Source organism: Leuconostoc sp. UCMA20149 (assembly GCF_030400235.1).
GTDB classification, from domain to species: Bacteria; Bacillota; Bacilli; order Lactobacillales; family Lactobacillaceae; genus Leuconostoc; species Leuconostoc pseudomesenteroides.
On the sequence record NZ_VJYC01000010.1, the window covers coordinates 8,551 to 66,221 of the forward strand.

General features: G+C 37.1%; 54 protein-coding genes, 3 tRNA genes and 2 pseudogenes. 51 read left to right on the plus strand and 8 right to left on the minus strand.

The features are described from left to right. From FF105_RS08090 to FF105_RS08110, 6 genes and pseudogenes are all read left to right on the plus strand, one after another. Positions 1–1,749 (plus strand): SpaA isopeptide-forming pilin-related protein (locus FF105_RS08090; protein WP_290046595.1); only part of this gene is annotated, 1,749 nt, incomplete at its 5' end. 518 nt (positions 1,750–2,267) lie between these two features. Next, positions 2,268–2,639 (plus strand): IS110 family transposase, encoded by a 372-nt coding sequence (locus FF105_RS08095; protein WP_290046596.1) that lies wholly within the window; start codon positions 2,268–2,270, stop codon positions 2,637–2,639. A gap of 209 nt (positions 2,640–2,848) precedes the next feature. Then, positions 2,849–3,127 carry a hypothetical protein gene (locus FF105_RS08100; RefSeq protein WP_290046597.1) on the plus strand — a complete coding sequence of 93 codons (279 nt, stop codon included), beginning with the start codon at positions 2,849–2,851 and terminating at the stop codon, positions 3,125–3,127. Further along, complete coding sequence (locus FF105_RS08105; protein WP_290046598.1) at positions 3,118–3,411, plus strand: IS110 family transposase; 294 nt, start codon at positions 3,118–3,120, stop codon at positions 3,409–3,411. The genes FF105_RS08100 and FF105_RS08105 overlap by 10 nt, the downstream gene beginning before the upstream one ends. Positions 3,412–3,662: 251 nt before the next feature. Further along, positions 3,663–3,797, plus strand: a pseudogene (locus tag FF105_RS11615) (transposase); the annotation flags it as partial. A gap of 149 nt (positions 3,798–3,946) precedes the next feature. Next, entirely contained in the window at positions 3,947–4,780 is an 834-nt protein-coding gene (locus tag FF105_RS08110) for an IS3 family transposase (protein ID WP_290046599.1), read from the plus strand. A gap of 54 nt (positions 4,781–4,834) precedes the next feature. Here FF105_RS08110 and FF105_RS08115 read toward each other — a convergent pair whose 3' ends face one another. After that, a complete protein-coding gene (locus FF105_RS08115; RefSeq protein WP_290046600.1) occupies positions 4,835–5,437 on the minus strand; it encodes a phosphatase PAP2 family protein in 603 nt (200 codons plus the stop codon). A gap of 6 nt (positions 5,438–5,443) precedes the next feature. Further along, positions 5,444–6,664, minus strand: coding sequence for an LCP family protein (locus FF105_RS08120; RefSeq protein WP_290046602.1), 1,221 nt, complete (start codon positions 6,662–6,664; stop codon positions 5,444–5,446). 214 nt (positions 6,665–6,878) lie between these two features. Between FF105_RS08120 and FF105_RS08125 the strand changes: the two genes are divergently transcribed. The 4 genes from FF105_RS08125 (at position 6,879) to FF105_RS08140 (ending at position 13,023) form a co-directional block, all read left to right on the plus strand. Beyond that, the gene (locus FF105_RS08125; RefSeq protein ID WP_290046631.1) at positions 6,879–9,017 is read left to right on the plus strand and encodes an LTA synthase family protein; all 2,139 of its coding nucleotides are present in this window, start codon (positions 6,879–6,881) and stop codon (positions 9,015–9,017) included. A gap of 483 nt (positions 9,018–9,500) precedes the next feature. Beyond that, positions 9,501–10,601 carry a YibE/F family protein gene (locus FF105_RS08130; RefSeq protein WP_290046604.1) on the plus strand — a complete coding sequence of 367 codons (1,101 nt, stop codon included), beginning with the start codon at positions 9,501–9,503 and terminating at the stop codon, positions 10,599–10,601. 13 nt (positions 10,602–10,614) lie between these two features. After that, positions 10,615–11,379: a YibE/F family protein gene (locus tag FF105_RS08135; protein ID WP_290046605.1), complete on the plus strand. Its 765-nt coding sequence runs from the start codon at positions 10,615–10,617 to the stop codon at positions 11,377–11,379. Positions 11,380–11,766: 387 nt separating this feature from the next. Continuing rightward, positions 11,767–13,023: a chloride channel protein gene (locus FF105_RS08140; protein ID WP_290046606.1), complete on the plus strand. Its 1,257-nt coding sequence runs from the start codon at positions 11,767–11,769 to the stop codon at positions 13,021–13,023. A 129-nt stretch (positions 13,024–13,152) separates the two neighbouring features. Here FF105_RS08140 and FF105_RS08145 read toward each other — a convergent pair. Next, positions 13,153–13,714 (minus strand): annotated as a pseudogene (locus FF105_RS08145) (recombinase family protein). 298 nt (positions 13,715–14,012) lie between these two features. On the opposite strand from FF105_RS08145, the gene FF105_RS08150 reads away from it, so the two are divergent. From FF105_RS08150 to FF105_RS08200, 11 genes are all read left to right on the plus strand, one after another. Further along, entirely contained in the window at positions 14,013–14,783 is a 771-nt protein-coding gene (locus tag FF105_RS08150; RefSeq protein ID WP_290046608.1) for a tyrosine-protein phosphatase, read from the plus strand. 22 nt (positions 14,784–14,805) lie between these two features. Further along, on the plus strand, positions 14,806–15,705 hold the full coding sequence (locus tag FF105_RS08155; RefSeq protein ID WP_290046609.1) for a YveK family protein: 900 nt from the start codon (positions 14,806–14,808) through the stop codon (positions 15,703–15,705). 16 nt (positions 15,706–15,721) lie between these two features. Next, the gene (locus FF105_RS08160; protein ID WP_290046611.1) at positions 15,722–16,489 is read left to right on the plus strand and encodes a CpsD/CapB family tyrosine-protein kinase; all 768 of its coding nucleotides are present in this window, start codon (positions 15,722–15,724) and stop codon (positions 16,487–16,489) included. Positions 16,490–16,545: 56 nt separating this feature from the next. After that, the gene (locus FF105_RS08165; protein ID WP_290046632.1) at positions 16,546–17,148 is read left to right on the plus strand and encodes a sugar transferase; all 603 of its coding nucleotides are present in this window, start codon (positions 16,546–16,548) and stop codon (positions 17,146–17,148) included. 187 nt (positions 17,149–17,335) lie between these two features. Next, a complete protein-coding gene (locus FF105_RS08170; protein WP_290046612.1) occupies positions 17,336–18,127 on the plus strand; it encodes a glycosyltransferase family 2 protein in 792 nt (263 codons plus the stop codon). Positions 18,128–18,144: 17 nt separating this feature from the next. Further along, positions 18,145–19,236 carry a glycosyltransferase gene (locus tag FF105_RS08175; protein ID WP_290046613.1) on the plus strand — a complete coding sequence of 364 codons (1,092 nt, stop codon included), beginning with the start codon at positions 18,145–18,147 and terminating at the stop codon, positions 19,234–19,236. Positions 19,237–19,247: 11 nt separating this feature from the next. Then, entirely contained in the window at positions 19,248–20,345 is a 1,098-nt protein-coding gene (locus FF105_RS08180) for an EpsG family protein (RefSeq protein WP_290046615.1), read from the plus strand. 32 nt (positions 20,346–20,377) lie between these two features. Beyond that, the gene (locus tag FF105_RS08185; protein WP_290046617.1) at positions 20,378–21,388 is read left to right on the plus strand and encodes a glycosyltransferase family 2 protein; all 1,011 of its coding nucleotides are present in this window, start codon (positions 20,378–20,380) and stop codon (positions 21,386–21,388) included. A gap of 3 nt (positions 21,389–21,391) precedes the next feature. Beyond that, entirely contained in the window at positions 21,392–22,522 is a 1,131-nt protein-coding gene (locus tag FF105_RS08190; RefSeq protein WP_290046619.1) for a glycosyltransferase, read from the plus strand. A gap of 200 nt (positions 22,523–22,722) precedes the next feature. Further along, positions 22,723–23,889 (plus strand): nucleotide sugar dehydrogenase, encoded by a 1,167-nt coding sequence (locus tag FF105_RS08195; RefSeq protein ID WP_259710935.1) that lies wholly within the window; start codon positions 22,723–22,725, stop codon positions 23,887–23,889. 53 nt (positions 23,890–23,942) lie between these two features. Beyond that, complete coding sequence (locus FF105_RS08200) at positions 23,943–25,361, plus strand: flippase (RefSeq protein WP_290046621.1); 1,419 nt, start codon at positions 23,943–23,945, stop codon at positions 25,359–25,361. 68 nt (positions 25,362–25,429) lie between these two features. Here the strand turns inward: FF105_RS08200 and FF105_RS08205 are convergent, their stop codons facing one another. After that, positions 25,430–26,200: an IS3 family transposase gene (locus FF105_RS08205; protein ID WP_290046623.1), complete on the minus strand. Its 771-nt coding sequence runs from the start codon at positions 26,198–26,200 to the stop codon at positions 25,430–25,432. A 517-nt stretch (positions 26,201–26,717) separates the two neighbouring features. On the opposite strand from FF105_RS08205, the gene FF105_RS08210 reads away from it, so the two are divergent. Continuing rightward, positions 26,718–27,536 carry an HAD-IIB family hydrolase gene (locus FF105_RS08210; protein WP_010291270.1) on the plus strand — a complete coding sequence of 273 codons (819 nt, stop codon included), beginning with the start codon at positions 26,718–26,720 and terminating at the stop codon, positions 27,534–27,536. Here FF105_RS08210 and FF105_RS08215 read toward each other — a convergent pair. Beyond that, a complete protein-coding gene (locus FF105_RS08215; RefSeq protein WP_290046625.1) occupies positions 27,533–28,015 on the minus strand; it encodes an aromatic acid exporter family protein in 483 nt (160 codons plus the stop codon). The two genes, FF105_RS08210 and FF105_RS08215, sit on opposite strands and share 4 nt — an antisense overlap. Before the next feature lie 102 nt (positions 28,016–28,117). On the opposite strand from FF105_RS08215, the gene FF105_RS08220 reads away from it, so the two are divergent. The 13 genes from FF105_RS08220 (at position 28,118) to FF105_RS08280 (ending at position 39,931) form a co-directional block, all read left to right on the plus strand. Next, positions 28,118–28,858 (plus strand): nitroreductase family protein, encoded by a 741-nt coding sequence (locus FF105_RS08220; protein ID WP_010291275.1) that lies wholly within the window; start codon positions 28,118–28,120, stop codon positions 28,856–28,858. A 35-nt stretch (positions 28,859–28,893) separates the two neighbouring features. Next, positions 28,894–29,850, plus strand: a complete 957-nt coding sequence (locus FF105_RS08225; RefSeq protein ID WP_010291279.1) for a type I phosphomannose isomerase catalytic subunit — start codon at positions 28,894–28,896, stop codon at positions 29,848–29,850. A 200-nt stretch (positions 29,851–30,050) separates the two neighbouring features. Next, complete coding sequence (locus FF105_RS08230; RefSeq protein WP_010291280.1) at positions 30,051–30,998, plus strand: mannose/fructose/sorbose PTS transporter subunit IIA; 948 nt, start codon at positions 30,051–30,053, stop codon at positions 30,996–30,998. Between the two features lie 34 nt (positions 30,999–31,032). Further along, positions 31,033–31,845, plus strand: coding sequence for a PTS mannose/fructose/sorbose transporter subunit IIC (locus tag FF105_RS08235; RefSeq protein WP_010291281.1), 813 nt, complete (start codon positions 31,033–31,035; stop codon positions 31,843–31,845). A gap of 14 nt (positions 31,846–31,859) precedes the next feature. Further along, a complete protein-coding gene (locus FF105_RS08240; protein ID WP_010291284.1) occupies positions 31,860–32,774 on the plus strand; it encodes a PTS system mannose/fructose/sorbose family transporter subunit IID in 915 nt (304 codons plus the stop codon). Between the two features lie 71 nt (positions 32,775–32,845). After that, a complete protein-coding gene (locus tag FF105_RS08245; protein ID WP_010291286.1) occupies positions 32,846–33,214 on the plus strand; it encodes a DUF956 family protein in 369 nt (122 codons plus the stop codon). 19 nt (positions 33,215–33,233) lie between these two features. Continuing rightward, entirely contained in the window at positions 33,234–34,067 is an 834-nt protein-coding gene (locus FF105_RS08250) for a YitT family protein (RefSeq protein WP_010291288.1), read from the plus strand. A gap of 75 nt (positions 34,068–34,142) precedes the next feature. Continuing rightward, positions 34,143–34,598, plus strand: coding sequence for a GNAT family N-acetyltransferase (locus FF105_RS08255; RefSeq protein WP_010291291.1), 456 nt, complete (start codon positions 34,143–34,145; stop codon positions 34,596–34,598). Between the two features lie 110 nt (positions 34,599–34,708). Next, the gene (locus tag FF105_RS08260; protein ID WP_290046627.1) at positions 34,709–35,533 is read left to right on the plus strand and encodes an EamA family transporter; all 825 of its coding nucleotides are present in this window, start codon (positions 34,709–34,711) and stop codon (positions 35,531–35,533) included. A gap of 255 nt (positions 35,534–35,788) precedes the next feature. After that, a complete protein-coding gene (gene groES / locus FF105_RS08265; RefSeq protein WP_004914841.1) occupies positions 35,789–36,073 on the plus strand; it encodes a co-chaperone GroES in 285 nt (94 codons plus the stop codon). Positions 36,074–36,101: 28 nt separating this feature from the next. Continuing rightward, complete coding sequence (gene groL / locus FF105_RS08270; RefSeq protein ID WP_010291294.1) at positions 36,102–37,718, plus strand: chaperonin GroEL; 1,617 nt, start codon at positions 36,102–36,104, stop codon at positions 37,716–37,718. A gap of 123 nt (positions 37,719–37,841) precedes the next feature. Continuing rightward, the gene (locus FF105_RS08275; RefSeq protein ID WP_010291295.1) at positions 37,842–38,363 is read left to right on the plus strand and encodes a PadR family transcriptional regulator; all 522 of its coding nucleotides are present in this window, start codon (positions 37,842–37,844) and stop codon (positions 38,361–38,363) included. Next, a complete protein-coding gene (locus FF105_RS08280) occupies positions 38,363–39,931 on the plus strand; it encodes an MFS transporter (protein ID WP_010291296.1) in 1,569 nt (522 codons plus the stop codon). The genes FF105_RS08275 and FF105_RS08280 overlap by 1 nt, the downstream gene beginning before the upstream one ends. Positions 39,932–40,076: 145 nt before the next feature. Here the strand turns inward: FF105_RS08280 and FF105_RS08285 are convergent, their stop codons facing one another. Beyond that, positions 40,077–40,880, minus strand: a complete 804-nt coding sequence (locus FF105_RS08285) for a DUF2785 domain-containing protein (protein WP_010291297.1) — start codon at positions 40,878–40,880, stop codon at positions 40,077–40,079. Between the two features lie 28 nt (positions 40,881–40,908). Further along, entirely contained in the window at positions 40,909–42,246 is a 1,338-nt protein-coding gene (locus tag FF105_RS08290) for a C1 family peptidase (RefSeq protein WP_010291300.1), read from the minus strand. 110 nt (positions 42,247–42,356) lie between these two features. Between FF105_RS08290 and FF105_RS08295 the strand changes: the two genes are divergently transcribed. The 4 genes from FF105_RS08295 (at position 42,357) to FF105_RS08310 (ending at position 44,827) form a co-directional block, all read left to right on the plus strand. Beyond that, positions 42,357–42,800, plus strand: coding sequence for a DUF3290 domain-containing protein (locus FF105_RS08295; RefSeq protein ID WP_010291302.1), 444 nt, complete (start codon positions 42,357–42,359; stop codon positions 42,798–42,800). Beyond that, positions 42,797–43,435, plus strand: a complete 639-nt coding sequence (locus FF105_RS08300) for a DUF421 domain-containing protein (protein WP_010291304.1) — start codon at positions 42,797–42,799, stop codon at positions 43,433–43,435. The genes FF105_RS08295 and FF105_RS08300 overlap by 4 nt, the downstream gene beginning before the upstream one ends. Before the next feature lie 63 nt (positions 43,436–43,498). Then, the gene (locus FF105_RS08305) at positions 43,499–43,885 is read left to right on the plus strand and encodes a hypothetical protein (protein ID WP_010291306.1); all 387 of its coding nucleotides are present in this window, start codon (positions 43,499–43,501) and stop codon (positions 43,883–43,885) included. A gap of 54 nt (positions 43,886–43,939) precedes the next feature. Then, a complete protein-coding gene (locus tag FF105_RS08310; protein ID WP_147652026.1) occupies positions 43,940–44,827 on the plus strand; it encodes a prenyltransferase in 888 nt (295 codons plus the stop codon). Between the two features lie 76 nt (positions 44,828–44,903). On the opposite strand, the gene cbpA is transcribed toward FF105_RS08310, so the two are convergent. Continuing rightward, positions 44,904–45,548 carry a cyclic di-AMP binding protein CbpA gene (gene cbpA / locus FF105_RS08315; RefSeq protein WP_010291311.1) on the minus strand — a complete coding sequence of 215 codons (645 nt, stop codon included), beginning with the start codon at positions 45,546–45,548 and terminating at the stop codon, positions 44,904–44,906. Between the two features lie 117 nt (positions 45,549–45,665). Here cbpA and pth point away from each other — a divergent pair, with 117 nt between their 5' ends. The 12 genes from pth (at position 45,666) to FF105_RS08375 (ending at position 57,471) form a co-directional block, all read left to right on the plus strand. Continuing rightward, the gene (gene pth, locus FF105_RS08320; RefSeq protein ID WP_004915057.1) at positions 45,666–46,232 is read left to right on the plus strand and encodes an aminoacyl-tRNA hydrolase; all 567 of its coding nucleotides are present in this window, start codon (positions 45,666–45,668) and stop codon (positions 46,230–46,232) included. Further along, positions 46,233–49,760: a transcription-repair coupling factor gene (gene mfd / locus FF105_RS08325; RefSeq protein WP_290046629.1), complete on the plus strand. Its 3,528-nt coding sequence runs from the start codon at positions 46,233–46,235 to the stop codon at positions 49,758–49,760. 3 nt (positions 49,761–49,763) lie between these two features. Continuing rightward, entirely contained in the window at positions 49,764–50,048 is a 285-nt protein-coding gene (locus tag FF105_RS08330; protein WP_139968345.1) for an RNA-binding S4 domain-containing protein, read from the plus strand. A gap of 77 nt (positions 50,049–50,125) precedes the next feature. Beyond that, a complete protein-coding gene (locus FF105_RS08335; protein WP_031941245.1) occupies positions 50,126–50,524 on the plus strand; it encodes an FtsB family cell division protein in 399 nt (132 codons plus the stop codon). Positions 50,525–50,558: 34 nt separating this feature from the next. Continuing rightward, entirely contained in the window at positions 50,559–51,848 is a 1,290-nt protein-coding gene (gene tilS, locus FF105_RS08340) for a tRNA lysidine(34) synthetase TilS (RefSeq protein ID WP_290046630.1), read from the plus strand. Then, a complete protein-coding gene (gene hpt / locus FF105_RS08345) occupies positions 51,849–52,388 on the plus strand; it encodes a hypoxanthine phosphoribosyltransferase (protein WP_010291323.1) in 540 nt (179 codons plus the stop codon). Positions 52,389–52,404: 16 nt separating this feature from the next. Next, complete coding sequence (gene ftsH / locus FF105_RS08350; protein WP_010291325.1) at positions 52,405–54,501, plus strand: ATP-dependent zinc metalloprotease FtsH; 2,097 nt, start codon at positions 52,405–52,407, stop codon at positions 54,499–54,501. 59 nt (positions 54,502–54,560) lie between these two features. Then, positions 54,561–55,454 carry an Hsp33 family molecular chaperone HslO gene (hslO, locus tag FF105_RS08355; RefSeq protein ID WP_010291327.1) on the plus strand — a complete coding sequence of 298 codons (894 nt, stop codon included), beginning with the start codon at positions 54,561–54,563 and terminating at the stop codon, positions 55,452–55,454. A gap of 87 nt (positions 55,455–55,541) precedes the next feature. After that, entirely contained in the window at positions 55,542–57,029 is a 1,488-nt protein-coding gene (lysS, locus tag FF105_RS08360) for a lysine--tRNA ligase (RefSeq protein ID WP_010291328.1), read from the plus strand. An 83-nt stretch (positions 57,030–57,112) separates the two neighbouring features. Continuing rightward, positions 57,113–57,185, plus strand: a tRNA-Asn gene (locus FF105_RS08365). A gap of 136 nt (positions 57,186–57,321) precedes the next feature. Next, positions 57,322–57,394, plus strand: a tRNA-Asn gene (locus tag FF105_RS08370). A 4-nt stretch (positions 57,395–57,398) separates the two neighbouring features. Then, positions 57,399–57,471: transfer RNA gene (locus FF105_RS08375), tRNA-Thr, on the plus strand. Positions 57,472–57,671 lie beyond the last annotated feature (200 nt).

The window sequence follows — 57,671 nt, forward strand, 5'->3', positions numbered from 1 at the left end:
GACGGCTTGAAGCCAGGTGATTACTACTTCGTAGAAACAGCCGCACCAGCAGGTTACAACTTCGACAAAGACAAGCATTACGACTTCACTGTTGAATTGCAGACAACCGCAAAGGTAGCAACAGTTTCAGCTACTAACGCACAAAAGACTGGCTCAGTTGTTTTGACTAAGACGGACAGTGATACTGGCAAAGTCTTGGCTGGTGCAACATTTGATTTGTACAAAGCTGATGGCACTGAAGTAGCGAAAGACTTAACGACAAAAGCTGATGGCCAAATTAATCAAGACGACTTGAAGCCAGGTGATTATTACTTCGTAGAAACAGCCGCACCAGCAGGTTACAACTTCGACAAAGACAAACACTATGACTTCACTGTTGAATTGCAAACAACGACTAAAGTAGCGACAGTTTCAGTAACAAACGAAGAGAAAACTGGATCAGTTGTTTTGACTAAGAAAGACAGCGATAGTAATAAAGTCTTGGCCGGTGCAACGTTTGATTTGTACAAAGCTGATGGCACTGAAGTAGCGACCGACTTGACAACAGATGCCAAAGGTGAAATTAAGCAAGACGGCTTGAAGCCAGGTGATTACTACTTCGTAGAAACAGCCGCACCAGCAGGTTACAACTTCGACAAAGACAAGCATTACGACTTCACTGTTGAATTGCAGACAACCGCAAAGGTAGCAACAGTTTCAGCTACTAACGCACAAAAGACTGGCTCAGTTGTTTTGACTAAGACGGACAGTGATACTGGCAAAGTCTTGGCTGGTGCAACATTTGATTTGTACAAAGCTGATGGCACTGAAGTAGCGAAAGACTTAACGACAAAAGCTGATGGCCAAATTAATCAAGACGACTTGAAGCCAGGTGATTATTACTTCGTAGAAACAGCCGCACCAGCAGGTTACAACTTCGACAAAGACAAACACTATGACTTCACTGTTGAATTGCAAACAACGACTAAAGTAGCGACAGTTTCAGTAACAAACGAAGAGAAAACTGGATCAGTTGTTTTGACTAAGAAAGACAGCGATAGTAATAAAGTCTTGGCCGGTGCAACGTTTGATTTGTACAAAGCTGATGGCACTGAAGTAGCGACCGACTTGACAACAGATGCCAAAGGTGAAATTAATCAAGACGGCTTGAAGCCAGGTGATTACTACTTCGTAGAAACAGCCGCACCAGCAGGTTACAACTTCGACAAAGACAAACACTATGACTTCACTGTTGAATTGCAAACCACCGCTAGGGTAGCAAAAGTTTCGGCCACAAACGAAGAAAAGACCGGATCAGTTGTCTTGACTAAAAAAGACAGTGATACTGGTAAAGTGTTAACCGGTGCCATATTTAGTTTGTATAATGCCGATGGCAAAAAAATCAAGTCTGGTTTGACTACTAACAATGATGGTCAAATTAACCAGGACGGTTTGAAGCCGGGTAATTACTACTTTGTAGAAACAGCCGCACCAAAAGGGTATAACTTCGACAAGGACAAGCAATACAAATTTACTGTCGAGTTGCAAACTAAATCTAAAGTTGCAACAGTTTCGGTTACAAATACTAAAATACCAGTAACCCCTACTAACAATAAAACAAACAATAAGCATCATAAGCACAAGGGAACTCATTTCTTGCCAGATACTGCGGCCAAAGCTGTATTGTTTGTATCGTTATTAGGTTCTGTACTGATTTCTGTTATTCTTGTAACTTCTATTCTTAATCGTAAAAATAAATCTAATGATTAAACATAGTCATTAAACCTTTCCAAATCCTAATGGGTTTGGTTTTTTTGTTTTCTTATACATATGCCCAGAATGCTCAGAAGTCAATAAATGGATAATTCTTATTCAGTCTGTAAAATGAGAGTTTTAGGCATATTTCGATATCAATGCATTATTCACAGAGTTTGAAATTTTCACTAGTTAAACTTCGCCTATAAACAAACTCACTTAGATTTGTGGACTTCAGTTAATGTTTCGTATGCATTCAAATTTGCTCTTATACTAAAAAACTTACTAACATTAAAGGTGAAGATTACTCTCGACGGAGATGATTTTCACCTTTTTTGGATTTATTCTAAAATTGGTAGTGAAACTTAGGGCGTTGGTCCTTTTGACACCAGATGTCGTAGAAAAAAATGGCCATTTCACTGGTTTTACCACACAATTTGATCTTAGTAAGTTAGGCGCTAGACGTCGAGTACAGAAAATTAAATGGTCGTGAGGTGTCAGTGGTTGTTTCAAATATTGTTTAAGGAGGTGCTATGATGCATGATGTTATTGGTATTGATGTCTCTAAAGCTACTAGTCAAGTTGCGATGGCGTTTGATGGTAAGATAACTCAACATTTCAAGATAACCCATGATGTCCTAGGATTCAATCAACTCAATACAATTATCATGCAATCTAATGAATTTCCTGATATTGTTTTTGAGGCGATCGGTATTTATTCGCGACGATTGAAATCATTTTTGGATTGGCATAATTATCCCTATACTTATCTCAATCCCTTAGCAGCAAAAAACCAGTTGGATCAGCTTCGCCCGAATAAAAATGATTTGAATGATGCTAAAAACTTGGCTGAGACACAATTAATTTTAGCTCGTGCTAAAAAGTTATGTTCAAAATCCAATTGATATTGAGTTACAAGATATAAGCCGCTTTTATCAACAAATTAATCATGATATTGTCAGTACACAAAATAGATTACATCGCGTTTTACAACTGACCTTTCCTGAAATCGAAGAACTCTTTTCCGCCACCGATAGTCGATAGTCCACATTAATGGGAACTCTTAACAATAGTGCCACATGCAATAATTACAAGACGTTCAAGGCAAACATTCATGGACACGATTCAAGGTGGGATTAGTTGGCATATCAGTCACGAGAGATTACGCAAAATAGCCGACCAATTAATGAGTATGGGTCAGATATCAGCGCTTGCAGTTGCTACCAGTTCTTATAATGTTGCACAAGTTATATACTATGCAAAGCGTTTGATTGAGTTACATGGTACCAAGGGTGACATCCTGACTGCTATGGTAGATAAGGCTAAAGATTTACCGGATAACTCATTTATCAAAGCATTACAGGGTTTTCAGATAAAACAGTTGTGTCGCTGATAGCTGAATTGGGCGATTTACATCGTTTTCGTACTGCCAATAAGCTAAACGCTTTTGTTGGGATTGATTTGATATTCAATGACTCAGGTGATTACAAAAGCACAGGTTTTATCACCAAAAGAGGAAATAGCACCGCACGTAAAGTTCTATTTAGAGCAATATCAAATATGGCGAGTACCGCATCTTATGGGCATCCCAGTCATATTAATGATTGGTATCAAAAGAAAAAGCAATCTTCATTGTCTAAGGGAACAAAGAAAATTGCCATTGGTGCCATGTCGTGATTACTGAGAACCATGCATTATCTAGTCATTAATCATCAACTGTATGATTACAAAGTTGCATCAAAGCACTAGTGTTCTACATTTATAAGCCTAACATTTTTTAAAATCGATGTGAAGACAGCGATTTATTTAAATAGTGCTAATTGTTAATAAAATTTCAACATAAAAAGAGTCAAATGCCTTGAAACACTTGACTTCTGGTAGAAAAATGGCCTATTTTTATTCAGTCCGTAAAATGAAAGTATAGGCGTATTTTTATACCAATTCGTTATTCACAAGATTTTAAAGATTCACTGGTTAAACTTCACCAAGAAGGCCGTTCACTTAAATCATTGGCAGAGGAATTTGGTCCGTCGAAAGATTCTATTGCTATTTGGGTTAAACAAGCTACCCCAATCATGATCAAGGGTCAGTCAGAGACTTTAAGCAACTAGAGAAACGCCTCGCTATTTTGGAGGAAGAAAACGAAATTTTATCACGCGTAGCCTGACAGGCATTGAGCGGCCATCTTACTAGCAAAAAAATAGTCCGTAATGTGGGATTGCCGCTTGTTAACCAATTTTTAGCACAAGGCTACGCGCTTGTGCGTATTTTAAGTGCACTTAAAATCAAACCTAGTACCTATTACAACTGGCGCCATTGGCAGCCCAGTCGACAAGAAAAGCGTAGAGAATCTCTAAAACCTTATATTTTAGACGTTTGGAAAACCTTTAAATTTTATGGTTATCATCGTATTGCTACTTATAGTCAACAAACCGACGGTCCAAAAATATCTGAATATATAACACTCAAATTAATGCGTGAATTAGGGATTAGATCCCGCATGCAAAAACGTTATCGCAAGCCAAAAACTGTGGTGACTGGTGATCAAAAGCCCAATCTGATTAGACATTCGCATGATTTGGGCGGTGTTTGGCAAACAGATATCACTTATATTCAGTTGACTAATCACAAATGGGTCTATTTAGAGACCGTTTTGGATCCTGAGAAGAGAAAAGTATTGGGCTATAAAATTGGCGATACAATGACAGCCGGGTTAGCCACAAGTGCCTTACAGATAGCGTTAGATAAGCATCGAAAGCCATTAATTATTCATTCAGACATGGGGTCACAATACACGAGTGCTGAGTTCAATATTAAATGCCAAAATTATGGCTTGAAACATTCATATTCACTCAAAGGACATCCATACGATAATTGCCGTATGGAAGCGTTTCATTCAATATTGAAGCGTGAAGAGGTTTATTTGAAGGCATACCAAACATTAACTGAAGTCCAAGCAGCCATTGACGGATTGATTATGGATTTGATCAGTTTAATACAGTTTTGCGAATGGTTGTTGATAATGCAGGGTATCGTGCACTACTAAAAAAGCAATAACAATAGTCCAAGTGATTTACTTACGAGCATCCATTATTACCTATCAAGTTATGTGCTTAGTGGCTATGATGTAATTACATAATGATATCCAAAATCCGGTCAACAATAATGCGCCACTGGTGTCAGTTAGATAATGATTACCTAAAGAAATCCGAGAAACCATGACTAAGATTATCCAAGCAACACACAAGAAAAAGATATAAGATTGGTGAGTAGTTTTTGCCTTAAACAATTTATAAAATGTTAATGATAAAACCACTGCTGTTACAGTATGAATGCTAGGATAGGAAAAACCATGGTCAATAATTATTTGATTATCAGGGCGTGCTCTGTGAAAAATATACTTCAAAGAAATCGCCAAAAAAATTGCACCAAATAACTTTGTGAACACTAAATATCGATTTAATCGGTCTACATGAAATGCTAGGACAATAGATATTGTGATAATTATAGCAACAACAGGATTTGCTATATGCGTAATAATTATCATTAACTGACCAATTATTCCTTTAGTATGTAACCACAAATTTGCATATACGTCGATAGGATTTTTTGGGAAAAAGTAAACTAATATTGTTTGTATTATGAGTAGGCATAATAAGATAATACTGAAATAATAATATTTACTTTTTTTGGTGGCATCCATTTTAGATTAATTTCCATTTTCCGATTGTAATTTCAAATTTTGGCTAGTATTATTGTCGGGATATAGTTCATCAGCTGTTCCTACCTGGTCTAGTTCATCTTGTGTTACGTCGCTACCAAACTCAGAACCAGTTGTCGCCGACTTTAGATTAAGTGACGCTCTAACTTTATTCGTAATTGCTTGTCTTTGTGCTGTTGTTACTCTTTGATATGAAAGACCGTCATACATTTCACCTTCGCCTTGCACTGTGTACGAAACGATATTTTTAGAGGCCGACATGTAATTAGAGCCCAGAGCAATAATGTCTTTAGCGGATAAGTCAGAGGCAATATTTTTTGTCGTGGTATTAATAAATTTTATATTGAGTATTTTAGTTGGATTAGATTTTATTTTTTTAATAATTGCGTTTAATAAAATACGCTGCCTTTCCGTACGACCGTAATCTCCGTTAGGATCTTGATAACGCATACGAGAAAATGCTAATGCAGCTTTACCGTTCATTTTGGAATAAGTACTAAAACTTTCTCCGTCTGCCGCATATTTAAATTTTGTCGATCCTTTGTAAAATTGATATAGGTCTTTTCCAGTGGCATGGGCTGTTTCCTGGCTGAAGGCAAATGTTAGTGGAGAGTTAACCGAAATACCACCTAATTGATCGACTACATCTCCTAGTCCGCTCATATTAACCATAGCATAGTAATTGATTGGAAAATTAAACATTTTTTGCAGCGTGGTAATGGTTGTTCCCACACCATCGCCCAATGAAGCATTCTTATCCGATGCTTCTTTAAATGCGTAAGCAGAGTTTAATTTTTGTGGAAAAGTATTTTCAAATCCACTAATGGATGTCATGATGTCCCTTGGAATAGAAATTAATGTTGTTATTTTTTGTTGTGGATTTATTGTGACTACCATCATGGAATCTGTGAGACCAACGCGATTACGATTTGTTCCGAAACCGCCATCAGTGCCAACATCTGTTCCCAAAACCAGAAAGGAAATCGGTTTTTTACTCTCAATGAGATGACTGACCTTTCCCTCTGAATGTAGACCAGTAGAGGAATAGGAACGATTTACAGAATGTTGAATATTATGCAAATATACAGAACCTAATATGGAACCGGTTATAGCAATTAACAGAATAAATAGTATAGCGTATTTACGCAGTATATGACTCTGTTTAGATGATGCGTACTTGTCCATTCTGTGGGTGGCTTTGTCTGCCATGATAATCTCCTTGTTTGGAATACTGACATAAATACATTTCATTTTAGCATAATAATTTGAATTCCATGTAAATATTTCAGAATGTCGATCTTAATATAGCCTATTTAAGTTTCATTTAATCTGTTAACACTATTCTTAATCACATAATAAATTGGGAAGTATTGAATATTTATCAATAAACATAAACGTTCAATATTACTGGATTCGGGGAAATATGCTAAAAGTAAAGAAACTGTTGAGCACAAGAATTGGATTGTTGTCATTTTTGTTAGTTTGCTTGTGGATGAAGTCGATGATTGCCTATTTTAGTGTTTTCAATTTGCGTGGTGTAGGCACAGCAGAATTCATACTAATGATAATAAATCCGATAGGATTTACAGCAATTTGTTTTACGATACTATTATTTATTAGGCGTACTTCGTTATTTTATTTATCTGTGTTTGCTGTCTCTGTGTCATTAAATTTTTTGCTCTATTTGAATATTTTGTACTATCGAGAATTTACTGATTTTGTCACAATAGATACATTGACTGGAGGGGCCGGTGTATTTCAACATGGATTTGACTTTGGATCTGTGCCTGTTCATGTATTTGATTTTATTTATTGGATTGACATAATTTGTATTGTTATTTTACTGTTACTAAAAAAAATAAAGTTTGACACAAATCATATGAAGTTGTCAGAATCTTTTGGTTATTTTTCTATAAGCATGGCAATATTTGGTATTAATCTCTGGTTTGCTGAATTTAATAAGCACCAATTAATATCCCGCAGAGCTCAATCCGATAAAACGTATGTGGTGAGATATTTAGGATTAGGTCCGTGGATGCTGACTGATTCATATTATACTCATGTCATTGATTCACAGAGAAAAGAAGCGAATAAAAACACTATCTACAAGATAAAGGATTATATCAAAAACAATAGATATCTTGCGCCAAATACCAAAATGTATGGTATTGCCAAAAACAGAAATTTAATTATTATTCATTTAGAGTCATTCCAGCAAGATTTAATCGATCGTACTATTAAGGGTACTGATGGTAAAATGCATGTTGTGACACCATTTTTGAACTCTATTTATCATTCGCAGTCTACTTATGCATTTAGTAATTTTTTTAATCAGGTAGGACAAGGAAAAACTGCAGATGCCGAAAATATGATGGAAACGTCAACGTTTGGTTTGCCTGCCGGTGCTTTCTTTGCTAAATATGGTTCTTCACAAACATTCCAAGCTATGCCAGCTATACTTAAGCAACAGGAAGGCTATAGTTCTGCAGTATTTCATGGTAATGTGGGTTCTTTTTATAATCGCCTTAATACCTATAAACAAATGGGATATGAAAACTTTTTTGATCAAAGCTTTTATGATAATTCTTCAGCTAATATGAGCCCTTGGGGGATAAAAGATAAGTTGTTGTTTAGAGATTCTGTCCCAATGTTGGAACAACTACAACAGCCGTTTTACGTTAAATATTTAACTGTGACTAATCATTTAATATATACCATGGCTAATGAAGATAAAGATCCAAGTTTTGCAACTGTAGACTCGGGAGATTCACTAGTTAATAAATATTTTGAAACAGCACACTATTTAGATCAATCAGTGCAACAATTCTATGATTATTTAAAAAAATCAGGATTATATAATAAGTCCGTTATTGTATTGTATGGGGATCATTACGGAATTTCAGGTTCAGATTTAAAGGCCTTTGCTCCTTACATTGGATCTAGTGCCAAAAAATTTGATAGTTACGATAATACTATGCTGCAGCGAACACCGCTAATGATTGATGTTCCCGGCCATAGTGATGGCAGAATTATAGATACCTATGCTGGAGAAATTGATGTCATGCCAACATTGGAACATTTGCTGGGAGTGTCTAATAAAAATTATATTCAATTTGGTCAGGATATTTTTTCGAGTGGTAGGAAAAATTTTGTGGCGTTACGTAATGGTGGATTCGTGACACCAACACTAACACTAACTAGCTCTCATGGTAGTTACTATAATACACAGACTGGCGTTAAAATACTAAAGATGGATTCATCAGAAAAAAAATATGCAGAGAGTGTCAAAAATCAAGTCGCTACTTTGTTATCTAATTCCGATAAGCTTAATAATGAGAATTTATTGCGATTTTACCATCCTAAAGGTTTTACAAAAGTTAACCCCAAAAACTATAATTATACTGTGACTGCTACAGAAAAAAGGTTAGCACATACAAATAACTACTTGGCCGCTAAATCAAACAGCTTGTTCAGTCGTAATAATGACAAATCAACCCTTTCTGATTACACTAATGACATACCTGAGGTTCAAAATGGGCAAGATGTTCCAAAAATTAAGTAGTCAATCTTTATTCATCGATACAGTCAAAGAGGATAATTTAATTATGAATTCAGCATATGTTATAGTGTTAAAGTCAAAACAGTTATTATTGTTAATATGGAATTTAATTCTATTGAGTATTAATAAAGTTTTCTATTATGAAATTGGCAATAGGTATAGTAATTTGTATCTAATTTTAAATATTGTGGTTATTATTGTATTTTTATTTTTGTTGATGCCACATCGATGGAATATAGACCTTGAACATAATATTTTGATAGATATTGGCATGTGTAGAAAAAGAGTAATTGATTTAAATAAAAGTAATTTATTTAAACAGAATCAATTAGTATTAACATTTTTATTTTATAACAAAAGCATAAAGATAACGACTAAAACGTCCTATCTAATGTTGTATCAAAATGTCATCAATAATATAAATAGTAACAAATAATGAATTAAATAATAATTGAAAGTTAAGTGATAAAATTTAGGCTAGTAAATATGAATTTTAAGTGGATTTTTAAAAAAATATGTATGCCTGTATTACTAACGATAGGTGCTTACTGGATAACCAGTCAAGATCAAATGTTGTATCGATCACCTATTGGGATTATTAGCTCATCTAAAACCATACAAGAAAAACAAGTGAGCGATGATTTTCAAAATAGAGACGAGTCAATTGTTCAAAGATTAACCATAAAAATTATTAATTTAAGGCCAAAAAAAAATCCTTATGTCGTAATAATCAATCATGTTAATGCTTCTAAAACAACTGGACAACTATATCATATTGGACAGAAAGTCGTACTGAAAAAAATGTCTGGAAAGTATGAAATTGTTACTCTAAAAAGAGATTCAATAATGATTGCATTGATTGTTTTACTGATCAGTCTATATTTCAGTCTGACAACAGTTAGATCGTCTTCATTCTTATTATTGTCGCTACTTTTGAATTTAATATACTTTGTAATCTGTATCACTTTAAATTTAAAAATAAATCCACCAGTGATTGCTCTCTTTTCGTTGCTATCAGTGATATTTGTACTATCATCATTGTTATTTGTTCTTGGGGGCACCAAACAAATGGTTTATACTTTTTTAACTACAGTCCTAACAACTGTTATTACTTTTTTAATTATTTTTATTACTATGTATCTATGTGGTAACAATGGTATTCACTTCGAATATTTGGGTTATGTAACACAGGATCCATCTAAATTTTTCTTTGTTGGTACAATTATTTCGGTTTTAGGTGCTATTATGGATGGTTCTGGTGATATTGTGGCTGGATTATTTGGTCTTAGTAGACAATATAGTATTCGTAACCAAAGTGCTGATTTTAAGGTATACCTTAAGTCAGGCATGTCTATTGGTCAAGAAATAATTGGAACACTTACAAACGTATTATTTATGATATTTATTGCAGAAACCCTACCACTAACATTATTACTGCTTAGAAATGGCAATACTTGGGGATACATTGCTACTGTCGGTTTAAATTTAGGAATGTTTCAGGCCATTATATCTATAATAGGAATATTATTATCAGTTCCAATCACTTCTATTATTACTGGAATAGGGTTATCTTATACAAAAAAATAGTGGGGTTTTGATTATGGATAATGCATTGGTAGTGTTGACAATAATCATGATTATTTTAATGTTTATTATTGCTCAAAAGGACGCTATTAGAAATTTATTTGGATTGATATTGAATGTATTGGCAGTATTTATATTAATTACGCTTATTAATTTTGGATTGAATCCTTTAGTGGTTTTGGCTGTTATTGCACCAGTGATTGTTGCTGTTTCTATTTTTATGTCAGCTGATGAAAATGAAGTAACATTTATTGCTTTCAAAACTAGTATCATGGTAATTCTTATTTTATTTCCCATCGCAATAATTGTTCAATATTTGGGTCATTTTCAAGGATTTGCAGCAGAAAATGTTGATGAACTAGAAAATCTCTCTTTGGATATAGGTGTTAACTTTTCTAATGTATCCATCGTAGTACTATTAATTTCAGTTATCGGGGCAATCTCAGAGTCGTCTATAGCTTTGGCTGCTAGTCTAACCGAAGTTATTGATCAAGATGAACGCATGACTATTGAACAATTAAAAAATCAACGAAAAATAATATCTGAGCAAATATTAGGAACTGCAACCAACACACTTTTTTTTGGTATGCTGGGATCGTCAGCAGGTTTGATATTGTGGTTTACAAGGCTGAATTATAGATTTTCCGATATAATAAACTCAAAACTATTAGTAGCAGATGTTGTAACCATGCTGTTGGGAATGATTGGAATATTGGTAGCTATTATCATATCAGGTCATTTTGTTCAAAAAAATTTTGTTATTCAAAAGAACAAAATCTAATCATAAGGTGTAAATAGTCGGAATCATTTTTGAGATATTTAAAATCAAAAAAGTTTGCTAAATTTTTATACTTATCAATTTTATATATAAATCCATCGATTTTTTATGATATTTTCCAGAATAATTTCGCGTTCTGATGTATAATTTTGAATGGATTAGGTCTTCTGAAGATAATCCCACTGTTTTATATCTCTTATTGTTGTTCCTAATCTAAGCGTTGGTGTATCCTCTATCAGCGCTTTTTGTTTATACAAAGCTAAAGTTATAAGAGATTAACTATGGTAGACATTAGTTTCATAAGTACAAAAATTAAATAATATCTAAGCCAATAATAAATTAAGAAATTAAAATAAATATTTTATATATTGTTATTTGAAAAGGAAAATCATGGAAATTGCGACGAAAAGATATAATGTTATGTTGTTTATTTTTTCAATCATTTTGGGAGTTCTTGTTGGAGTTAGTTCTGGACTTTTGGGCATCTTATTAAATTTAGTTGAAAAAATTTTTCTAAACTATAATGAAGTAGCTAGATATCCTGCCCCTGTCAATGGCATTCCTATCTTCAGACTATACTCTGTGGCTGTTGGTGGGATTATATCAGCTATTATTTGGTGGATTATACGTGAAAAATATAAAAAACCAATATCTATAAATCAAGCGCTATCTGGTGACAAGATGCCGTTTATTTCTACTCTTATTCATGTTATAACACAAATATTCTATGTGGGAACAGGTGGATCAATAGGAAGAGAATTAGCTCCTCGTGAAGCCGGAACGTTAATTGCCCAAAGCTTTGAAAACAGGATCAGAAAGTTAAATATTTTAAAGTTAGAGCTGGCTGATAGACAATTATTGTTAGCTGCTGCTGCTGGCGCGGGATTTTCAGGTGTGTATCTTGCACCTATTACTGGGGCACTTTTCTCAGTAGAATTACTGCTAAAAAAATTCACCTTTAGAACAGTTAGTATTAGTCTATTAATGACATCTGTTTCCATGCTAGTAGGCGGTATGTTTAAGGGATTTAAGCCATATTATATTGTTAATCATACTATATTTAGCGCTGCTGGTATTATTATAGTATTAGCATTTGCGCCATTAATGGGCATTATGGGTGGGCTATTTCGCTTAATGTTTCAATCTGCCGGCAAACATAAAGCCACAGGCTATAATATTTTGTGGATGTTGCCTCTCGTATCAATTGCTACTGGAATTATTGCTATTTATTTCCCAGAAATCATGGGTAATGGACGATCTTTAATGCAACTATCAGTCTTTAGTGAATCACATAATATGATTGTGATTTTGTTCATTGGATTAATTTTGAAAATGATTGTAACCTTGTTGACAATTAGGGCAGGGGCATCAGGTGGGACTTTGACACCTTCCATCGCTATTGGAGGATCGGCGGGGGCTATTATTGGGATTATATGTAGTTGGACCTTCATGCCGAGTATTAGTGTTGATCAAATGGCAATATTGGGGGCAGTAACTTTTTTAGCTGCTTCACAACAAGCACCTTTGATGGCCCTGTTTATGATGATTGAAATCACACATATTGGTTATTCTTGGTTGTTGCCGATGTTTTTGGGTGTAATTGTATCGTTATTTTTTTCAAGATTACCGTTAAAATATAAACGATAGTTTACAATGACATCATTCATAGTGAAAAAAACGCCTATACTTTAATTTTATCAATTAGAGTATAGACGTTTTTTCTTTAAGGAAATCAGTTGTGAAATAAACATATTTGTGAGAACAATCAGGTATGTTTTAAATAAACATTTTTTTAATGTATTGAACAGTCCTAGCAGAAATATTGAAAGCTTCTGCTGTATCTCGAACAGTGTGGGTTTTAGAATATTCAAAAATGGCGGTGTTACGGCTATCTTTTTTTCGCTTTGGTCTACCTTCCCTATAATTAGGATTATGTTGTTTTGCAAAAACTTTACCGGCCTGAGTTCTTTCGATAATCATGTCACGTTCCATCTCAGCAACCGATAATAAGGTTCTGACAATCAATCATACGACCCATGGGGGTGTTATCAATGGTTCCTAAATTTAAAACCTTAATCATTATTTTTTCTTTTAGCAAATCATCAATTAAATTCAGTGCTTCACGTGTATTTCGAGCAAAGCGGTCTAACTTGGTGACAATCAATGTGTCATTGGGTTCAATCAGATTGACGAGTTTTTCAAATTGAGGTCGTGATGTAGTGGTTCCCGAATATTTTTCACTGAAAATCATGTCAGCGCCTGAAATTTTCAAAGTCTCTTTTTGTTCATTCAAAGATTGTCCAGCAGTAGATACTCTAGCATAGCCATAAATTGTCATTTTTTCACCTCATAAAAATGCATAATTAAATTGCAGTATATAAACGCAAGTATATCATGGTATTAAAAAAGCGCAAATTACTTAACATTTAGTTGCATAATGATTGAATAAAAACTTTTGTATCAGAATAGCAGCAGTTTGTTAATTGAATAACGTTGATAAATTTTTATATATCGTTAGTTACAAGAAGTTTTTTATTAAGTAACAAAAATTACTATATGTTTACATTGATTGAAAATAAAGTTATTGTGAAAAAAAAGTTGTATTCTTATATAGACAAGTAAATGAGGATTGTTTAATGATTGTAGATTTGCATAGCCATTTATTACCGAATATTGACGATGGATCGAAATCATATCGAGGTTCTATTCGTATGGCTAAAGAGGCGGTTGATAACGGCATTAAAGCTGCATTGATGACGCCTCATCATATGAATGGGCAATATGTGAATCATAAACCAGACGTTATTCGGTTAACTCAAGAATTTCAAAGACACTTGGATAACAATCATATTCCACTGCAAGTTTTTCCTTCACAAGAAGTCAGAATAAATGGTGACTTACTTGAAGCTCTGGATAATGATGATATTTTGTTCGCTGATGAGACTAACCGCTATTTATTGTTAGAATTTCCTGATGATGATGTGCCTACTTACAGTACAGATATGATTTTTCAAATCATGCAACGTGGTATTACGGTTGAAATTGCTCATCCAGAAAGAAATATCAAAATTATGTCAACGCCACGCATTCTATTTGATTTAATCGAAGCGGGTGCTTTGGCTCAGGTAACTGCTAGTTCGTATGTAGGAACATTCGGCAAAAAAGTTGAGAAATTTACTGAGCAAATTCTTAGTCATAATCTAGCGCATGTTTTTGTGTCTGATGCCCACGACTTGCCTAACCGTCGTTATGAATTAGCTGAAGCAATGGTCAAAGTTGAAAAGCAGTTAGGTAAAGATTATCAGCAATTGTTGGAGAGCAATGCTGAAGCAATTTTAGAAGGTAATGATGTGACAACGCTTTTACCAGAGCCCATTGTAAACAGAAAGTTTTTTAGTAAATTTTAGAGAAGAGAGAGATTGAAGAACCATGAATAACGTTCTTGAACTGCGCCAATTATGGCATATTATTCAAAAGCATTTTTTTGCGCTTATTTTTATGACTATTATTGGCGCTTGTGCTGGTTATGGTTTGGCTAAATTTGTTATTGCACCTACTTATAGTTCAGCTACTAGTTTGCTAGTTAACCGATCAGCTGATGATACAAGTACAGCCACAGCTAACTTATCTGATCAACAAGCTGATGTCCAGCTGATCAATACATATAAAAATTTAATTATTTCAAGCAACGTGTTAGGGACTGTTTCTGATAAACTAGAAAATCCAGCACCAATTGTCGTCCAGAAGGCTAAAGACGCTGTGTATGAAACACTTTCTGATGGCACACGACATGTAGTAACACCTGCCCAAAAAGAAATTACCAAACCTTCTAACAAAACAAAGTACCACCTTTCAGTTGATGAATTGAAAAGTATGGTCACGATTAGTAGTCAACAAAATTCACAAGTCTTTTCAATCAATGTTAAGTCCAAAGATCCAAAATTGGCCGCGGACGTAGCTAATGAAGTGGCTGATGTCTTTAAAGACAAAATCGGTGGTTTTATGAAAATAAATAACGTGTCAATTATAGATTCGGCCATAGCGAATAAGGAGCCCGTGTCGCCAAATACTAAGTTGTTCACATTAGCAGGATTGGTAGTTATTGGTGGATTAACTTTCCTTTATATGCTGATTAAAGAAGTGGCAGACACGACGATTAAGTCTCCAGATGAAGTCTCACAATTATTTGGTATGACTAACTTAGGTGTTATCGGTCATGTTAAGCCAGTCAAAAACTTTAGTATGGCGCCTTCAAGTAGTGCTGAATTTAAGGTAAACCAGAGTAGTGGGAGACAACGATCACGTTTGAGTCGTTTAGATCGGGATTAGAGGGTAGGAGATAATTATGAGTTTTTTTAAGAAACGATCAAGTGCCAGTAAAGATGATTGGTCTGTTGAAACAATGACGAAGGGTGCTAGATTAATAACAGCTGCTGAGCCAAAGAACCCTGTATCAGAACAATTTCGCTCTTTGCGAACTAATATTGAATTCACCGCAGTATCTAGAGGGGAAATCAAAACATTATTAGTCTCTTCAGCGTTACCATCTGAAGGCAAGTCAACAGTAACTGCCAATTTAGCAATTGTCTACGCACTGCAAGGAAAGAAAGTATTATTAGTTGACGCTGATTTGAGACGCCCAACTGTGGCGGTCTCTTTTGGCTTAAATCGTAATTCAACTGGGTTAACGAATTACTTAGGCGATAAATATAAAATAATCAGTGATGTTGTTCATCATACTGCTATGGATCATTTGGATGTGATAACTTCAGGTCCAATACCGCCTAACCCAGCTGAATTATTGGGTTCAGATAGAATGACTGAATTAGTGACTCAGCTCAAGTCACAATATGATTTGGTTATTTTTGATGTACCACCATTTTTGGGGGTAACAGACGCACAAGTCCTTATGTCTATAGTTGATGGTGTGGCGATAGTTGTGAATGGCGGTAAAACCAATAAAGACGCCTTGCAACGAACAAACGAAATTTTAAAAATTGCTGAAGCACCTATATTAGGATTTATATATAATGATCAAAGCCGTAGAAAGAAAGGGAGTTCAGGCTATGGCTATGGATACGACTATGGTTATGGAGATACCAAGTCGAAATAGTTGATTAATAGGGAGAACAGAGAGAAGAGGAAGGGTTTTTGGTATACAGACGGTTTTTGAAACGTTTTTTTGATTTACTGTTAGCAATATTTTTATTCATACTTTTACTTTTACCCTTGGTGACTATTGCTTTGATTATAAAGCTCACATCAAAGGGTCCCATATTATTCATTCAAGTGCGTTATGGTCGCAATTCACGGCCGTTTAAATTATATAAATTTCGTTCAATGACTGATTCAGCACCACAAATTGCTAATTCAAAGTTCACAGATATTCAAAATTATATTACGCCTTTCGGTATGTTTATTAGAAAAACATCACTCGATGAATTGCCACAGTTGTGGAATATCATTAAAGGAGATATGAGCTTCATTGGGCCAAGACCAATGGCCATTACTGATATAAAAGTCATTAAGTTGAGGAAGAAAAATGGTGGGGATTCTGTTCTTCCGGGTATTTCGGGATTAGCACAAGTTAATGGAAGAAATAATCTTTCTGATGAAGATAAGGCAACTTATGATGCAAAATATGCTGCACACCTGAGTTTCATAGTAGATATGTTTTTAACGGTACAAACGGTTTTTTCTGTATTAAAGCGTGAAGGTGTATTTAAAAAGGCAGGAACAATTAGTGAAGACGTACAGCATAATATTAAGTAGGGTATTCTTTGGATCTAGTCCTGCAAATCAAATTTTAGGTAAAATGAAAATTATATTCAAGATAATGTAGGGACTTATAATTTTTTATAAAGTGTAATTTAAATTTGGCTATTAAACAATTGAAATAAAACGATTATGAAAGTTGTTATTAGTACTTTTACAATGAAGTATAATTGGAGAAAAATCTATGAGAGAAGATATTGTGAGTATTATAATGCCAAATTATAATACGGCTGAGTATGTGGAAAATTCGATTTGGTCAGTTTTAAATCAGACGTACGGAAATCTTGAATTGATAATTGTTGATGATATGTCCTACGATAATTCGAAAAATATTATTAAAAAATTAGCAATGACTGACTCAAGAATAAAATTAATTTGCTTAAATGAAAATAAGGGAGCTGCTAATGCACGCAACCTGGGAATTGATCTTGCAAAGGGAAGATATATTGCTTTTATTGATAGTGATGATATTTGGGCCTTTAATAAGCTGGAGAAACAATTAAAGTTCATGAAAGATAAAAAAATTTCATTTGTGGCTTCATATTATGATTACATTGACTATACTGGCAAAAGGTTAAATCGTATAGTTAGAGGCAAAATCACTAGAAATTATTGGGATTTACTAAAAGACTGCCCGGGGAATTCCACGATTATATATGACTCACAAATACTAGGTAAGACCTTCGTCCCTTTGATTAAAAAAAGAAACGATTATCTAATGTGGATCAACGTTATTAAAAAGGCCAAATTAATTTACGTCATTCCAGATATCTTAGTACATTATAGGATCCGATCTAACTCATTATCTTATAATAAAAAAGATTTAATTAAATATCATTGGAGAATATACCGAAACTATGAAAAAATTAATGTTTTTAAGTCAAGTTATCTTATTTTTCATCTTGTTCGCAAAGGTGTTATTCGTAAATTGTTGATGAGTATCAAACAAATGTTCAGGCTAGAGAGGAATAAATAATGATCCGTATACTGCACTTGCCAGGAACAGTTAGTCTAAAAAATGGACGCATGCACGTTATTATGAATATCTATAGAAAAATTGATAAATCGAAATTTCAATTTGATTTTTTGGTAACTGATATGGAAGAAGAGTCATTTATAGATGAGATACATAGTTTAGGTGGCAAAGTTTATACCGTTCGTAAAAATCAGAGAAACAATTTTTTCATATTATTTAGAAAACTGCAGAATGTTTTAAAACAAAATGATTATAAAATAATACATTATCACGCCACATCCCAATGGGGGACAGTTCTTTTTGGATTGAAGAAAACCAATGTTGAACAAGTAATTATTCATAGTCACGCAACTGTTTATAGTGATTCAGTAATTAAGTCGATTCGTAACTTTATAATGAGTTTGCCAATATTTTTTTCAGGAACTAAATTTATTGCAGTAACCTATGAAGCAGGTAAAGGAATTTTTCTTCGTAAAAAGTTCAAAGTTATTCCAAATTCTATTGATACAGAAAAATTTAAATATAATGAGCAAAATAGACAAATTGTGAGGCAGCGTATTAATATCAAAAATAATGCTATTGTGTTGGGGAATGTTGGTCGTTATTCTAAACAAAAGAGTCAACTTCGGCTCATTGAAATTTTTTTTGATATCTTAAAAATGGATACCAATAACACATGGATTCTACTATTAATAGGACAGGGAAAATTAAAAAAACAATTAATGGATAAAACTTCACAGCTTGGTATAGAGCATAAAGTTATACTGTTACATACACAATCCGATATTGATCAGTATTATTCCGCTATGGATATCTTTTGTTTCCCATCAACATATGAAGGATTCGGCATGGCTGCCCTTGAGGCTCAATCGAACGGATTACCTGTTGCCTTGAGTGATGTGATTCCAGATGCAGTTAAATTTGAAAATTCATTTGAACTGAGTCTTTCAGATTCAAACAAAGATTGGGCCAGAAAGATTATTGAAATATCTAGATATACAGTAAAAAGAAGCGATGGAAAGCTTCTGATAGAAAAAGCACACATGGATAGCGCCAATGTAGTTCGACAGTGGGAAGAAATGTATATTCTGTCTAATTATGGAAAGTGAGGGAAAACTACTTGAAAGTTTACGCAATGTTTTTTTTAATCACAATAATTTTCGGATTGAGTTGGCATTATAAGACCAAACTAATCGATAATATTATGCTGTTTCTATTGGTAGGCTACTTGTTTATAATTACTGGCTGGAGAAACTATGCAGTTGGAACTGATACGATTAATTATGTTTCTTTCTTTAACTATTTTGGATCATCAGTGAATGATATTAACTTTTTTGATTTAGTCGGAATGGTACATGCGAGATTTGAGTATGGATATATTTTGTTAAATAAAATAGTATTTTATTTTACAAACAATCCTCGTTGGCTACTTATTATTTTTGCATTCATTAGCTACTATGTATTGTTTTTATTCATCAAAAAGTTATCCATTGACTCATATTTATCGGTAACAATGTTTGTTTGTCTTGGATATATGGCTATGACTATGAACACAATGCGTCAAGGAATAGCTATGGCTTTCGTTATGCTTGCCTACATATCCTTATTAAAGTATCACAGTTCACTTTTATGTATTGTCTTTGTTTTTTGTGCATTTTTATTTCATAAGACGGCATTATTTTTTTTAGTAGTGCTTATTTTCAAAAATTGGCAATATACCAAAATAAACGTTGTCAGGATAATGATAATTTCACTGGTAATTGCTGCTATTTATGGGAAGTTTGAGAATGTAATTAATCAGATTAATTACACCGATTATGCTAATTCTAACATAACTTCCGGCTATCTAGGTATTATTTTAAATATAATGCTATTGATTTATTTTTTAGTTGTTGGTTACATTGCTAATAAACATGGTAGCTCTAGTTTATTGACAAAGTATTATTCGCAAATCAACCAGAATATTCTGCCTATACTTATTATCACTTCAATAGGTGTATATGTTATTTCTTTCAATTTTTCACAGCTTACTAGAATTGCATCGTATTTTGAACTAGCTGCCATCATCTACGTTCCTAATTCTCTGAAAGAGATAAAAGATAATAAGCTCTATACCTTTTTGAAACTTTTAACCTATATTATCTTATTGATTTATTTTTTTGTTATATTACTTTTAAGGCCCCATTGGACTAATATAACACCTTATATTTTTGGATAAATAGTATGAAATGTTTTATACTTGGAGATGAAATGAAGAAAAAACCGTTAGTTTCAATAATTGTTCCTATATTCAACGTGGCAAATTATTTATATGACTGCTTAGCAAGTATCAGAAACCAAACATTTAATGACTTTGAAGTTGTGATGATTGATGACGGGTCGACTGATCAGAGTAACCTTATTTGCGAACAATTTTGTCAATTGGATTGTAGGTTTATATTACACACTCAAAAAAATGCTGGACTTTCGGTTGCAAGAAATAAAGGAATACAATTTTCCAGTGGTGAGTTCATTTTATTTGTTGATCCAGATGATATGTTAAATGAGAAGTTACTTGAAAAAACAACGAACCTATTAATCAAATATGGTACAGACATTGTTAGTTTTGGATATCTTACGTTAAACAATGATAAATTGCTAGAATCATCATATTCTGGACCTGACTTAGGAAAAATAAATTCAAGTATTGCACTAAAAAGTTTATTTAGTGGACAGTTTGGTAATTATGTATGGAAGCTTTTGGTAAAAAAAAGTATATACAAAAAAAATCGAATTAATTTTCCTCAGGATAGACAGTTTGAAGATGTAGCCACAACTTACAAAATATTGGGATATGCAAGAACAATATATTTTACTTCCGATAGACTATATATCTATCGTCAAAGAAAAAATTCTATTACTCACATGCACTCAGATAAAGATTTACAAGATATGTTGATAACCTTTAATGAAATAGACTTGTTTATAGATAGAAATTTTTCTAGTTTAAAAAGTATATTATTAAATTATGAGTTTAACATGATTTTTATGCTCATTACTCGAATGGGTGGTTGGGACACTGATATTTTAAATGTTTTTAGACCATTAAAAAGAAATCAAAAAAGGTATATTATCGATGCAAAAAAAACTTTAAAAAAAATATATCGTCATAAAAAAAATAGTAAACTGAATAAGAAAAAACAATGGATAAAGTTCTTTTTATTGAATCTGAAAGTGTTTCCTATTTGTATTGCAATAAAGTCCAGTTTAAAGAGAGGATGACGCATGTATTCAAAAATAAAAGTATTACATATAGGTATGACGCCAAATTTTGGTGGGGTTGAGGCTTATGTAATGAATCTTTACCGTAATATTGATAAGAGAAAGGTACAGTTTGATTTTATTGATTGGTATGCAAATAAAAACATAGCTTATACAGAGGAAATTAAGCGATTGGGAGGGAAAATATATAAGATTCAATCTAGAAGAAGGTCTCCAATTTCAAATTTTAGCCAACTCAATAGTATTATTAGACAAGGAAATTATCAATATATATATTATAATGTGAACTCACTGAGCGATACTACGGGAATGAAAAGTGTTTTAAATTTAAGCAACACAAAACTCATTGTTCACGCACACAATGATCATATTGAGTTGAATAAACCGTTCACGCTAATTTTCCATATGTTGCATAAATACTTTATGAAACAAAATATAATAAGATTAGCATGTAGCGACAATGCAGGAAAATGGATGTTCGGGAATAACCAGTTCACAGTAATACCCAATGCAATTGATGTTGACAAGTATAAATTTAACGCTGACGTACGCTTATCGTATCGTAAAAAAATTTCAGTTGGCTCTAAGACAGTGTATGGATGTGTGGCTAGATTTTCTCCACAAAAAAATCATGATTTTTTGATAAAAATTTTCTCTGAAATATATCGGAAAGATAATGATAGTTTATTATTACTTATAGGGGATGGGCAACTCAAGAAGAATCTCAAACAACAGGTGGAGAATTTGAACTTAAACAGTGCCGTAAAATTTTTAGGAATGAGAGGTGATATTAATAATTTATTACAAACTGTAGATGTTATGATAGCTCCGTCTTTGTTTGAGGGGTTCGGAATTTCAGTGCTTGAGGCGCAATGTGCAGGAGTGTCATGCTATGTTTCAGATGCATTTAATGACGAAGTGATGCAAACACCCTTAATAAAAAAGGTTCCATTAAGTCAGAGTGCAGAGCAATGGGCGAATCAAATATTACTAGGGCAGAAGAATGTTAAAGAATCAAAAAGAAAATCACATGATGTTGAAATAGAAAAGAATGGTTATAGTACAAATTCGATGGTAGTTAAGATGGAACAAATTTTTGATGATAATTTGAAAAATAAAGAGAATAATTGGTGAACTGTTTTTGAAAGAATTAAAATTTTTGAAAAACTAGTTACTCTAAATTAATCATTTTGATTTATTTATTCAGACTTAAATCGGTTAAGCAGCTTTCTTTTGCAATTAGCAATAGCGACGGAAGTGTGGAGGAAATATTCTATTTCTACCCTACTTGTTTGCAAAGAAAATAAAAGGTTTATATTATTAAAGGAGATAAAATGAAAATTGCGGTTGCAGGTACAGGATATGTTGGATTGTCATTAGCTATTTTATTGGCACAGAATAATGAGGTAACTGCTGTTGATATTAATACAGATAAAGTGGCTATGATAAATCAAGGTATTTCTCCCATCCAGGATTATGAAATATCCGAATTTCTATCGAAAAAACAATTGAATTTAGAAGCAACGGCCAAAGGTATGGAGGCCTATAGAGATGCAGATTTTGTCATTATAGCTACTCCCACTAATTATGATCCTGCAACGAATCATTTTGACACCACCGCTGTGGAGTCGGTAATTAAAGAAGTTCTTGAAGTTAATACGAGTGCATTGATGATTATAAAATCTACAGTTCCAGTTGGGTTTACAAACCTTGTCAAGGAAAAATACAATATTAATAATATTATTTTTTCTCCAGAATTTTTGCGTGAGGGTAAAGCTCTATATGATAATTTACATCCCTCAAGAATAATTGTTGGAGAAGATTCAAAAAGAGCTCGCCAATTTTCAAATTTATTAGCTAACGGCGCACAGGAAAAAAAGATACCACAATTGTTCGTGGATAGTTCAGAAGCCGAAGCCATAAAACTTTTTGCTAATACTTATCTAGCCATGAGAGTAGCCTATTTTAATGAATTAGATACATACGCTGAGATTCGTGGCCTAAATACAAAAAATATTATCGATGGTGTTGGATTGGATCCACGTATTGGCAATCATTATAATAACCCTTCGTTTGGATATGGAGGATATTGTTTACCAAAAGACACAAAACAATTACTTGCTAATTTTGAAAATGTTCCCAATAACATTATTAAAGGGATAGTCGATTCAAATACGACACGTAAAGATTTTGTAGCTAACCAGATTATCAATCGGAATCCTAATACAGTGGGTATTTATCGTCTAACAATGAAAGAAGGTAGCGATAATTTTAGGGCGTCTTCAATTCAAGGTGTTATGAAGCGTATTAAGGCGAAAGGAATTAAGGTTGTGGTTTATGAACCAACGCTAAAAGTGAATGAATTCTTTAAATCAGAAGTTATATCTGATTTCGGCCAGTTTGAGTCAAAATCAGATATAATTATTGCCAATCGTTGGGACAGTATGCTCGCAGATGTAAAACATAAGGTTTACACAAGAGATTTGTATAAAAGAGATTAATAAGTGTAATTGTTATAAAATATAATATTGTATGGATTGAAGGAGATTTGGGAGTGAAAGTTTTAAAAAACTATATGTATAATATGAGTTATCAGATTCTTTTACTCATCGTTCCATTGGTTACCATGCCTTATATTTCTAGAGTACTTGGCCCAAAGGGGTTAGGGACATACGCTTACACAAATTCTGTGGTGTCATATTTTCTACTATTAGGTAGTTTGGGTATTACGTTGTATGGTAGCCGCCAAATTGCCTACGTGCAAGACAATCGAGAAAAACGATCAAAGTTGTTTTTTGAAATAACTATTTTGAAATTACTTACTACTTTATTTTCAGGAATACTTCTAGCTAGCTATTTATTTATGTGCAGTGAATTTAGAGTATTATTAATTGCTCAATCATTAACATTATTTGCCAATGTATTTGATGTCTCCTGGTATTTCATGGGTGTCGAAGATTTTAAAAAAAATGTTATTCGTAATGTTATTGTAAAGATAGCTTCACTAATTTTGATATTTTCATTTGTTCGTACCAATAGGGACTTATTGTTATACATCATTATAATCGGTGGATCTACTTTAATCGGTAACATAGTATTAATTCCATTTTTAATCAATCAGGTTGAATTTTTTAACATAAAAAATTTAAATGTTATTCAACATTTAAAACCGGCTATATTACTTTTTTTACCTCAAGTTGCCACCCAAATTTATTTGGTTGTGAATAAAACAATGCTTGGACAAATGGACTCAGTTTCGGCCGTTGGTTTTTTCAGCTCTTCTGATACTTTGGTTAGATTAGCTCTTACAATTGTTTCATCATTATCTGCGGTGTTAATGCCACGAATTGCAAATTTAATAGCTGAAGGAAAAACAAAAAGCGTTGAGTATTATATGAATCAATCATTTGAATTTATTAATGTTTTGGCATTGCCGTTAATGATGGGATTAGCAGCAATATCTTCTACGTTTGTACCACTATTCTTGGGTGCAAAATTTAGTGTAGTAGCTCTATTGGTTATAATGGAGAGTCCTGTCATTCTGATTATTTCATGGAGCATAGCCATTACTAATCAATACTTAATACCTTCAAGAATGAATCGAGAATACATTATATCAACCATATTAGGAGCTCTTAGCAATGTGTCTTTAAATGTTATTTTAATTAGTAATTTTGGTGTTTATGGGGCAATTATTGCTACATTCGTTAGCGAATTAATTGTTATGGTATATTTGGTATATAGCATAAGGAAATACTTAAATGTTACAGCAATGTTATTTTCAAATTTTTACAAATATGCGGTGGGGAGTTTTATAATGTTTGGAGTTACTCGGACACTTAGTCACATACTACCAGCGACAATTGTTTCAGTGATTTTGGAAATTTTTGTGGGTATTGCTACATATTTTATAACACTTTTTCTGTTAAAAGCCGATATTTTGCAAAATTGGAGAAACTTCTTCCACGAATAATATAGTGAAAAATTTAAAATTGATTCTATAATTATACACAGAAGTCAATAAGTTGAACGATTTTTTATTTAGTTAATTAGGTGACATTTGAGGTAGGTACGATTGCTATTATAAAAATTAATATACCAACCAATGGCTGCTTGGACTTCAGTTAATGCTTGGTATGCCTTCAAATAAACCTCTTCACGCTTCAATATTGAATGAAACGCTTCCATACGCAACGCATTATCGTACGGATGTCCTTCGAGTGAATAAGAATGTTTCAAGCCATAATTTTGACATTTAATATTAAATTCAGCACTCGTGTATTGTGGCCCCATATCTGAATGAATAATGAGTGGCCTTCGATGCTTATCTAACGCCATCTGTAAGGCACTTGTGGCTAGCTCGGCTGTCATTGCATCGCCAATTTTATAGCCCAATACTTTTCTCTTCTCAGGATCAAAAATGGTCGCTAAATAGACCCATCTGTGATTAGTCAACTGAATATAAGTGATATCTGTTTGCCAAACACCGCTCAAATCATGCAAGTGTCTAATCAAATTGGGTTTTTGAGCAACCGTCACAACAGTTTTGGGTTTGCGATAACGTTTTTGCATGCGGGATTTAATCCCTAATTCACGCATCAATTTGAGTGTCATATACTCAGATACTTTCGGACCGTCGGTTTGTTGACTATAAGCAGCAATACGACGATAACCATAAAATTTAAAGGTTTTCCAAACGTCTAAAATATAAGGCTTTAGGCATTCTCTACGCTTTTCTTGTCGACTGGGTTGCCAATGGCGCCAGTTGTAATAGGTACTAGGTTTGATTTTAAGTGCATTTAAAATACGCACAAGCGCCTAGCCTTGTGCTAAAAATTGGTTAACAAGCGGCAATCCCACATTACGGACTATTTTTTGTTAGTAAGATGGCCGCTCAATGCCTGTCAGGCTATGCGTGATAAAATTTCGTTTTCTTCCTCCAAAATAGCGAGGCGCTTTTCTAATTGCTTGACCCCAATAGCAATAGAATCTTTTGAAGGTCCAAATTCCTCTGCCAATGATTTAAGTGAACGTCCTTCTTGGTGAAGTTTAACCAGTGAATCTTTAAAATCTTGTGAATAACGAATTGGTATAAAAATACGCCTATACCTTCATTTTACGGACTGAATAAAAATAGTCCATTTTTTATTATAAGAGCATTTTTCAGTGGTGCGCAGCCGTTGGTTAATTAATGCCATCCATCATATGTACACCTTGCTATCGGAAGTGATTGTTTGGTTGGGGAAAAGTCGGGGAAATTGTCTTATTTTGTAGTTATATCAAGAGATGGTATAATAATAAAGTTATATTTACGACTAGGAGATGAACAATGCCGATTAAATTAATTGCTTCTGACATGGATGGTACATTCTTAACTGCTAATGATATGTATAATCAAGCACGCTTTGAGCGTGTATTGTCAGAGATGACCAAACGGGATATGAAGTTTGTGGCGGCGTCTGGACGTCAAGTCAAAAATTTGCAACAACTGTTTGCACCGACCATTGCCAAAGGGTATGCATTAGACTTTGTTGGCTCAAATGGTGCGGTTGTTGCGACGAGTGAACAACAACTTTATTCAGTTCATTTATCGGCGGAACAATTAGCCAAAGTCATTGATTGGAATGCAAAAAATCCAGAATCTGCTGAAAATATTATTATTATGACAGGCGATAATGCGACCTATGTTTCTAATCATGCCACTGGCCCTGTGGCTAAAATGGTGTTTCAATTCTATCCAAACGTCAAACAAGTTGAAAAATTAATGGCGGTTGATGACCACATCTTAGAAATTACTTTTGTATGGCCAAATGATGAAGTACAACAACATGTCGCTGCGCTACGTGAAGTTTTTGGAGATGAGCTACATGCTACGGGTTCTGGTTTTGGCTCAGTGGACGTTTTAGGGCGTGGTGTTGATAAGGCAACGGGACTGCAAGTGCTGCAAGACTACTATGATGTTTTGGATGATGAAGTGATGGTCTTTGGCGATAATGGTAACGATTTAGAGATGCTGACTAAATATGAAAATGGTTTTGTGATGCCTAACGCTGAAGCGTTTATGCAAGATGCTGTGACAAAAAAAGCCGCTGACGTGAATGTCAACGACGGTGTATTGAAAACAATCGAAAATTATTTAGGCATTTAATTAACATTTTTTGGTGATCCAAAGCGATTAATCAAGATGGTAACAGCAACACCAATGAAAGTATCCACAATTCGTTCAAAAACATAAACAATAGTGGCACCGGCTGGAATATTTAATGAAATCATTAGCAAAGCAGCCATGGCACCGATTACGCCACTATTGTAATCGAAGCCGTCAAGCAAAACAATTGCGACAATGACCAATAGTGGTAGTAGAATCATCGAAGTCCATGGGGCATGGTTAGTTTGTTCACGTACGATAAAGTAAATGAGCGCGAAACCACCACCAACCGTGTTTGATATTAGCCGTACTTTAGCAAAGTTAAGGGTTTTGTCCCAACTTTCTCGTAAAGCAAAAACTGCCGCTAAAGCAGCTACAAACGGTGGCCGATTAAAAAAGTAAAAAGATGTGATAATGATCATAACAGCGAAGGCTGTCTTTAGTGTTCTTAAACCTAACCGAAATTTTCCTATTTGCATAAATTTCTCCAATGAATATTTTGTTATTTTATCACAACTTTGTGATACTATCTAGGTAGGTTGTTTAGACAATCAAAACACGCTCTAGAAAGGAATGACAAAATGTCAAACCCAACCCTTGATTTATTGAACCAACATATGTCGATACGTGCCTTCACTGATGACCCCGTGACAGACGAACAGGTTCAAGAAATTTTTCATGCAGCTGTCGCTGGACCAAACATGAATAATTACCAACCGGTAACCTTCATTGAAATTACTTCACAGAAGCTGAAGGCGGAAATTACTGCTCAGGTGGGGATGAAATATATTGAAACCGCTACGCGTTACTTTGTTGTCGCAGTGGATTACAATAAAGACCTCATCGGATTGACGCCAGAAGAAAAAGCGTTAGCTGAGGAAAATATAAAGCGGTATAATGTGCTTGAAGGTGGCATCATTAGTGCTGGTATTGCGTTAGGACGTGCGCAAGTCGCTGCTGAATCACTTGGATTAGGAAGCGTGACCATGGCCGGCGCTTTAAAAGCTTTTGAGCTTTATGAATCAGAACTCAACCTACCTAAGTATGTGAAAGCAGTTATGGGATTCTCAATTGGTTATCCGGCCCAAGACCCTGGTATTAAACCAAAGCTTGATTTAGACGGTGTTTTGATGAAAGATGGTTATCATCAAGAACAAATGGTTGAGGCAGTGATGCGATATGATAAAATCATGACGGATTATTATGCGCAACGTGGTGTGACTCGTTCGTGGATTAGCAACAATGTTAGAATGCTAACAGCCAATCGTGACACATCTGAATTGACACAATACACTCAAAATAAAGGCTTTAATTTAAAATAAGTTTTTATTTAAATTAAAATGAAAGCGGTTACAAAATGACATTAGTAATATTAGAAGCAGCCTTACACGATAAAATTTGGGGTGGTACGGCCTTGAAAGATTTTCATTTTCCTATTAAAGGCGATCACGTTGGTGAAGCTTGGGCTATTGCCGCCCATAAAAATGGCGAATCAATCATCAAGGATGGCCCATTTGCTGGACAAACCTTAACACAATTATGGCAAGATAATCCCAATCTTTTTGGTGGTCATGAGGCCAATGAGGCCTTTCCGTTGTTAATTAAAATTCTTGACGCGCACCAAGATTTATCGATTCAAGTTCACCCAAACGATACACAATCACGTGAAAAATACGGCAAAACTGAATGCTGGTACATTTTAGATGCGACCCCAAATGCTAAAATTTATTATGGACATTATGCGCAAAGTCGTGATGAACTAAAGGCGATGGTTGAAAAAGAAGATTGGGATCATATGCTTCGAACTGTTCCTGTTAAAAAAGGGGACTTCTTCTATGTTCCCGCTGGCACTTTTCATGCGCTGGGAGCAGGAATTGTCGCTTTAGAAACGCAACAAAGCTCCGATACAACGTATCGCTTTTATGACTTTGACCGTGTTGATGCCACGACAGGACAAAAGCGTGATTTGCAGATTGCCGATGCACTCGATGTTACGACTGTGCCACATCATGATCCTGTTTTAAAGCAAACAACCACTATTGTTGATCAAACGATTGTGACGCGATTGGTAACCTCTGTGAAGTTTACTGTTGAGAAACTATCTGTTCGTGGTTTATCAATGTTTAATTTGGCACATCATTATGAATTATTCACGGTTATAGATGGTGCAGGCCGTGTTAACGAGACTGCTGTCAAAAAAGGTGACAGTTTTATTCTTTTTGACGATGAAGCAATATCTTACGCATTAGATGGCGACATGACAATCATTAAAAGTTTTGTCACGAAAGACGATAATCCAGATCAACGATTTTAAATGTAAACATGCTGAAAGGATTTTATGAAAGTTATTCTACTTTTTTGTAAACAAATATGAAAGCGTTTACTTTTTTGCTCTGATACATTATAATATGATTTGTAAACAATAACTAAATTGTTATTGTGTAAGCGTTTACAAAATGGTTTCATTTCGCTATAATCATTAAGTAAACAATTTATTGAGAAGGAGATTTCCTAATGGTTAATTTGATTATTGCCAGCCATGGGGACTTTGCAAAAGGCATTTTGATGTCAGGATCAATGATTTTCGGTGAGCAAGAAAACGTTGAAGTTGTGACATTCCTACCTAATGAAGGCCCTGATGATTTGGATCAGCACTATCAAGAAGCATTGTCGAAGTTTAACAATGATGATGAAGTGCTGTTCTTGGTTGATTTGTGGGGTGGTTCACCCTTTAATCGTGCCAGCCTGATTCAAAAGCAAAACCCAGATAAAATGGCTATTGTGTCAGGATTAAACCTGCCAATGCTAATTGAGGCCTACGGTGGGCGTTTGAGTCAAACAAAGGCTGCGGATTTGGCTAAGTATTTGGTGCCGGTAGCTCGTGAGGGTGTTAAGTCTGTACCTGAGTTCCAAGAAGCTGCACCAGCTGCAAGTAAAGAAAAGTCAACTGTTGGTCTTAAAGAGGGTCACATTAATATTAAGTTGGCTCGCTTGGATACACGTTTATTGCACGGTCAGGTTGCTACTGCTTGGACACCTGATTCAAAGGCAAACCGAATCATTGTTGTTTCTGATGCAGTTGCTAAGGACGAATTGCGCAAGAGTCTTATTCAACAAGCGGCGCCTAATGGTGTCAAAGCAAATATTGTGCCAATCAGTAAAATGATTGAAGTTGCCAAGGACGATCGATTTGGTGGTGTTGATGCTTTCCTTTTGTTTGAGACAGTTGAAGATGTCTTGAGAGCTGTTGAAGGCGGCGTACCATTGAAATCACTTAACGTCGGATCTATGGCCCATTCAGAAGGAAAAACAATGGTCAACAAGGTTTTGTCAATGGATAAGACTGACGTTGCTGCTTTCGAAAAGTTACGTGATCTAGGTGTTGAATTTGATGTCCGTAAGGTACCAAATGACAGCAAATCTAACTTGTTTGATTTAATCAAGAAAGCAAATGTTAAATAACATTAAAATGTTTAATTAAGAAAGGTGTCTAAATATGTCTACTATTGCGATAATTTTAGTCGTAATCATTGCCTTCTTTGCAGGGTTGGAAGGTATCTTGGATCAATTTCAGATTCATCAGCCGCTAGTATCAGCGACTTTGATTGGTTTGGTTACAGGTCATTTAACAGCCGGTATCATCTTAGGTGGAACCTTGCAGATGATCGCGCTTGGATGGGCTAACATCGGTGCCGCTGTTGCGCCCGATGTTGCCTTGGCCTCTGTTGCATCTTCGATCATAATGGTCAAAGGTGGCGACTTCTCTGGAACAGGAATATCAGTTGCCGTTGCGACAGCTATTCCATTGGCTGTTGCTGGATTGTTCCTAACAATGGTCGTGCGTACTATTGCCGTTGGATTAACTCATGGTGCCGATGCGGCTGCCAAAGAAGGTAAGTTCCGTACCATTGAAAGTCTTCACTTGTTTGGTTTGCTATTACAGGGATTGCGTATTGCTATTCCTGCCGCAATTTTGATCGCTGTGCCTGCCGCAGCCGTTAAGAGCGCTTTGACATCAATGCCCGAATGGCTAACTGGTGGTATGGCCATTGGTGGTGGTATGGTTGTTGCCGTTGGTTATGCTTTGGTAATCAACATGATGGCTACGCGTGAAGTTTGGCCATTCTTCGCTATTGGTTTCGCGTTGGCTGCGGTTAGTCAATTGACTTTGATTGCTCTTGGTGCCATTGGTGTTGCCATTGCTTTGATTTACATCAACCTATCAAAGATGGGTGGTAACGGTGGCGGTTCAAATGGCGGTGGTTCGAATGGCGGTGACCCAGTCGGCGACATCTTGAACGAGTACTAGAAGGGAGCAACATGATGGCTGCAGAAAAAATTGAATTAACGCAAAAAGATCGTTTGTCAGTTGCTTGGCGCTCACAGTTCTTGCAAGGTTCATGGAACTACGAACGTATGCAAAACGTTGGTTGGGCTTACGCCATGATTCCAGCGATTAAAAAATTATATAAGTCAAAAGAGGACCGTGCCAGCGCATTGAAGCGACACTTGGAATTCTTTAATACACATCCCTATGTTGCTTCACCAATCATTGGTGTGACATTGGCATTGGAAGAAGAACGTGCCAATGGTGCGCCAATTGATGATACTGCGATTCAAGGTGTTAAGGTTGGTATGATGGGACCTTTGGCCGGAATTGGTGATCCAGTCTTCTGGTTTACTGTACGACCAATCCTGGGTGCCTTAGGTGCTTCACTTGCCATGACTGGTAATATCCTTGGTCCCATCTTATTCTTCGTTTTGTGGAACGTTATTCGTATGGCATTCTTGTGGTATACACAAGAATTTGGTTACAAAGCTGGAAGTGCTATTACACAAGATTTGTCTGGTGGTTTGTTGAAAGACATCACTAAGGGTGCTTCGATTCTTGGTATGTTCATCTTGGCTGTTTTGGTTGAACGTTGGGTATCAATTAAGTTTATCCTAGAATTGCCTGCTAAGAAGTTAGCAAAAGGCGCTTATATCAACTTCCCTAACGGACCAGTCTCTGGTGAGCAGTTGCAAAAGATTTTAGGTGAACAAGCGTCAGGTTTGTCATTGACAAAGGTTGTCCCTAACACGTTGCAAGCCAATTTAGATAGTTTGATTCCTGGATTGATGGGATTGCTGTTGACATTCTTGGCAATGTGGTTGTTGAAGAAAAAGGTATCACCAATCGTGATGATCATTGGTATCTTTATCTTTGGTATCGCAATGCATGCCTTCCACATCATGTAAAAATTTTGACAAAAAGTGCTCGCCTTATTGACGAGCACTTTTGTCAGTACATACGTTTAATGGAGTAGATTATGGTACAATCTTTAAACAAGACAGCAGAATTAACAACTCAGGGTATTTCGTATCTAGGTATGGGTGCAAAGTACGGACACTTTTTAATTGGCGATCAAGCTTTCGAATTTTTTAATGAAAATAATGTCGCTGATTACATCCAAATTCCATGGGCCAATGTTAAGGCTGTTTATGCACAAGTCAGCAAGACACACATAGGGCGTCGTTTCAGGGTAACCACTGACAGTGGAAATTTTGATTTTTCCGCAAAAGAATCTGGCAAAGTACTTAAAATTATGCGAGAACATCTTGGAGATGAAAAAGTGTTGCGCCAGCCGACGCTGTGGCGCAGTGTGTTGGCGCGCTTTAAGAAACAAAAGGACGCTTAAGACGTCAGTAGGACACTAGATGAAGCAATTACAAAAAAGTCAAATTATACGATATTTTACGATTATTCTAGCCTTAGAAATTGTGGCTGTTAGCATTAACTTCTTCTACGCGCCGGCAAAGGTTGCTGCAGGTGGCGCCACAGGTTTTGCTATTTTGGTCAATGAATTAACCGGCGTCGATCGTGCCATTACGGTATTAGTAGTTAATATGATCATGATTGTTTTGGCGGCAATCTTTTTGGATCGTGGCACCACAGCCCGCATTGCGTTGGGCAGTTTTTTATTACCTGTTTTACTGAAAATTACACCTAGTTTTCAAATTCTAACAGATCGTACCTTAGCTGTTTTGGTTGGTGGCAGTATTTTTGCTGTTGGTGTCGCACTTTTGTATCGTATTGATGCTTCGAGTGGCGGTACAGCTGTTCCACCGATGATTCTAAAAAAATACTTTCGTATTACACCAGCCTTGTCTTTACTAGCAATTGATACAGTAGTGTCATTAGGTAATTTAGTGACGCAAGGGCTTGAAGCGCTTATTTTAGCATTGTTTTCATTGGTAATCACGGCGTTTGTGATGAATTATATTGAGACAGGTTTAGACCGACGCAAAATGGTTTATATTACGACTAATGAGCGAATTGACGAATTAAAACAGTATTTGCTAGATGGGGACAAGGGTTTTACGATTATGGATGTTAGAGGCGGTTACATGGGTGATGGCCGAGAAATGTTGATGGTTGTCTTGGACAATCAAGAATACAATCATTTTCTACGAGGCATTCACGAGGTTGATCCCGAGGCGTTCACAATTGCGTATGACATTAGTGAAGCGCATGGCGGTACATTTCTTTAAAGGTATGAATTAGCCATTCATGTCTTTTTTGTTTTTTTATGAATATGCTAAGATGTTTAATGAGGAAAAAACATTATGAAACCCGAAATTACATTTTTGACTACTGACGACATTGCACAAGCAACAACGTTATATATTGACGTATTTTCGAAGGCACCTTGGTGTGAGCAGAATGACTATGACGATATTTTTCGCTATATCACACGTCTTTTACAAATGAATACTAATCGCTGCTATGTTTATAAAAAATCTGACCATATCATAGCCATGGCACTAGGGTATGTGAAACCTTGGCATTTGGGTGTTGAATATCAGTTGGATAATTTTTTTGTTGATGCGAACTATCAAGGACAAGGCGTTGGAACTGAATTACTCGCTTCAATCAAAAATGATTTGATAAAAAATGATATTCCTGCCATTATTTTAGAGACAGAAAGTCATACGCCGGCTGAAAAATTTTATCGGCATAATGGTTTTGATATGTTATCGGCGCAACGGTCACTAACATTAACTTGTCAACTAATTTCATAACTGTTGACCATAAAATGACATTTTTATCATTGATACTGCAATCTTAATAAAAAATGTGATAATATAAAATCACGTGTGAATTTTTTAATTTGGGGATTGAGGGTCATGATATGTCATCTTTTAAATGTATAATTTGTGGTATTATCAGTGCAACTTTATTTGGTATTAGTGGCATACTGGCTAGTATTTTATTTCGACAAGCGACGGTGGCACCAGAATGGCTAGTGGGCGTTAGAATGTTGTGTGCAGGTGCGATTTTACTTTGTGTGCTGACTTTCTTTACTAAAGAGGCTGTTTTTTCGGTTTGGCGGCATAAAAACACAGCATTTTTGATCATTTTGTTTGGTCTTTTTGGTGTTTTGCTGGCGCAATCAAGTTTCTTTTTGTCGGTTTATTATGGGGATGCAGCCACAGCAACAGTGTTGCAATCACTCGGACCGGCGATCATTGTTGTGTTGATGAGTATATTTAGTAAACGGTGGCCATCGCGCGTTGAGTTTGTTGCGATTGTTTTGGCATTATTGGGTGTCTTCTTGTTAGTAACTAATGGTGACATTAACCATCTGAAAATCAATCCAAGAGCACTTTATTGGGGTATTATATCAGCGTTTGGTTTGGTAGGGTATACCTTGATCCCAAAACCGCTGTTACATCAAACCCCACCTTTAGTTATTGTGGGTTGGGGATTATTAATAGGTGGACTGGTCGCTAATTTCATACATCCAGTGTGGCATATTTCGAGGGCTGTTGACTGGCAAGATTTCTGGATTGTTCTCGCAATTGTTTTATTTGGAACGTTGATACCGTATGCACTGTACGTCATGAGCCTAGCAGGTCTAAAACCATCGTCTGCTAGTTTGCTGGGCACGATTGAACCGTTAGTAGCAACGACCTTGTCGGTGACATTACTAGGGACTCACTTGAGAAGCTTGTAGTTGATTGGCATTTTACTCATTTTGTCAACGATTTTGTTGATTAGTTTACCGCTCAAAAAAATATTTACCAATAGAATCATAACTCGTGGGTGATAAAAAGACCGACGAGTTTTTTATTTAAAAATAGACGTTGAATTTTGATATTTTCAATCAAAAAATGTTGACATTTGCAACCAGCGTGATATACTAATAGTTGTAGTTAGCACTCACATATATAGAGTGCTAAAGCGAAAAAAATCTCGGAGGTATGAATCCATGTTGAAGCCATTAGGTGATCGTGTGATTATTGAAGTAACGGAAGCTGCAGAACAAACTGTCGGTGGGATTGTGTTGGCAAGTAATGCTAAAGACAAGCCTGTTACTGGCAAAGTTGTAGCTGCGGGAACGGGTTATGTCTTGAATGATGGCACAATTCGCGATTTGACAGTTAAAGTAGGCGATGAAGTCTTGTTTGATAAGTATGCAGGGCAAGAAGTGTCATTTGAAGGACAAGATTACTTGTCACTTCATGAAAAAGACATTGTTGCAATCGTTGAATAATAATCAAATCAAAGGAGATAGTTAAATCATGGCTAAAGAATTAAAGTTTTCAGAAGACGCACGTTCTAAGATGAAGGCCGGCGTTGATAAGTTAGCTGATACAGTTAAAACAACAATTGGACCTAAAGGTCGTAATGTTGTCTTAGAGCAATCTTATGGTGCACCAACCATTACTAACGATGGTGTGACAATTGCTAAGGCAATCGAATTAGAAGATCACTTTGAAAATATGGGCGCTAAGTTAGTTGCTGAAGTTGCTTCAAAAACTAACGACATCGCCGGTGATGGTACAACAACAGCCACAGTTTTGACGCAAGCTATCGTTGGTGAAGGTCTGAAAAACGTGACGGCAGGTGCTAATCCTGTTGGTATTCGCACTGGTATTGAAAAAGCAACGGCGGCAGCAGTTGCCAAGTTGCACGAAATGTCACATACGGTCAACACTAAAGATGAAATTGCCCAAATTGCTTCAATTTCAGCTGCTAATGAAGAAGTTGGTCATTTGATTGCTGAAGCAATGGACAAAGTCGGCAACGACGGTGTCATTACAATTGAAGAATCAAAGGGTATTGAAACAACATTGGACGTTGTTGAAGGTATGCAATTTGATCGCGGTTATATGTCACAATACATGGTTACTGATAATGACAAGATGGAAGCCAACTTGGACAATCCATATATCTTGATCACTGACAAGAAGATTGGTAACATTCAAGACATTTTGCCAGTTTTGCAGAGTGTCGTTGAACAAGGTCGTGCTTTGTTGATCATTGCTGACGATATTACTGGTGAAGCATTGCCAACATTGGTTTTGAACAAGATGCGTGGTACATTCAACGTTGTAGCTGTAAAAGCACCTGGATTTGGTGACCGTCGTAAGGCGCAACTTGAAGATATTGCCATTTTGACTGGTGGTACAGTAATTACCGATGATCTTGGTCTAAACTTGAAAGATGTTACAATCGAACAACTCGGATCAGCTGCTAAGGTTAATGTTACTAAGGACAATACAACTATTGTTGAAGGTGCTGGTGATAAGCAAGCTACAGCAGAACGTGTGGTAACTTTGAAACAACAAATTTCAGAAACAACTTCTGACTTTGATCGTGAAAAGTTACAAGAACGTTTGGCAAAGTTAGCTGGTGGTGTTGCCGTCATTAATGTTGGTGCGGCCACAGAAACTGAATTGAAAGAACGTAAGTATCGTATTGAAGATGCTTTGAATGCGACACGTGCTGCCGTTGAAGAAGGATTCGTTGCTGGTGGTGGTACAGCCTTGGTTAACGCCATTTCAGCTGTTGAGGCATTGTCTGAAACTGGTGATGTGCAGACTGGTATTAACACAGTGATTAAGGCGCTTGAATCACCAGTTCGCCAAATTGCTGAAAACGCAGGCTTGGAAGGCTCAGTCATTGTCAACAAGCTCAAAGATCAAAAAGAAGGCTTTGGTTACAATGCTGCTACTGACGAGTGGGTTGATATGATTGCTGCTGGTATCGTTGATCCAACCAAGGTAACGCGTTCAGCTTTGCAAAATGCCGCCTCAGTGTCAGCTTTGTTGCTAACAACTGAAGCAGTTGTTGCAGAACAACCTAAAGAAGAAGCACCTGCAATGCCACAAGGTGGTATGCCAGGTATGATGTAAGGACATATTTAACAGCAACCCGTAATGGGGTTGTTTTTTTATTTGAAAAAAACTTGACAAGTGTATCTAATAGATATAATATATTGGAATGGATATATCTATTAGATACACAAGGGGTGCTTTATGTATGAACTATATATTTTAGGTCAGTTGCTATTCACGGACCGCTCAGCATATAAATTACGTTTTGTCTTGGAAAATATTTTGGGCGCTCATCGAAAAGTTAGTTTTGGTGTTTTGTATCCCTTGCTGGACAAGATGAAAGCTGCTGGAACAATTGTGATGACAGATGATCTTGATTGGCGTGGCAAGAAAAAAATACATGTCACGTCCGCTGGGAGAGCTCGTTTTGATGAATTAATGAAAGCGCCAGTACAACAAAATGCGCATTTAGACGATGTTTATTTATTTAAATTATCTGGCTTGGAATTGGTTGATGAACAATTGGCACATCAAATCATCAATGATTTTCGTTCGGAAAAATTAGCGCAACGTGATGGTTACAAGGATCATTTGGCTGATTTAGAAAGTCGACATGCAGGCGCCTCTTTTTTGCCCTCTGCGCGAAGATTGAATCAGTTGCAAATTGATTTAGCCAACACATATTTAGAATATGTCGACAAGATTGAAAGTGAGTTAGAATAATGCAAAATTCAGGACACGAAAAAACAAACCCTAAGCGCTGGTTAGCGTTAATTGCAATTTCACTTGGGGTGTTTATGGCTTTGATTGACACGACAGTTGTCAATGTTGCTTTACCTAGCATTCAAACGAGTTTGAATGCATCATATTCTGATTTACAATGGGTCATTTCCTCTTATACAATTGTTTTTTCAGTCTTGTTGTTAATTTGGGCAAAACTGGGTGATTTATACGGTCGCAAATTGATGTTTATGATTGGACTAGTTATCTTCACGATTGGTTCTGGGCTTGATGCTGCATCAACGACCATTGGCATGTTACATATTTTCCGTGCAATCCAAGCTATTGGTGGATCTGCACTCATGTCACTATCATTTGCTTTAATTGGCACAAGTTTTGATGGCAAAGAGCGTGGTATTGCTTTGGGCATTTTGAGCTCAATTATTGGTCTTTCAACTGCTTCGGGTCCACTGTTAGGTGGTTGGCTTGTTGATGCGTTTTCATGGCAATCTATTTTCACAATTAATTTGCCGGTTGGCGTCGTAACATTGATTTTGGCATGGCTTTTCATTTCTAACAAACAGGTCCATCATGCTAGTGGCCGAGTCGATTTTTTGGGTATGCTGTTATCTGCTGGGACAATTTTTTCTTTGGTTTTTGGCTTGGTTCAAAAGGAAATGCACACTAATTGGGGTTGGGGTGAGCTTCAAGTGGCTGGCTACTTGGCAGCAGCTGTTATCTTGTTTGCATTGTTCATTTGGCGACAAAAGACTGCTAAAAATCCCATGATGGATTTGAGCATGTTCAAATCATCTTCATTTACAGGTGCAGTTATTATTGCATTTTTCTTGGGTGCTGGTTTGTATGGCTTTTTTGCTTACCTTTCTACCTTTATGCAAAACTATGTCGGCTATACAGCTTGGCAAACTGGGTTGCGTCAAGCAACTATATCAGGTTTCTCACTGATTTTAGGACCAATCGCTGGTATGTTGACAAATCGTTTACGACATGGCTATATGCTGGCATTTTCAGCCTTCTTTATAGGAATTGGCTTGTTTACCTTGAGCGCATTGACGAGCGAGACAGCGACATTTGCTGATTTCTGGCCTGCATTTATTATTATTGGTATCGGAGGTGGCTCGATAAATCCGCCAATGACAACAGCGGCGATGTCGTCGGTCCAACCTTATCAAATGGGAATGGCTTCGGGCATGATTTCGACTTTCATGCAAGTTGGGGTTAGTTTTGGTGTGGTGTTCCAAGGATTGCGATTGGCCGATGGCTATCAAACAGGGTTGACACATCATTTTGTTACTTTAAGTCATGTACCGAATGCTATCATCACGGCATTACACAAAGTCTTGGTTGAGGCAGGACCGTTTTCTGGTCATGCAATTATTACTAGCAAGCGTGTTTTAGCTACACCTTATGCTCATGAGTTAGAATTAGCTGTTCGACAAGCATTTGATTATGGTTTCATCAATGTTACACGTTTGGATGCGATTCTGTTGATTATTGGTGGTGTTCTCGCTGCAATTCTGATCAAAACAGGTGGCAATAATCCTTCATAATGGTACAAAATAAAAACACGGCATACCGGATGATGAACACCCGATATGTCGCGTTTTTATTTATGTTAAAGATTGAAAAATTGTCATCAAAGTGACCCAAAACGGTTAGTTGAAAACAACAGTATGTTTCTGTTTAATATTGGCATTAAAGATATCCAAAACGTTGATAATTGTTTTTAATGATACAACTCACAGTTTCTGAAAGAGAGTGGTCAGGATTTTCCGTGATAAGCAATAAAGACTGTAATTTAACCATGAACAACGAAACATTACCATAAGCATCAAATTCATCTGCATTAATATGGTTTAGGTCTGTTAGCCATTCTGTCAACTCTTCATCAGTTATCAATTTGGTATGACTCAAATGCTGAACGGGTATGACCAAACGCCCAGGTTCATCGGCTGTGAGCAAAAATGGACGATGCAATACATTTTTAATTGCAGTCAAGAATGCAATAATATCTTGGTGATTTAATGATTGAAAATTAATGATTTCATCAATCAAATCAGCGCTGTGTGCAATACCATGAGCCCAGCCGTGTAAAGTTAAACCTCTGAAATCATGTTCTAATTGCAAATAAGAAATGGTTTGCTTAATAAGTTCTCGTTCTTGTTGTTGCGACAAAAATGGTGAGTTATTGTGGCGATAAGCTAACGCTGCCAAAAAGAGTGCCGTAAAACTTCTTTTGAAAATGGACTCATTGTCCTGAGAATTATCAATGTTGGTGAGTAAAAATCGATTACGCAACAAACGTTGTGTTACTTCTTGCTGTTGCTTTAATGTTAAGTTGCCAGCTGTCACTGCCTCTGCAAATAGGTTGTAATTTAACGTGTCCCGGAGTTCTGAATCTAGTGAGCCAATATTTGTAATCATCTGATCTAACAAATCGTCTGGAATAGATTGGCCTTCAGATTGACTTAGCCATTGCAATTTTTCTTTTAGCGACATGCCAAATGTTCACTCCTTAATCCAAATATTAAGCCAATGCACCCATTGGGTCCCAAGGGGCGAGCAATTTTGGCGTAGCGTTATCATAAATATCGACTAAGTCAGCGCCGAGGAATTCTTTTTTGACCACAACTTGGTAGGCATATTCACTCATCCATTCGTCAGACATTGTGAAATATCCTTTTTTACCGGCTTTTTCACCCCATGAATTTTCGACTTTCCACTTGGTTGGTTGACCATTTTCGTCAAAATCAACACCGGTCAATACCATAGCATGTGTCATTAAACTTTCGCCATAGTCAAGGCGTTGGGCCTTTGTCATTGTTGAATCAATGTCAAATAGTGAATCAGTTGCAAAGACGCCGTCCGCCATCAGACCATTGTCGCGATCTACTTGAGGTCCCATATCAACACCAAACCAGACGCTTTGACCTGCTTTCAATTGTGCAATAGCAAGTGATTTCATTTTATCAATAGTCACGTTGAGGTGCTTAACTTCTCGTCCACCGACAACGTTGCCAAGCATATCAACATTATAAGTGGCATTAAATGGCTTGTCATCAGTAGGCGCATTAATAATTGAAACGTAATTGCCCAAATCCCAACCAACAAATTTGTCGAAATAGGTTTGAGGTGTCAAATCACGCTCAATGTGGAAGTTCTGTGATTCATCACGATACTCAAAGTCAAATTTAACTGGTGGTTCACCAAATGTAATTGACAAGACGCGGTAGACATTAGCCAACATTTTCTGACGTGTATTTGCAATTTCTTGCTCACCGGCGTGATTAGCTACTAGTTCCCGCAAAATAACAGCATCGTGGCGCAAAAGTGTGTTGAATGTCGTGTTAAACTCTTTTGACGCAGAAGAGGCTTGGGACTCTGGATAAGCTGATTGTGGTACAACACCATACTTGTCGATGATGGCAACAATCATATCCCATTGACCGCCATCTTGTTGTGGCGTTGCTAATAAGAAAGCGACGCGACGTGAATCCAGTGGTTCATTGGCAGTGTTTAAAATATTTTCATAAAAGTAATTAGCTTTTTCAAATTTATCCCAGAAAAAAGTGTAACTTTGAGACAATTGGAACTCGTCGCTGAGATGAAACATATCTTTCATGTCATGACGCATGGTATTCAAAGCAGCAAACATCCAGCAACGACCAGATTGTTTTTGATTAGCGACTTTGCCTGTATCAAGGTCAATGGCGAAAGTTGGCACGTTGGCATTAACAACCTCTTGATTGTAACTTGCATTGTTAATACCATTTTTGGTGACGGCACGGCGAACAACTGCATTTTGTGACGTTGCTGTTGCTTCACGGAATTGTGCAATTGATTGTGTTGTAATTTCTGAAGACATAATGAACTCCTTTTTAATAATAAGTCCAATATAGCGCTTTTTAAGATGTGCTTCAAGGGACGGTGTCAGCAATTTGTTGTGTGGTATGATAATTACCGAGGTAATATACGATGACTTTTTATTCTGCCAAGTATTTGGTACAACAAACTAACATTAATGATACAATCGGCATTTATTTGATGGTGATTGCTTTTGTGTTCATGGCTGTTGGTGCAGTGGCGTTTTTGCGGAATCGTATGCAAACACGTTATCGTGACTTAAGTATTATTGCGTTGCTATTATTTCTTTTTTTGGCGGGTGCTCGATATACGGACTATCAGCAAGCCAAATCACGTGATGATCAACAAACCCAAATGGCTTCATTTGTCAGTGAATTTGCGACGACACAGGGTGTTGCGAAAGATAAGATATTTTTTAACACGCAAGCTGTCAGTGATGGCATGATTGTTAAAATGTCTAAAAAATATTATCGTGTCACTATTAGTGCAGATCAGCAATCCTATAGTTTAACGCGTGCTTATCTAGTTAATCCGGAAGTGAAGGTTGTCAAATGAGTATTTATTTACCAATTTTAACGAAGCTTGCCATTGGTCTATTTGCCTTAATCGTGCAAATCAATATTATGGGCAAAGGCAATTTGGCACCAACTAATGCACTGGATCAAGTGCAAAACTACGTTTTAGGTGGCATTATTGGTGCCGTCATTTACTCTGACACTATCACTGTGTTTCAATTCACCATTGTGCTGATCATTTGGACAATGTTGGTGATGACGGTCAAATTCATGAAAGAACATAATCACTTCGTCAAGCTCCTTATTGACGGACAGCCAAAAGTAGTGGTTGAGCGTGGTGAAGTAGCTATTAAAAATGTGTTGCGTGCCGGTCTATCTGCGAATGACTTGATGTTTAAATTACGTGCGCAAAGTGTTTACGATCTTTCCAAAGTTAAGCGTGCCGTTCTAGAGCAGAATGGTCAACTAACCGTGATTCTTGAAGGTGAAGAAAATATGAAGTATCCCATCATTTTTGATGGCCAAATTAACGCTGATTTACTTGATTTAATTGGTCGTGATTCAGAATGGTTGGCAGACGAGGTCAAGCGACAAGGATATGAGCAAGTCAGTGATATTTTTGTTGGCGAGTATCTTGACGGACAGGTGCGTTTAACACCATACGAACGTCATTAAAGTGTAAACGCTTGCATTTTAGGCTAAAAAGTATCATGATTAGCTTAGAAGAAGGTGCAACAAATGACAAAACAAGTAGGATTAACGGATAAGCAACAACTGGCGGCACTGACGCATGCTGCGGAAAGAGCCCAATTACCTTTTCTAGCTGAAAGCCAAGATGAGCTAAGAGTTTGGATTGACCATGACGAGAATATTTTTGTCGCTATCAAAGGCGGACCAACAGGTTTTCAGGCAGATCTTTTATTTGGTGATGTTGGTATTATGATTCTAAAGAAGAATCTAGAATTACCCACGGAAGCTGACTTGTTAGCCTTTATGTCACTGATTACTAATGACGATGTACAAGATTTTCTCTTAGGGTATGTTTTGGAAGCACCTAAAAAAGGACGAGACGCTTATTTTCAAGCTTTAGATCAGCAATTTGATGATTTTGTTGCGGCACTTTAATTGTGTCGCGTTTTTATTTTCTGATACAATGAATATCAGAGGATTTTTGAAATGATGACACCAAAACAATTTTTAGATTTAGTTGAAATTCGCGTGGTGATTCCTAGTGTTGCGCCTCTTTTGGTCGGATTGGTGTACAGTCAATGGCAGTATAGCAGATTAAATTGGTTAAACGCTGCATTATTGATTATTGCGACTGTCAGTGTGCATCTTGCGGTGAATACGTTCAATCGCTATGAAGATAATAAGCGACAAAAAGCAAACGATTTTTTGAGGGAACAAGCTGCTGGTGAGGTGATTACTGATAAACAAGTTTTACATGTTGCCATGTGGTTGGCGTTAATTGCTGTTTTAGCGGGCATTACAGTGGCGTTGTTGACTGACTATGTGACATGGATTATTGGTATTTTGAGTTTTGTGATTGGTTATTTGTACTCTGCCGGTCCAAAGCCAATTACCAATACGCCGTTTGGTGAAATTGTCTCAGGTATTACAATGGGATACTTTATATTTGTGGCACAAGTGTACGTCAACACGAGAATGACACCAACGGTGAGTGTCTTGTTTCAATGGTTTATTGTCAGTTTCCCGTTGGTGATATTTATTGCAGAAATTATGTTTGCGAATAATATTGCCGATCATGATGAGGATGAAAGCAATAATCGACATACATTGGTCCATTATATGGGGATTGCGTTGGCTAAGCGCATGTATGTTTTTTTTGCCATTTTGGCGTTTGTTGAATTGCTGATTGCTACAAGTGTGGGCTGGTTACCAATTACGACATACGCTATGATTGCACTGTTACCAATTGTCTTAAAAAATGCCAAGGGCTTTGTAGACCGCCCAATCAAAAGAGAGACATTTGTTTTGGCCATTAAAAATTTGGTTGTTGTGATGTTGGGGATGACCGTTGTGATTATGGCTGGTATATGGTTATAAAAAAATCTGTGATGTTTAACGTGGATTTAAAAAGTTAGCGTAACTTTTTAAATCCGCATTGTATGTCACAGATTTTTTATTTGAAGCGATTTAAATTTTCGACACTATCAACAGTGTATTGTTTTTTTTCTAAATGTTTGATAAGCTTGTCTAACTGTTCACTTTCTGCCTGTAGGGGTAATGTGAAAAGAACGGTCAACGGTTTACCTTCAGAGCGAATCGTTAATAAAGATTCGACGTTTGAGTAACGAGTGATAATCTTCGATATTTTACTTAGATCACCCTGCTTATTATGTGTTGCCACAGCGATAGCAACACCGCCAGAGCGAACAGACCAACTTTGAGATAATAAATCCATTAAAGCATCGTGTGTGAAAATGCCATAAAATTGATGATTTTCATCTAAAACAGCTATAAAAGGTAAATCGCGAATGGCAAAGAAAACCTCGTAGAATTTACTTGTGGTATAAATAAATTTAGTTGAGTTGCGCATAATAGCCGTTGCTGGCAAACTCATATCACCGCCTTTGGCAATGTGTTCAAAGACGTGTTGTTTATAAATGTTCCCACGAAAAAGGCGTCCAGACTCATCTAATATAGGCATGGTGCGAGTGTGAGCGTTGTCTGGATTATCGAAAATATCATAAACTTCTTGAATTGTCGTATTTTCGGTCACAGTGGTCAATTGTGATTTTGGGATAACTAAAGATTTTTGAAACATATTCGTGTCCTAATCTAATTTTTTTATCATGAAACCGCCATACAATATGATAACACAAAATCACGCTGCGCGCGTGGTATACTGGAAGAAGTGAAATTATAGAAAGAAATAGTCATTATGAAATTTATTTTTGGGTTAGGAAACATTGGTGAAAAGTACGATCAGACGCGTCATAACATTGGATTCATGGCAATTGATGCTTTTGCGGCTGCTCACAATGCAACTTTTTCACCAACAAAGCAGTTTGCATTAACCGCTAAAATTCAAGTTGATGGCGTACCAGTTATGCTGGTCAAGCCGACCACTTATATGAATGATTCAGGTAAAGCGGTTCGGGCAATTTTAGATTACTATGATGGTGATGTGACTGATATCATGGTGTTAGCTGATGACATGGATATGCCCTTTGGCAAATTACGTTTTCGTGCGAAAGGATCAGCCGGTGGACACAATGGACTCAAAAGTATTATGGCGCACACAGATTCACAAACATTTTTGCGCTTGAAGTTTGGACTGGGACACCCAGAGCATGAAAAACAAGTGGTGATTAACTATGTTTTGGGTCATTTTTCAAAAGCAGAGTCAGAAATCGTCGAGACAATGCTTGCACGCAGCACGCAGGCCATTTCTGATTGGATCAACGGGGCAACAATCGCCGAGTTAAGCAATCAATATAACGGGTAAATGAGTTTAGTTAAATATTTAAGTCAAACAGATACAATTCAAACAATTGTCAAACAAGCAACTGGTGCCGCAACACAGTTGCTTTTAGGCGTGAATGGCACAGTAAAGGCAGCAAGCATTGCCGCTATTTTTAATGCTAATCCCCGTCAAATTCTGGTCATTGCTGACACACAAACACACGCGGAACAACTTTATTTTGACGTTGCTGCATTAGTTGATGATGTATACCAATTTCCAGCAGAAGAATCAGTGGCAACGGAGATGGCGATTAGTTCATCAGAATTACGCTTGCAGCGTTTACAAACACTGATGGCACTCGTGACTGGTCAACCTATGATAGTTGTGACTAATTTAGCGGGTGCAGAACGTCTACTGCCTGATATGGCAACCGTGACGGCTGCTCGCTTGACGATTCACGTTGGTGAGACCTATGAATTTTCAGAGATCAAGAACACGTTGATGATGATGGGGTACTCACCAGTAAAGCTCGTACAAACACCCGGTGAGTTCGCGCAACGTGGTTCAATCATTGACATTTATCCGCTAACAGCCAACGATCCGATTCGTTTGGATTTTTTTGACGATGAATTAGATCAATTAAAACAATTTGATGTTACAAGCCAAAAAAGCATCGCTAGTTTAGAAGCAGTAACAATTGATCCAGCAACTGACTTTGTTGTGTCAGAGTCACAATACGATCAGGCTAAATTAGCCATTGAAACCGCGTTTAGTGATAATCGTACCCGCCTAAATGGGGCTGCAAAAAAACATGCTACTGACGGTTTTGCTTTAACACAACATGTTCTAAATGCCCATGAACGTGGACCGGAATTGTTGCCTTATATGCAATATTTTTTCAATGGACAAACAACCTTACTCGATTATTTTCGTGATGACGCCTTGATAGTGATTGATGAGTACACGCGTCTCACCGAAACAAGATTACAGCAATTAACCCGTGACCAAGAATGGATTGACAAACAAATTGAAAGCTTTCAATTATTGCCACACCAAACGTGGCGTGTTGACATTGCTGATCAAATTGCGCATAATCAACGCACCAGTTTATATTTGGCCAACTTTCAACGTGGTTTGAATCGTATTAAATTTGATGCAATGGTTGAAATAACAACGCGACCAGCGAACCAATATTATGGCCAAATCAATGCCCTCAAGAATGATTTAACATACGCACAAGAAGCTGGGACGACAGTCATTTTGATGATTGATGATGCCAAGCAGCGCCATGATTTTGCGTCGTCACTTGTTGATTTTAAAATACCAATTACTGAAACAACCGAAGTTTTACCTAATCAAGTTCAGATTATGTCTGGCGCGTTGACAACGGGATTTGAGTGGCCACAGTTGCATTTGACAGTATTCACGCAACGAGAATTATTTGCACAAACGCACAAAACAGCACCACGTACGCGAAAGATTGCTAACGCAGAGCGTTTGAAATCGTATAATGAGTTGAACGTTGGTGATTATGTCGTTCACATTAATCATGGTATTGGACGTTACGAAGGCCTTCAAACCATTGAAGCAGATGGTGGCAAGCAAGATTATCTATCAATTGCTTATCAACAAAACGCTAAGATTTTCATTCCAGTGACGCAACTGAATTTAATTCAGAAATATATCGGTGCGTCAGATGCTGCTAAGGCACCAAAGCTGAATAAGTTAGGTGGCAGTGAATGGGCTAAAACCAAGCGACAAGTTGCCGCAAAAATAGAAGATATTGCGGATGATTTGCTTGAATTATATGCCAAGCGTGAAGCACAACAAGGATTTGCATTTCCACCGGACGATACGGCGCAATTGAAGTTTGATACAGCCTTTCGCTATCCTGAAACCCCAGACCAAATTCGCAGTATCGAAGAAATTAAAGTTGATATGCAAAAAATCAGACCAATGGATCGCTTATTGGTCGGGGATGTCGGCTTTGGTAAGACGGAAGTTGCCTTACGTGCAGTGTTTAAAGCGGCTCGTGCTGGGAAACAAGTTGCCTTTTTAGCACCAACAACGATTTTGGTACAACAACATTATGAAACAATGAAAGCGCGGTTTGACGATTTTCCAGAAATCAGAATTGGCGTATTGAGTCGCTTTCAGACGCCATCTCAAAACAAAGCAGTGATTAGCCAGCTCAAGGCACATGAATTAGATGTTGTGGTTGGTACGCATCGTTTGTTGAGTCAAGATGTTAACTTTGCTGACTTAGGGTTGTTGATTATTGATGAAGAACAACGTTTTGGCGTCAAACATAAAGAACGCCTCAAGCAGTTGCGCATTAGCGTTGATGTGTTGACATTGACAGCGACGCCAATTCCTAGAACATTGAATATGGCAATGGTCGGAGCACGTGATTTGTCAGTCATTGAGACACCACCAGCCAACCGTTATCCCATTCAGACTTATGTCATGGAAGCTGATTGGACTGTGGTACGTGATGCCATTGAAAAAGAAATTGCACGTGATGGCCAAGTCTTCTATTTACACAACCGTGTGATGGATTTAGATCGTGTTGTGAGTCAAATCGAAGATCTTGTGCCAAGTGCCAGAGTGGCAGCAATTCATGGCCAAATGTCTGAGACACAGTTAGAAAGTATTTTATATGATTTCTTGAATGGTGAATATGATGTTTTGGTGACAACAACAATTATCGAAACTGGTGTGGATATTCCTAACGCTAATACGTTAATTGTGGAAAATGCTGATCACATGGGATTGTCACAATTGTATCAATTGCGTGGTCGGGTTGGAAGATCAACACGACTAGCTTATGCATATTTCACTTATCCATTTACTAGAACACCTTCTGAAGAAGCTGAAAAACGATTGGAAGCAATTCGCGACTTTACTGAATTGGGCTCTGGTTTTAAAATTGCAATGCGTGATTTGAGTATTCGTGGTGCGGGTGATTTGTTAGGGAAGCAACAACATGGCTTTATTGACTCTGTGGGTTATGATATGTATACACAGATGTTGAAAGACACTGTTGCTCAAAAGCAAGGGCAGGCTGTTACTTCAGATCAACCAGAAACAGATGCTGAGCTGATTTTAGGAGTTCTAGCTTATTTACCAGACGATTATGTCAGTGATAATGCGCAAAAAATTGAACTTTATACACGGGTACGGCAAGCAAAGACAGACGATGTGTTTGAAGATATTGAAGCGGACATGTTGGATCGATTTGGCGAAATGCCGGATGAAGTGGCTCGCTTATTGTTGGTCGGTCGGATTAAACAATTAGCTGATCAAGCGCAAATTGTCAATATACGGCGTCAACGTAAGCAGTTAACCATTACATTTAATGCACAAGCCACGGCAAAGTTATCAGGTGAGACGATTTTTGAAGCGCTCATAGATGTGCCACTGAAAGCAGCAGTACGAACCGAATCAGGTGACTTGCAGGTAATATTGACCGTTAATGATGTTGCTGAAAGCAGTATATGGCTCAATATTTTGAGAGATTTCCTATTAGTCGTGATTGAAAAAGAACAAACTGAACTAGAAAAGGAGTAACTTATGCGTTTAGATAAATACCTTAAAATTTCTCGCTTAATTAAGCGGCGTACCGTTGCAAAGGAAATTGCCGATCAGGGACGTATTTCAATTAATGGTAAGGTGGCAAAGTCTTCAACAGATGTTGCTACAAACGATGAACTTGAAATTCGTTTTGGTAACAAAACGGTGACTGTTAAAGTGGTTAAGATTGTGGAAACGACCAAAAAAGAAGAATCTGCTGACATGTACGAAGTTTTGCGTGAAACGTATGCGCAAGACTTTCGAGAAGTCGGTGACGAAAAGTAAGCACAATTATTAAACAAATCTAAAGATTGTTGAAAAGTGTTAAAGAACGTGCGACACTTGTTATAGGTAAAATTCACATGGCGGTTTATAGACAAAAAAAACAATCAAATATTACGCCACTTAATCCAGCAATTGCACGTGAAATTCAAAATTCTGAATTAGCAAATGCACAGGCAGCGAAGCATTATCGTAGAGCCCATGCGCGTCGCGAGAAAAACATTTTATTGATTGGCGCGCTAGTGGCGACTATTTTTGCCGTGCAATTATTGATTGGTCAGGTAAAACTACATGCGGCTAATCAGCAGCTGACCAAAACTCAGGATCGCTTGGAACACGTTCAAAAAACAAATACGCAGTTAGCGACAAATGTTAAGCGTCTTAAAAATCCTACTTATTTGCAACAATTACTACGCGATAAATATGGTTACTCAAAACCCGGCGAAATCATTTATAACTTACCTGCAGATAATAACTAGGAGAAGCACCCGAAGGGGTGCCTTTTTCATAATAATGGAAAAAATTAAACAAGTAATTAAACAAAAGTCGTGGCCAGCAACGGTTATTGTGGCTGTTTCTGGTGGCGTGGACTCTGTTGTGTTACTCCACGCACTAGCGCAAATGCCAATCCGGATTGTCGTCGCGCACGTCAACTATCATTTACGTCCAGAAAGCGATGCAGATGCGTCTTTTGTGGCCAAACTAGCCCAAAAAATGAATGTCATTTTTGAACAGCGTGACTGGCAAAACAGACCTAATCATGCCGTTGAAAAAGAAGCTCGAATTTTTCGCTATGATTTTTTTAATGCGTTAGCAAATCGGTATCAAACGGACACCATCGTCGTGGCGCATCATGCTAATGACCAGGCAGAAACAGTTTTATTGAAAATGATTAGAGGTGGTCAATTACGTCAGATGGCGGGCATGATGACTAAAACGAACCGTATTATTCGTCCTTTTTTGACGTTGACTAAACAAGAATTAATTGCCTATGCTCATCGTAATCAGTTGAAATGGCGAGAAGATAGTACTAACTCGGATCCCGATTACACGCCGAGAAACTTATTGCGTAATGATGTGCTGCCAAAACTCACAACCATTAATGCGCAAGCTGTTCGACATATTAATGACATGGCGCAACAAATTCAAAATCAAGAACGTTTAATTGACGAACAAGCTGCCATTTATGCGCAAAATATCGCGTCTTGGCATACGATTCCACAGGCATGGCAGGCACCTACATTAAAATATTGGTTGCAAGCACAACAAATATTTAATATTAAAGAGAGCCAAATTTTGCAAGCGCTTCAACTTCTCAATAATGATTCAAAGCCAAATGGTCGTATTACTTTGAATCAAGGTGTGCAACTAGTCAAAAGCTATAATCAACTTGGACTACAAAAAGAGCAAAATAGGAACCAAGTTTTGTCGCCACTTATGTTAAAATTGAATCAACGGTATTTTTTGGCAAATAAGTCATGGTTATGGACTGATCACGAGCCAATTCTTGACGATTCTGCTGTTGCATTTTCAATCGGTTCCGAAAAGGCAGTGCTTTGCTTGCGTTTGGCTAACGCTAGTGATAAAATTGCTCTCATAAACGGCCATAAAAAGTTGAGACGACTAGCAATTGATGAAAAACTAACGTTACAAGAACGTGAAGCAATGTTAGTGCTTACAACGGCGGATGATCGTATTGTCGCAGTGCAGGTACGCAACGATGAATGGCGTGTCAGTGCAGAATATACTGTTAAACAAAATACGCAGCCAAATTGGCTTGTATGGCGAATTGAGGAAACATAAGTGGATAACGATATAGAAGAAGTCTTGTACGATCAGGCAAGCATTCAGCAAGCTGCCCAGCGTTTAGGTAAGCAAATTACTGAAGATTACGCAGGCGAGCGTCCCTTGTTCTTGTCAGTGTTGAAAGGTGCTTACCTTTGGACGGCTGATTTGATCCGTGAGGTTGATTTATACGCAGAATTAGAATTTATTAAAATTTCTAGTTATCACGGCGGCGTTGCAAGTACTGATGAAATCACATTGGTGACAGACATTCGGTCAGATGTTCAGAATCGTGATGTGATTATTTTAGAAGATATTGTCGATACTGGTCAATCCTTGCTGTTTATGAAAGAATTACTGGCTAAACGGGGTGCGCGATCAATTAAAGTTGCGACTTTATTGGACAAAAAAGAGGGACGTAAGGTTGAAGTAACTGCTGACTATATTGGCTTTGATGTCCGTAATCAATTTGTGGTCGGATATGGTCTAGATTACAAAGACTTTTATCGGAACTTACCGTACGTTGGTATTTTGAAAAAAGAAGTGTACACCAAATAGAAATTGAGGAATTACGATGAAAAATAACAAAGGCGGTTTCTTTCGAAATAGTATTTTCTACGTCTTTATCTTTCTTGTTGTTGTTGGCATGTTTTATGGCTTGTTCGGTAACGATAAGTCAACGACTAAAACCTTAACATCAAGTGAATTTATTAAGGCGCTGAATGACAAAGAAATCAAGTCAATTACAGTGCAACCTGGTAACAGTATTTATAATATTACTGGTACTTATAAAAAAGCACAAACTGCTTCTAAAGATAGCGGTATTAGTTTCTTACAGCCAACTCAAAAGGTGACAAAATTCACGTCAACTTTGCTACCTAACGATGCCTCATTGAAGGAAGTTACGCAAGCTGCAAGCAAGACGAAGACTGAATTAGTTACAAAACAGGCTGAAAATTCTGGTTTTTGGCTAAACTTGTTGGTATCACTCATTCCAGTGTTGCTAATCGTGGCTGTCTTCTATGTCATGATGAATCAAGCTGGTGGTGGTAAAGGCGGTCAAGGCGGTATGATGAGCTTTGGCAAGTCAAAGGCTAAGCCATCAGATCCCAAAGACAATAAAGTTCGGTTCGCCGATGTCGCTGGTGCAGAAGAAGAAAAACAAGAACTGGTTGAAGTTGTTGAATTCTTAAAATCACCAAAGAAATTTGTGAGTTTAGGGGCTCGTATACCAAAGGGGGTTCTTTTGGAAGGACCTCCGGGAACTGGTAAGACATTACTGGCAAAGGCTGTCGCTGGTGAAGCCAGTGTACCATTCTTCTCAATGTCTGGTTCGGACTTCGTGGAAATGTTTGTTGGTGTTGGTGCTTCACGTGTTCGTGACTTGTTTGAAAACGCTAAGAAGTCTGCCCCAGCAATTATTTTCATTGATGAAATTGATGCTGTTGGTCGTCGCCGTGGTACCGGAATGGGTGGCGGTAACGATGAACGTGAACAAACTCTGAACCAAATTTTGATTGAAATGGATGGTTTTGAAGGTTCAGAGGGTGTAATTATTTTGGCTTCTACCAACCGTTCAGATGTATTGGATCCGGCTTTGCTTCGTTCTGGTCGATTTGATCGTAAGATTTTGGTTGGTGCACCAGATGTTAAAGGACGTGAAGCAATTTTGAATGTTCACGCCAAAAATAAGCCATTAGCTGACAACGTTGATTTGAAAGCAATTGCGCAACAGACACCAGGATATGTCGGTGCCGACTTAGAAAACTTGTTGAACGAAGCAGCGTTGTTAGCAGCTCGTCGCAATAAGAAAAAGGTTGATGCTGCTGATATTGATGAAGCGGAAGATCGTATTTTCCAAGGTCCTGCGAAAACAAATCGTGGTATGTCAGAATCAGAACGACGTACAACCGCTTATCACGAAGCGGGGCATGCGTTGGTTGGGTTGGTCCGTTCAGAAGCTTCAGTTGTTCGTAAGGTAACAATCGTCCCACGTGGTCGCATTGGTGGTTATGCCCTAATGACGCCCAAAAACGATCGTTACAACTTGAAGTATTCTGAAGCTAAGGAACAATTAGCTGGTTTGATGGGTGGTCGTGCCGCCGAAATCTTCATGTTTAATGAAGCAAGTTCTGGTGCTTCCAACGATTTCCAGCAAGCAACAGGATTGGCACGTCAAATGGTAACTGCTTTTGGTATGTCAGATAAGTTAGGTATGGTACAACTTGAAGGTAATGCCAGTGTTGGTTATGCTGATCAAGGTGGCAATCGCGCATATTCTGAAGAAACTGCACGTCTGATTGATGAAGAAGTTCGTCGTTTGGCACAAGAGGCTTTCAACGATGCGTTAACGATTTTGCAAGAGCACAAAGATAAGTTGACAGCTATTGCTGAAGCTTTGCTTGAAGTTGAAACGTTGGACGAAAGACAAATTAAAGACATTTATGAAACGGGTGAATTTACACGTAAAGATGTCCAAGATGATGATCAATTGGCAACTGCCAAGTCGTTTGAAGAAGCTAAGGCAGCAGCCGATGCAAAAGATTCTCAAGCTGAAGAAAAATATGAACATCCAGATAGTGAGTCAAAAGATGATGATACAACTTCCGATTCAGAAGTTGTTGAAGCACCTGATGATGCACCAACTGATGACAATCATGATAAAAATTAGTAAAATAGAAGTTGACCGTCAGGTCGACTTTTTTATTTGAAGTTAAGGAAAATAATTAAATGGCTGATCAGTTTATTAAGGCAATTACAAAAAATAATGACTTTCGTGCATTTGCTGTGAATGGGACAAATTTAGTTCGAGAAGCAGCACAAACTCATGATACATCGCGTATCGCTTCGGTTGTTTTGGGTCGTGGTTTATTAGCATCAACGTTAATGGCACAGGCTGTTTTAAAAGGGGAAGAACGTCTCTCAATTCAGCTCAATGGCCGTGGACCAATTGGCAACGTTGTGGTAGAAGCAGACGCTAAAGGCAGTGTACGCGGGTATGTGACCAATCCGCAACTAGATGTGATATTGAATGATGCCGGACAATTGGATGTTGCGCAAGCAGTCGGGCACAATGGGGTTTTGCAAGTAACCAAATTTGCACCATACGCCAATCCCTATATTGGACAAAGTCAATTGGTGAGCGGTGAAATTGGTGATGATTTTACTTACTATTTGGCACAGTCTGAACAAATTCCATCGGCAATTGGTGTTTCGGTTTATATGAACGAAGATGATACAGTTGGTGTGGCAGGTGGATTCTTAGTACAAGCATTACCAGGCGCCAGCGATGCATCAATTGATCAACTTGAGAAAGCACTGGCTAACATGCGACCGCTATCTGATATGCTGTCAGATGGGTACACACCGCTAGACATCTTAGAAGAAATATTTGGAAAAGGTGAAGTTAATATTTTGCAAACAGCCGGTGTCGGTTTAGCAGCCGAACCACCAAAATCTGCTTATGCTAAGATGTTAGCGACGTTACCGGCAGAAGAAATAAAAGCCATGATTGATGAAGATGATGGTGCAGAAGTTGTGGGTAAGTTTTCAGGCAAACGTTACTTTTTCACAGCAACAGAATTGCGAGAAATTTTGAAACAAATTGAAGAAAACAACGCATAATTTTGAGATTATGCTGTTTTTTTGGTATGATATTTAATTAGTGGGAGTGCGTTCAAAAAGCGCTCATCAGGGAAGGATTTTATACGAATGGCTGAAGAAAAAGCCCTTAATGATCAAATGTTAGCCCGTCGTCAGAAGTTAGCGACTCTTGTTGATGATTTACATTTAGATCCATTTGGCAAACGATTCGAACGCTCAGCTAAAGCGCAAGAATTACATGATTTGTACGATAATAGTACTTTAGAAGAACTTGAAGCAGGACAACATGAGGTGACGATTGCTGGCCGTATGGTGGCTAAGCGTGGTGCCGGTAAAGTTATTTTTGCGGACTTTCGCGACGTGTCAGGCAAAATCCAAGTTTATGCTAAGCGTGATGACTTAGGCGAAAATTACCCAATTATTAAGCGCGCTGACTTGGGTGATTTTCTTGGTATTAAGGGTATCATGATGAAGACGGAAGCCGGCGAATTAACAGTTTTGGCAACGCATTTGACACACTTGTCAAAAGCACTTCGTCCAATGCCTGATAAGTTCCATGGTATTTCAGATGTCGAAACACGCTACCGTAAGCGTTATTTGGATTTGATTGCTAATGAGGAATCATTCAAAAAGTTCCAACAACGGTCACACATTATATCAGCCATTCGCGCTTACATGGACAAAAATGAGTTCTTAGAAGTGGAGACACCCATTCTACAAACAGAAGCTGGTGGCGCTGCCGCTCGTCCATTCATCACACATCACAATGCTTTGAACATTGATATGTATATGCGTATTGCCACAGAACTTTATTTGAAGCGCTTGGTTGTTGGTGGCATGGAACGTGTTTATGAAATCGGACGTATTTTCCGAAATGAAGGGATGGATCCCAAGCATAATCCTGAATTTACGACGATGGAATCGTATGCGTCTTATTGGGACTTCACTGATGTCATGAACGAAACCGAAGGTATTTTTAAGGCAGCGGCAGGCGTTGTTTCTGATGACCTAAAAATTACTTATCAAGGCACTGAAATTGATCTATCAAAGAATTTTGCACGTGCACACATGATTGACTTGATTAAGGATCGCACTGGTGTTGATTTTTGGCAAGATATGTCAGTTGAAGCGGCTCAAAAGTTAGCAGATGAGCATCATGTCAAATACGAAAAGTATTGGGCAGTTGGTCACATCATCAATGCATTCTTTGAGGAATTTGTTGAAGATACTTTGGTTCAACCTACATTTGTCTATGGTCATCCTGTTGAAGTCTCACCTTTAGCAAAACGTAACGCTGACGATTCACGTTTCACGGATCGTTTTGAGTTGTTTATCATGGGTGGTGAATATGCCAATGCCTTCACTGAATTAAATGATCCTATCGACCAGCGGGCACGCTTTGAAGCACAGGCTGCCGAACGTGAAAATGGTAATGATGAGGCTGAGGGTATTGATGAAGACTTTATTGAGGCTTTGGAATACGGTATGCCACCAACGGGTGGATTAGGTGTTGGTATTGACCGTTTGATTATGTTACTGACTGATTCTGACACAATTCGTGATGTGGTTTTGTTCCCAACGATGCGTCCAGAATAAATGAATCATTCGATTTATTAGAAAACTATTGACAAATTGCTGCACAATTAGTTATAATTATTAAGTTGTGTCAGCAATGTTATTCCGACTTAGCTCAGTTGGTAGAGCACCTGACTGTTAATCAGGTTGTCGCCGGTTCGAGCCCGGCAGTCGGAGTTTTATGAGAAGCAAACCAGTTGGTTTGCTTCTTTTTTCAACTAATAAATGGTTGACATGATTCAACTAATAAATGGTTGACATGACGGGTTGTTCATGGCATAATAAAATAGTTGTGTTAAGCAACAAATGTCATTCCGACTTAGCTCAGTTGGTAGAGCACCTGACTGTTAATCAGGTTGTCGCCGGTTCGAGCCCGGCAGTCGGAGTCATGCCGACGTAGCTCAGTTGGTAGAGCACGGGTATCGTAAACCTGGGGTCGGAGGTTCGAATCCTCTCGTCGGCATATCTACTTATCAATTTATAATCATATAAATGCTTAACTTCTTCCAAACAGAGAAGTTGAGCATTTTTTATATTTATCTAAATCAACAACGAAAACACCGTTAAGAAATGTTGGTATGTGATTGTTCATGACATTGCTTTTTTCTGAATATTAACTGCAAAATTGATCTACCATTTTTTACTACGATATTTATTTGTAAT

Bases quoted from the DNA above. Each gene is read 5' to 3' on its own strand.
- FF105_RS08095 (WP_290046596.1), top strand. From the start codon at position 2,268: ATGATGCATGATGTTATTGGTATTGATGTCTCTAAAGCTACTAGTCAA.
- FF105_RS08100 (WP_290046597.1), top strand. From the start codon at position 2,849: ATGGACACGATTCAAGGTGGGATTAGTTGGCATATCAGTCACGAGAGA.
- FF105_RS08115 (WP_290046600.1), bottom strand. From the start codon at position 5,437: ATGGATGCCACCAAAAAAAGTAAATATTATTATTTCAGTATTATCTTA.
- FF105_RS08120 (WP_290046602.1), bottom strand. From the start codon at position 6,664: ATGGCAGACAAAGCCACCCACAGAATGGACAAGTACGCATCATCTAAA.
- FF105_RS08125 (WP_290046631.1), top strand. From the start codon at position 6,879: ATGCTAAAAGTAAAGAAACTGTTGAGCACAAGAATTGGATTGTTGTCA.
- FF105_RS08130 (WP_290046604.1), top strand. From the start codon at position 9,501: ATGAATTTTAAGTGGATTTTTAAAAAAATATGTATGCCTGTATTACTA.
- FF105_RS08135 (WP_290046605.1), top strand. From the start codon at position 10,615: ATGGATAATGCATTGGTAGTGTTGACAATAATCATGATTATTTTAATG.
- FF105_RS08140 (WP_290046606.1), top strand. From the start codon at position 11,767: ATGGAAATTGCGACGAAAAGATATAATGTTATGTTGTTTATTTTTTCA.
- FF105_RS08150 (WP_290046608.1), top strand. From the start codon at position 14,013: ATGATTGTAGATTTGCATAGCCATTTATTACCGAATATTGACGATGGA.
- FF105_RS08155 (WP_290046609.1), top strand. From the start codon at position 14,806: ATGAATAACGTTCTTGAACTGCGCCAATTATGGCATATTATTCAAAAG.
- FF105_RS08160 (WP_290046611.1), top strand. From the start codon at position 15,722: ATGAGTTTTTTTAAGAAACGATCAAGTGCCAGTAAAGATGATTGGTCT.
- FF105_RS08170 (WP_290046612.1), top strand. From the start codon at position 17,336: ATGAGAGAAGATATTGTGAGTATTATAATGCCAAATTATAATACGGCT.
- FF105_RS08185 (WP_290046617.1), top strand. From the start codon at position 20,378: ATGAAGAAAAAACCGTTAGTTTCAATAATTGTTCCTATATTCAACGTG.
- FF105_RS08190 (WP_290046619.1), top strand. From the start codon at position 21,392: ATGTATTCAAAAATAAAAGTATTACATATAGGTATGACGCCAAATTTT.
- FF105_RS08195 (WP_259710935.1), top strand. From the start codon at position 22,723: ATGAAAATTGCGGTTGCAGGTACAGGATATGTTGGATTGTCATTAGCT.
- FF105_RS08210 (WP_010291270.1), top strand. From the start codon at position 26,718: ATGCCGATTAAATTAATTGCTTCTGACATGGATGGTACATTCTTAACT.
- FF105_RS08215 (WP_290046625.1), bottom strand. From the start codon at position 28,015: ATGCAAATAGGAAAATTTCGGTTAGGTTTAAGAACACTAAAGACAGCC.
- FF105_RS08220 (WP_010291275.1), top strand. From the start codon at position 28,118: ATGTCAAACCCAACCCTTGATTTATTGAACCAACATATGTCGATACGT.
- FF105_RS08225 (WP_010291279.1), top strand. From the start codon at position 28,894: ATGACATTAGTAATATTAGAAGCAGCCTTACACGATAAAATTTGGGGT.
- FF105_RS08230 (WP_010291280.1), top strand. From the start codon at position 30,051: ATGGTTAATTTGATTATTGCCAGCCATGGGGACTTTGCAAAAGGCATT.
- FF105_RS08235 (WP_010291281.1), top strand. From the start codon at position 31,033: ATGTCTACTATTGCGATAATTTTAGTCGTAATCATTGCCTTCTTTGCA.
- FF105_RS08240 (WP_010291284.1), top strand. From the start codon at position 31,860: ATGGCTGCAGAAAAAATTGAATTAACGCAAAAAGATCGTTTGTCAGTT.
- FF105_RS08245 (WP_010291286.1), top strand. From the start codon at position 32,846: ATGGTACAATCTTTAAACAAGACAGCAGAATTAACAACTCAGGGTATT.
- FF105_RS08250 (WP_010291288.1), top strand. From the start codon at position 33,234: ATGAAGCAATTACAAAAAAGTCAAATTATACGATATTTTACGATTATT.
- FF105_RS08255 (WP_010291291.1), top strand. From the start codon at position 34,143: ATGAAACCCGAAATTACATTTTTGACTACTGACGACATTGCACAAGCA.
- FF105_RS08260 (WP_290046627.1), top strand. From the start codon at position 34,709: ATGTCATCTTTTAAATGTATAATTTGTGGTATTATCAGTGCAACTTTA.
- groES (WP_004914841.1), top strand. From the start codon at position 35,789: ATGTTGAAGCCATTAGGTGATCGTGTGATTATTGAAGTAACGGAAGCT.
- groL (WP_010291294.1), top strand. From the start codon at position 36,102: ATGGCTAAAGAATTAAAGTTTTCAGAAGACGCACGTTCTAAGATGAAG.
- FF105_RS08275 (WP_010291295.1), top strand. From the start codon at position 37,842: ATGTATGAACTATATATTTTAGGTCAGTTGCTATTCACGGACCGCTCA.
- FF105_RS08280 (WP_010291296.1), top strand. From the start codon at position 38,363: ATGCAAAATTCAGGACACGAAAAAACAAACCCTAAGCGCTGGTTAGCG.
- FF105_RS08285 (WP_010291297.1), bottom strand. From the start codon at position 40,880: ATGTCGCTAAAAGAAAAATTGCAATGGCTAAGTCAATCTGAAGGCCAA.
- FF105_RS08290 (WP_010291300.1), bottom strand. From the start codon at position 42,246: ATGTCTTCAGAAATTACAACACAATCAATTGCACAATTCCGTGAAGCA.
- FF105_RS08295 (WP_010291302.1), top strand. From the start codon at position 42,357: ATGACTTTTTATTCTGCCAAGTATTTGGTACAACAAACTAACATTAAT.
- FF105_RS08300 (WP_010291304.1), top strand. From the start codon at position 42,797: ATGAGTATTTATTTACCAATTTTAACGAAGCTTGCCATTGGTCTATTT.
- FF105_RS08305 (WP_010291306.1), top strand. From the start codon at position 43,499: ATGACAAAACAAGTAGGATTAACGGATAAGCAACAACTGGCGGCACTG.
- FF105_RS08310 (WP_147652026.1), top strand. From the start codon at position 43,940: ATGACACCAAAACAATTTTTAGATTTAGTTGAAATTCGCGTGGTGATT.
- cbpA (WP_010291311.1), bottom strand. From the start codon at position 45,548: ATGTTTCAAAAATCTTTAGTTATCCCAAAATCACAATTGACCACTGTG.
- pth (WP_004915057.1), top strand. From the start codon at position 45,666: ATGAAATTTATTTTTGGGTTAGGAAACATTGGTGAAAAGTACGATCAG.
- mfd (WP_290046629.1), top strand. From the start codon at position 46,233: ATGAGTTTAGTTAAATATTTAAGTCAAACAGATACAATTCAAACAATT.
- FF105_RS08330 (WP_139968345.1), top strand. From the start codon at position 49,764: ATGCGTTTAGATAAATACCTTAAAATTTCTCGCTTAATTAAGCGGCGT.
- FF105_RS08335 (WP_031941245.1), top strand. From the start codon at position 50,126: ATGGCGGTTTATAGACAAAAAAAACAATCAAATATTACGCCACTTAAT.
- tilS (WP_290046630.1), top strand. From the start codon at position 50,559: ATGGAAAAAATTAAACAAGTAATTAAACAAAAGTCGTGGCCAGCAACG.
- ftsH (WP_010291325.1), top strand. From the start codon at position 52,405: ATGAAAAATAACAAAGGCGGTTTCTTTCGAAATAGTATTTTCTACGTC.
- hslO (WP_010291327.1), top strand. From the start codon at position 54,561: ATGGCTGATCAGTTTATTAAGGCAATTACAAAAAATAATGACTTTCGT.
- lysS (WP_010291328.1), top strand. From the start codon at position 55,542: ATGGCTGAAGAAAAAGCCCTTAATGATCAAATGTTAGCCCGTCGTCAG.